Annotated in this window: 48 protein-coding genes (2 of these 48 only partly in view); 20 read left to right on the plus strand and 28 right to left on the minus strand. The window is 71.1% G+C overall.

Features of this window, described 5'->3' with window-relative positions; genetic code table 11:
- The 4 genes in view from ABZS77_RS11210 to ABZS77_RS11225 are tightly spaced (at most 23 nt apart) and all read right to left on the minus strand, a layout consistent with a single transcriptional unit that may run on beyond the window.
- Positions 1–1,375, minus strand: partial view of a sulfatase gene (locus ABZS77_RS11210; protein WP_354820806.1) — the 5' portion only. Its footprint begins 38 nt before the window's first position; 1,375 of the gene's 1,413 nt are visible here — the first part of the coding sequence; the start codon lies at positions 1,373–1,375; the stop codon falls past the left edge of the window.
- 23 nt (positions 1,376–1,398) lie between these two features.
- Complete coding sequence (locus ABZS77_RS11215; RefSeq protein ID WP_354820809.1) at positions 1,399–2,400, minus strand: aliphatic sulfonate ABC transporter substrate-binding protein; 1,002 nt, start codon at positions 2,398–2,400, stop codon at positions 1,399–1,401.
- Entirely contained in the window at positions 2,397–3,179 is a 783-nt protein-coding gene (locus ABZS77_RS11220; RefSeq protein WP_354820812.1) for an ABC transporter ATP-binding protein, read from the minus strand. The genes ABZS77_RS11215 and ABZS77_RS11220 overlap by 4 nt, the downstream gene beginning before the upstream one ends.
- Positions 3,176–3,991: an ABC transporter permease gene (locus ABZS77_RS11225; protein WP_354820815.1), complete on the minus strand. Its 816-nt coding sequence runs from the start codon at positions 3,989–3,991 to the stop codon at positions 3,176–3,178. Before ABZS77_RS11225 ends, ABZS77_RS11220 begins: the two co-directional genes overlap by 4 nt.
- Before the next feature lie 315 nt (positions 3,992–4,306).
- Between ABZS77_RS11225 and ABZS77_RS11230 the strand changes: the two genes are divergently transcribed.
- Entirely contained in the window at positions 4,307–6,733 is a 2,427-nt protein-coding gene (locus ABZS77_RS11230) for a family 20 glycosylhydrolase (protein WP_354820818.1), read from the plus strand.
- Between the two features lie 101 nt (positions 6,734–6,834).
- Positions 6,835–8,019: an ROK family transcriptional regulator gene (locus tag ABZS77_RS11235; protein WP_354820821.1), complete on the plus strand. Its 1,185-nt coding sequence runs from the start codon at positions 6,835–6,837 to the stop codon at positions 8,017–8,019.
- Positions 8,020–8,036: 17 nt separating this feature from the next.
- Here the strand turns inward: ABZS77_RS11235 and ABZS77_RS11240 are convergent, their stop codons facing one another.
- From ABZS77_RS11240 to ABZS77_RS11250, 3 genes are read right to left on the minus strand one after another with little or no spacing between them, the layout of a single operon-like run.
- Positions 8,037–8,879: a ketose-bisphosphate aldolase gene (locus ABZS77_RS11240; RefSeq protein WP_354820824.1), complete on the minus strand. Its 843-nt coding sequence runs from the start codon at positions 8,877–8,879 to the stop codon at positions 8,037–8,039.
- Between the two features lie 9 nt (positions 8,880–8,888).
- Positions 8,889–9,785: an SIS domain-containing protein gene (locus tag ABZS77_RS11245; RefSeq protein ID WP_354820827.1), complete on the minus strand. Its 897-nt coding sequence runs from the start codon at positions 9,783–9,785 to the stop codon at positions 8,889–8,891.
- Positions 9,761–10,789, minus strand: a complete 1,029-nt coding sequence (locus ABZS77_RS11250; RefSeq protein ID WP_354820830.1) for a 1-phosphofructokinase family hexose kinase — start codon at positions 10,787–10,789, stop codon at positions 9,761–9,763. Before ABZS77_RS11250 ends, ABZS77_RS11245 begins: the two co-directional genes overlap by 25 nt.
- Before the next feature lie 307 nt (positions 10,790–11,096).
- Here ABZS77_RS11250 and ABZS77_RS11255 point away from each other — a divergent pair, with 307 nt between their 5' ends.
- Together ABZS77_RS11255 and ABZS77_RS11260 are read left to right on the plus strand one after the other, a co-directional pair.
- The gene (locus tag ABZS77_RS11255) at positions 11,097–13,454 is read left to right on the plus strand and encodes a family 20 glycosylhydrolase (RefSeq protein WP_354820833.1); all 2,358 of its coding nucleotides are present in this window, start codon (positions 11,097–11,099) and stop codon (positions 13,452–13,454) included.
- Positions 13,451–15,643, plus strand: coding sequence for an RICIN domain-containing protein (locus tag ABZS77_RS11260; protein ID WP_354820836.1), 2,193 nt, complete (start codon positions 13,451–13,453; stop codon positions 15,641–15,643). The genes ABZS77_RS11255 and ABZS77_RS11260 overlap by 4 nt, the downstream gene beginning before the upstream one ends.
- 91 nt (positions 15,644–15,734) lie before the next feature.
- On the opposite strand, the gene ABZS77_RS11265 is transcribed toward ABZS77_RS11260, so the two are convergent.
- The 3 genes from ABZS77_RS11265 to ABZS77_RS11275 all read right to left on the minus strand — a co-directional run bounded on the left by ABZS77_RS11265 (position 15,735) and on the right by ABZS77_RS11275 (position 22,084).
- Positions 15,735–18,503 (minus strand): TIM-barrel domain-containing protein, encoded by a 2,769-nt coding sequence (locus ABZS77_RS11265; protein WP_354820839.1) that lies wholly within the window; start codon positions 18,501–18,503, stop codon positions 15,735–15,737.
- Positions 18,504–18,752: 249 nt separating this feature from the next.
- Positions 18,753–19,532, minus strand: a complete 780-nt coding sequence (locus ABZS77_RS11270; RefSeq protein WP_354820842.1) for a DeoR/GlpR family DNA-binding transcription regulator — start codon at positions 19,530–19,532, stop codon at positions 18,753–18,755.
- Between the two features lie 212 nt (positions 19,533–19,744).
- Positions 19,745–22,084 carry a beta-galactosidase gene (locus ABZS77_RS11275; protein ID WP_354820845.1) on the minus strand — a complete coding sequence of 780 codons (2,340 nt, stop codon included), beginning with the start codon at positions 22,082–22,084 and terminating at the stop codon, positions 19,745–19,747.
- 352 nt (positions 22,085–22,436) lie between these two features.
- Between ABZS77_RS11275 and ABZS77_RS11280 the strand changes: the two genes are divergently transcribed.
- Positions 22,437–24,161: an exo-alpha-sialidase gene (locus ABZS77_RS11280; RefSeq protein ID WP_354820848.1), complete on the plus strand. Its 1,725-nt coding sequence runs from the start codon at positions 22,437–22,439 to the stop codon at positions 24,159–24,161.
- A 65-nt stretch (positions 24,162–24,226) separates the two neighbouring features.
- Here ABZS77_RS11280 and ABZS77_RS11285 read toward each other — a convergent pair whose 3' ends face one another.
- From ABZS77_RS11285 to ABZS77_RS11315, 7 genes are all read right to left on the minus strand, one after another.
- The gene (locus ABZS77_RS11285) at positions 24,227–24,844 is read right to left on the minus strand and encodes a malonic semialdehyde reductase (protein ID WP_354820851.1); all 618 of its coding nucleotides are present in this window, start codon (positions 24,842–24,844) and stop codon (positions 24,227–24,229) included.
- Positions 24,841–25,404 carry a flavin reductase family protein gene (locus tag ABZS77_RS11290; protein WP_354820854.1) on the minus strand — a complete coding sequence of 188 codons (564 nt, stop codon included), beginning with the start codon at positions 25,402–25,404 and terminating at the stop codon, positions 24,841–24,843. The genes ABZS77_RS11285 and ABZS77_RS11290 overlap by 4 nt, the downstream gene beginning before the upstream one ends.
- Complete coding sequence (locus ABZS77_RS11295; protein ID WP_354820857.1) at positions 25,401–26,735, minus strand: LLM class flavin-dependent oxidoreductase; 1,335 nt, start codon at positions 26,733–26,735, stop codon at positions 25,401–25,403. The genes ABZS77_RS11290 and ABZS77_RS11295 overlap by 4 nt, the downstream gene beginning before the upstream one ends.
- Before the next feature lie 9 nt (positions 26,736–26,744).
- Positions 26,745–27,611: an ABC transporter permease gene (locus ABZS77_RS11300; RefSeq protein ID WP_354820860.1), complete on the minus strand. Its 867-nt coding sequence runs from the start codon at positions 27,609–27,611 to the stop codon at positions 26,745–26,747.
- Complete coding sequence (locus ABZS77_RS11305; RefSeq protein WP_354820863.1) at positions 27,604–28,458, minus strand: ABC transporter ATP-binding protein; 855 nt, start codon at positions 28,456–28,458, stop codon at positions 27,604–27,606. The genes ABZS77_RS11300 and ABZS77_RS11305 overlap by 8 nt, the downstream gene beginning before the upstream one ends.
- On the minus strand, positions 28,455–29,486 hold the full coding sequence (locus tag ABZS77_RS11310; protein ID WP_354820866.1) for an ABC transporter substrate-binding protein: 1,032 nt from the start codon (positions 29,484–29,486) through the stop codon (positions 28,455–28,457). The genes ABZS77_RS11305 and ABZS77_RS11310 overlap by 4 nt, the downstream gene beginning before the upstream one ends.
- A gap of 135 nt (positions 29,487–29,621) precedes the next feature.
- On the minus strand, positions 29,622–29,699 hold the full coding sequence (locus tag ABZS77_RS11315) for a putative leader peptide (protein WP_349881247.1): 78 nt from the start codon (positions 29,697–29,699) through the stop codon (positions 29,622–29,624).
- 249 nt (positions 29,700–29,948) lie between these two features.
- On the opposite strand from ABZS77_RS11315, the gene ABZS77_RS11320 reads away from it, so the two are divergent.
- Positions 29,949–30,128, plus strand: a complete 180-nt coding sequence (locus tag ABZS77_RS11320; RefSeq protein WP_030333600.1) for a DUF4236 domain-containing protein — start codon at positions 29,949–29,951, stop codon at positions 30,126–30,128.
- A gap of 158 nt (positions 30,129–30,286) precedes the next feature.
- Here the strand turns inward: ABZS77_RS11320 and ABZS77_RS11325 are convergent, their stop codons facing one another.
- Together ABZS77_RS11325 and ABZS77_RS11330 are read right to left on the minus strand one after the other, a co-directional pair.
- Positions 30,287–31,180 (minus strand): hypothetical protein, encoded by an 894-nt coding sequence (locus tag ABZS77_RS11325; protein WP_354820869.1) that lies wholly within the window; start codon positions 31,178–31,180, stop codon positions 30,287–30,289.
- Between the two features lie 24 nt (positions 31,181–31,204).
- Positions 31,205–31,726: a VOC family protein gene (locus ABZS77_RS11330; RefSeq protein ID WP_354820872.1), complete on the minus strand. Its 522-nt coding sequence runs from the start codon at positions 31,724–31,726 to the stop codon at positions 31,205–31,207.
- A gap of 49 nt (positions 31,727–31,775) precedes the next feature.
- Between ABZS77_RS11330 and ABZS77_RS11335 the strand changes: the two genes are divergently transcribed.
- Together ABZS77_RS11335 and ABZS77_RS11340 are read left to right on the plus strand one after the other, a co-directional pair.
- Positions 31,776–32,237, plus strand: a complete 462-nt coding sequence (locus tag ABZS77_RS11335) for a MarR family transcriptional regulator (RefSeq protein ID WP_354821277.1) — start codon at positions 31,776–31,778, stop codon at positions 32,235–32,237.
- Between the two features lie 57 nt (positions 32,238–32,294).
- Complete coding sequence (locus ABZS77_RS11340) at positions 32,295–33,860, plus strand: tetratricopeptide repeat protein (RefSeq protein ID WP_354820875.1); 1,566 nt, start codon at positions 32,295–32,297, stop codon at positions 33,858–33,860.
- A gap of 12 nt (positions 33,861–33,872) precedes the next feature.
- On the opposite strand, the gene ABZS77_RS11345 is transcribed toward ABZS77_RS11340, so the two are convergent.
- On the minus strand, positions 33,873–35,240 hold the full coding sequence (locus ABZS77_RS11345; RefSeq protein WP_354821280.1) for an ATP-binding protein: 1,368 nt from the start codon (positions 35,238–35,240) through the stop codon (positions 33,873–33,875).
- A 59-nt stretch (positions 35,241–35,299) separates the two neighbouring features.
- Positions 35,300–35,956 (minus strand): response regulator transcription factor, encoded by a 657-nt coding sequence (locus ABZS77_RS11350; protein WP_354820878.1) that lies wholly within the window; start codon positions 35,954–35,956, stop codon positions 35,300–35,302.
- A 95-nt stretch (positions 35,957–36,051) separates the two neighbouring features.
- Here ABZS77_RS11350 and ABZS77_RS11355 point away from each other — a divergent pair, with 95 nt between their 5' ends.
- Both ABZS77_RS11355 and ABZS77_RS11360 read left to right on the plus strand, forming a co-directional pair.
- A complete protein-coding gene (locus ABZS77_RS11355; protein ID WP_354820881.1) occupies positions 36,052–37,182 on the plus strand; it encodes a sigma-E factor regulatory protein RseB domain-containing protein in 1,131 nt (376 codons plus the stop codon).
- Between the two features lie 183 nt (positions 37,183–37,365).
- A complete protein-coding gene (locus ABZS77_RS11360) occupies positions 37,366–39,672 on the plus strand; it encodes an AAA family ATPase (protein ID WP_354820884.1) in 2,307 nt (768 codons plus the stop codon).
- Between the two features lie 86 nt (positions 39,673–39,758).
- Here ABZS77_RS11360 and ABZS77_RS11365 read toward each other — a convergent pair whose 3' ends face one another.
- Positions 39,759–40,178: a hypothetical protein gene (locus tag ABZS77_RS11365; protein WP_354820887.1), complete on the minus strand. Its 420-nt coding sequence runs from the start codon at positions 40,176–40,178 to the stop codon at positions 39,759–39,761.
- Positions 40,179–40,368: 190 nt separating this feature from the next.
- Between ABZS77_RS11365 and ABZS77_RS11370 the strand changes: the two genes are divergently transcribed.
- Together ABZS77_RS11370 and ABZS77_RS11375 are read left to right on the plus strand one after the other, a co-directional pair.
- Positions 40,369–42,411 (plus strand): glycerophosphodiester phosphodiesterase family protein, encoded by a 2,043-nt coding sequence (locus ABZS77_RS11370; RefSeq protein WP_354820890.1) that lies wholly within the window; start codon positions 40,369–40,371, stop codon positions 42,409–42,411.
- A gap of 177 nt (positions 42,412–42,588) precedes the next feature.
- A complete protein-coding gene (locus ABZS77_RS11375; RefSeq protein WP_354820893.1) occupies positions 42,589–42,957 on the plus strand; it encodes a hypothetical protein in 369 nt (122 codons plus the stop codon).
- A 66-nt stretch (positions 42,958–43,023) separates the two neighbouring features.
- On the opposite strand, the gene ABZS77_RS11380 is transcribed toward ABZS77_RS11375, so the two are convergent.
- From ABZS77_RS11380 to ABZS77_RS11390, 3 genes are all read right to left on the minus strand, one after another.
- Positions 43,024–43,983, minus strand: coding sequence for a sporulation protein (locus ABZS77_RS11380; protein ID WP_354820896.1), 960 nt, complete (start codon positions 43,981–43,983; stop codon positions 43,024–43,026).
- Between the two features lie 141 nt (positions 43,984–44,124).
- Entirely contained in the window at positions 44,125–44,334 is a 210-nt protein-coding gene (locus ABZS77_RS11385) for a DUF397 domain-containing protein (RefSeq protein WP_354820899.1), read from the minus strand.
- A complete protein-coding gene (locus ABZS77_RS11390) occupies positions 44,334–45,194 on the minus strand; it encodes a helix-turn-helix transcriptional regulator (RefSeq protein ID WP_354820902.1) in 861 nt (286 codons plus the stop codon). Before ABZS77_RS11390 ends, ABZS77_RS11385 begins: the two co-directional genes overlap by 1 nt.
- Positions 45,195–45,521: 327 nt before the next feature.
- On the opposite strand from ABZS77_RS11390, the gene ABZS77_RS11395 reads away from it, so the two are divergent.
- Together ABZS77_RS11395 and ABZS77_RS11400 are read left to right on the plus strand one after the other, a co-directional pair.
- A complete protein-coding gene (locus ABZS77_RS11395) occupies positions 45,522–45,794 on the plus strand; it encodes a DivIVA domain-containing protein (protein ID WP_354820905.1) in 273 nt (90 codons plus the stop codon).
- Between the two features lie 86 nt (positions 45,795–45,880).
- Positions 45,881–46,117 (plus strand): hypothetical protein, encoded by a 237-nt coding sequence (locus ABZS77_RS11400; RefSeq protein WP_354821283.1) that lies wholly within the window; start codon positions 45,881–45,883, stop codon positions 46,115–46,117.
- A gap of 57 nt (positions 46,118–46,174) precedes the next feature.
- Here ABZS77_RS11400 and ABZS77_RS11405 read toward each other — a convergent pair whose 3' ends face one another.
- Both ABZS77_RS11405 and ABZS77_RS11410 read right to left on the minus strand, forming a co-directional pair.
- Positions 46,175–46,948, minus strand: coding sequence for a DeoR/GlpR family DNA-binding transcription regulator (locus ABZS77_RS11405; protein ID WP_354820908.1), 774 nt, complete (start codon positions 46,946–46,948; stop codon positions 46,175–46,177).
- Positions 46,949–46,985: 37 nt separating this feature from the next.
- A complete protein-coding gene (locus ABZS77_RS11410) occupies positions 46,986–48,977 on the minus strand; it encodes a beta-galactosidase (RefSeq protein WP_354820911.1) in 1,992 nt (663 codons plus the stop codon).
- A 283-nt stretch (positions 48,978–49,260) separates the two neighbouring features.
- Between ABZS77_RS11410 and ABZS77_RS11415 the strand changes: the two genes are divergently transcribed.
- From ABZS77_RS11415 to ABZS77_RS11435, 5 genes are all read left to right on the plus strand, one after another.
- A complete protein-coding gene (locus ABZS77_RS11415) occupies positions 49,261–50,589 on the plus strand; it encodes an ABC transporter substrate-binding protein (protein WP_354820914.1) in 1,329 nt (442 codons plus the stop codon).
- A gap of 21 nt (positions 50,590–50,610) precedes the next feature.
- Positions 50,611–51,567 carry a sugar ABC transporter permease gene (locus tag ABZS77_RS11420; RefSeq protein ID WP_354820918.1) on the plus strand — a complete coding sequence of 319 codons (957 nt, stop codon included), beginning with the start codon at positions 50,611–50,613 and terminating at the stop codon, positions 51,565–51,567.
- Entirely contained in the window at positions 51,564–52,430 is an 867-nt protein-coding gene (locus tag ABZS77_RS11425; protein WP_354820921.1) for a carbohydrate ABC transporter permease, read from the plus strand. Before ABZS77_RS11420 ends, ABZS77_RS11425 begins: the two co-directional genes overlap by 4 nt.
- Positions 52,427–54,634 carry an alpha-galactosidase gene (locus tag ABZS77_RS11430; protein WP_354820924.1) on the plus strand — a complete coding sequence of 736 codons (2,208 nt, stop codon included), beginning with the start codon at positions 52,427–52,429 and terminating at the stop codon, positions 54,632–54,634. The genes ABZS77_RS11425 and ABZS77_RS11430 overlap by 4 nt, the downstream gene beginning before the upstream one ends.
- 95 nt (positions 54,635–54,729) lie before the next feature.
- On the plus strand, positions 54,730–55,029 hold the full coding sequence (locus ABZS77_RS11435) for a multidrug efflux SMR transporter (protein ID WP_354820927.1): 300 nt from the start codon (positions 54,730–54,732) through the stop codon (positions 55,027–55,029).
- Positions 55,030–55,104: 75 nt separating this feature from the next.
- On the opposite strand, the gene ABZS77_RS11440 is transcribed toward ABZS77_RS11435, so the two are convergent.
- On the minus strand, positions 55,105–56,481 hold the full coding sequence (locus ABZS77_RS11440; RefSeq protein ID WP_354820929.1) for a cellulase family glycosylhydrolase: 1,377 nt from the start codon (positions 56,479–56,481) through the stop codon (positions 55,105–55,107).
- A gap of 376 nt (positions 56,482–56,857) precedes the next feature.
- On the opposite strand from ABZS77_RS11440, the gene ABZS77_RS11445 reads away from it, so the two are divergent.
- Positions 56,858–57,215, plus strand: partial view of a TIGR03557 family F420-dependent LLM class oxidoreductase gene (locus ABZS77_RS11445; protein WP_354821286.1) — the start only. 605 nt of this gene lie beyond the right edge of the window; the window shows 358 of its 963 coding nt (coding positions 1–358); its start codon is at positions 56,858–56,860; its stop codon lies beyond the right edge, outside the window.

Raw genomic sequence — 57,215 nt, forward strand, 5'->3', positions numbered from 1 at the left:
CACCACACTCCCGCTGGACGCGGGCGAGCTCGTCGGTGAGCGTCGCCCGGATCCCCGCGTACGCCGGGTCGTCGTAGACGCTGCGCATCTCCCACGGGTCGGCCCGCAGGTCGAACATCTCCCACTCCGGCTCCTGTGCCGTCGCGGAGGTGCCGGGCAGACCCAGCCCGTCGGCGTAGTAGTAGACCAGCTTGTGGTCGTGGGTGCGGACGCCGTAGTGCGCCCACACGTGGTGCTCGTCGTCGTCGTGTTCCCAGTAGCGGTAGTACACCGACTGCCGCCAGTCGTCGACGTCCTCGCCGCGCAGCAGCGGTCGCAGTGAGCGCCCCTGCATGCGGGGATCGGCCGGCACGCCCGTGTAGTCGAGGAACGTCTGGGCGAAGTCGACGTTCATGGCGAGGGCGCCGGTGGTGGAGCCGGCCGGGATCTCCGCCGGGTAGCGGATGAGGAACGGCATCCGCAGCGACTCCTCGTACATGAACCGCTTGTCGTACCAGCCGTGGTCGCCGAGGAAGAAGCCCTGGTCGGACGTGTAGACGACGATGGTGTCGTCGGTCAGACCGTGCTCGTCGAGATAGTCGAGCAGGCGGCCGACGTTGTCGTCGACGCTGGCGACGCAGCGCAGGTAGTCCTTGATGTACCGCTGGTAGGTCCAGAGCGCGGCCTCGTCCGGGTCCAGGTGCGGTGGCAGCATCTCCTTGATGTCGTTGGCGGTCAGGTCGCGGTCCACCCGCATCCGGGCGGCACGGGCGGCAGCGGCGTGCCCGGAGTGGTCGTCGTCGAACGAGCCCGGCACGGCCACGTCGTCGACGTACATGTCGCGGTGTTTGTCGTCGGGTTCCCAGTTGCGGTGCGGGGCCTTGTGGTGCACGAGCAGGCAGAAGGGCCGCTGCGGGTCGCGCTGGTCGAGCCAGTCGACGGCCAGGTCGGTGATGATGTTGGTGCAGTAGCCGGGGCGGACCTGCTCGGTGCCGTCCATGCCGATGAACACCGGGTCGCGGTAGCGGCCCTGACCGGGCACGACCTCCCAGTAGTCGAAACCTCTGGGGTCGTGCTCCGGGCCGTGCCCGAGGTGCCACTTGCCGACCAGCGCGGTCTGGTACCCGGCCCGGCGTAGCAGCTCGGGAAAGACGAGCTGCCGGTTGTCGAACTCGGTCGACAGTGTCTGCACGCCGTTGACGTGGTTGTAGGTGCCGGTGAGGATGGTGGCCCGGCTGGGCGCGCAGAGCGAGTTGGTGCAGAAGCAGTTCTCCAGCAGGGCACCGCCGGCCGCGATGCGGTCGATGTGCGGCGTCTCGTTGATCTTGCTTCCGTAGGCGCCCACCGCGTGCGCGGCGTGGTCGTCGGCCATGATGAAGACGATGTTGGGCCGCACGGGTTGGTCCTTTCTCACCGGGTTCAGGACGCGTACGCGGCGGCGTCGTAGTAGGTGCTCGGGTCGACCGCCTCCGGCAGCTTGCCCAGGTCCTTGAACAGGCCGTTGAGGCCGGTGAGCCAGCCCGCGACGGTGCCGTCGGTGGACTTGGCGGCGAGTTCCGCCGAGGGCAGGAACCGGGCGTTCGTGGCCTCGGCGCGCAGTTGCTCGACCGGCGCGGACTTGAGGAACTTCGCGGTCACCTCGACGGCGCGGTCCACGTTCGCCACCCGCTCGTCGTTGGCGGCACGCAGCACCGCGAGCACCTTCTTCACCAGCTCCGGCTTGCCCGTCACCACGTCGGTGCGCCCGACGTAGGCGGACGGGAAGCTGATGTCCGGGTAGAAGTCGTCGTTCTTGGCCAGCTCGGCGAGGTTCGGGACCCGCTTCTTGATGGTGCCGATGAGCGGGTACCAGATGCCCGCGGCGTCGATCTGGCCGGACCCGAACGCGGTGACCACGGTGCTGGGGTCCATCGTGACCTTCTCGACGTCGTCGATGGAGAGCCCGGCGCGGCGCAGGGCCAGCCGCACGATCATGTCGCCGGAGGTGCCCTCCGGTACGCCGACCTTCTTGCCCTTGAGCGCGGCGATGGAGGTGATGCCGGGCTGGGCGATGACCCGGTCGGCGAAGCCGAGCGAGTTGATGGCGATGACCCGGGCCTTGCCTGAGGCCGGCAGCCACATCGCGCCCGGGCCCAGGTAGCCGAAGTCCAGATCGCCCGCGCCGAGCGCCTGCACCTGTAGGGGACCGTTGGTGAAGACCTTGAGGTCCGGCTTGAGCCCGTGCTGGGCCCACAGCTTCTTGTCCTCAGCGATGGCCATGAGGCTCGCGCCTGTGAAGTCGGCGATGTAGCCGAGCTTCACCGCTTCGGTGGCGGAGCCGCCGGTTCCGGACGTGTCGTCGTCGCCGCAGGCGGCGAGGGCGGCGGTGGTGCCGAGGCCGACGAGGCCGGTCAGCATGGCACGACGGGAGAGAGGGCTCATCGGGATGCACCTTCCTGGGGGGTCTGGTGGTAGACGGCGCGCCAGACCCGGTTTCGGATCCGGGAGAACTCCGGGGAGAGGCGGACCGCTTCGGTACGCGGGTAGGGCAGGTCGACGTCGATGACCTCGTGCACGCGGCCCGGCCTGGCGGCCATGACGACGACCCGGTTGGCGAGGTAGACGGCCTCGTCGACGTCGTGGGTGATGAACATGACGGTGCGTCGCTCGGTGCCCCAGGTGGCCAGCAGCTGATCCTGCATCTGCACCCGGGTGAGGGCGTCGAGGGCGCCGAAGGGCTCGTCCATGAGCAGGACGCCGGGGTCGACGGCGTACGCGCGGGCGATGGCGCACCGCTGCCGCATGCCACCGGACAGCATCCGGGGCAGCGCGTCGGCGAAATCGGTGAGGCCCACGAGGTCGATGAAGTGCTGCGCCCGTCGTCGCCGTTCGGCCCGCCCGACCTTGGCGATCCGGAGACCGAACTCGACGTTGTCGCGCACCGTCAGCCAGGGGAACAGCGCGTACTGCTGGAAGATGACGCCGCGTTCCGGGCCAGGCCCCCGCACCGGTCGGGAGTCGACGAGCACTTCACCGCTCGTGGGTTCGACCAGGCCGGCGGCGATGTTCAGCAGGGTCGACTTGCCGCAGCCGGACGGGCCGACCACCGTGACGAACTCGCGGTCGGCGATGTCCAGGTCGACCTCGCTCAACGCGTGGAACGGCTTGCCGCCCACCTCGAACGTGCGGGTGGTGGAGCGGAAGGAGATCTTCTCGGTCATCGGCGTTCCTGCCATCCGGTGAGGCGCTTCTCGGCGGCGAGCAGGAGCCGATCCATGACCAGGCCGAGCACACCGATGGTGATCAGGCCGACGAAGATGCTCGGCAGGTCGTAGTAGATCTGCGCCTGCTGCATCCGGTAGCCGAGGCCTTCCTGCGCGGCGATCAACTCGGCGGCGACAAGCGTCGCCCAGGCCGCGCCGAGGCCGACGCGCATGCCGACCAGGATGAACGGGGTGGACGCGGGGACGACCACCCGGCGGAACACCACCGCGTCGTTGGCGCCGAGCACCCGGGCAGCGTTGATCATGGTCTTGTCGACGTTCACCACGCCCTGGAACGTCGACACGACGCAGGACAGGAACGCGGCGAGGAAGATGACGAAGATCTTCGGGGTCTCTCCGATGCCCATGAGCAGGATGGCCAGCGGGATGACGGCGAGCGGCGGGATCGTGCGGAAGAACTGCACGTAGGGCTCGATCAGCCCGCGCGCCGTCCCGTACCAGCCCATGAGGAAGCCGACCGGGATCGCCAGGGCGCTGCCGAGCGCGAAGCCGATGAGCACCCGACGCAGGCTGGCGAGGCTGTCGTCGAGCAGGGTGCCGTCCATGATCAGCTCACCGGCGCGGACGGCGACCTCCTGCGGGCCGGGAAGGCCCGAGACCCCGATCCGTGCCAGCACGGTCCAGATGCCGATGCCCAGCGCGACGGCGAGCACGTTCCACACCAGCAGCGGTACGGCGCGGCGGGGTGGCGACGCGGCAGGGGTGGTCTGCGGCCCCCGGGGCGGGGACGGTTGAACGTCTATCGCCACGGTGGTGCTCCGTAGCCCAGCTCGGACATGGGGCCCCTTTCCGGTCGGCGGCGCTGAAGGTAAGCGAATCTTTGGGGACGCGGCGAATCATGTCAACCCTTCGGACTAAAAAGCCCGAGCTGGGAGCGCTGCGCTGGTTCATAAGATGTCAGATGTCCGGTCGGCAGCCTAGGGCCGCCCGCGCCCCGTGACAACGCCCGGAACGGCGTGGGCCTCTTTTGTCCGGGCCATTGACTAAATTGAGCGGCTTGAGCAGACTGCGGCTACCCGAGGAACCAGTCCCCCGGCCAGCCGGGCGACGGACGGAGGAGTCCCATGTCGATTCCGCGCTCCCGCCACACCACCGGATCCAGACGCCGCCTGATCGCGGCGAAGCTCGCGGTGGTGCTCACCGCGTCGCTCCTCGCGCCGCTGACCTCCGGCACTCCGGCCCTGGCCGCGCCGGCGAACCTGGCCCGCGCCGGCACCGCCACCGCGTCGAGCGTCGAACTCGACCGCGCCGACTTCGTCGCCGCGCACGTCACCGACGGCGACCGCACCACCCGCTGGTCGTCGAAGTACCAGGACGACAACTGGGTCCAGGTACGGCTGGCGTCCGCCGCACGGGTCGACCACGTGACACTGACCTGGCCCAACGCGTGCGCCCGTGACTTCAGCCTCCAGACCTCGACCGACGGCGCGGTCTGGACCACAGTCACCCGCCTCCAGCGCGACACCTGCCCCCGCACCGACGTCATCGCCGTCAACTCGTCCCAGCCGGTGTCCTACGTCCGGATGCAGGGCCACCAACGGTGGGCGGGTTACGGCTACTCGATCTCCGAGTTCGAGATCTGGGACGGCACCGCGCCCGCGCCCGCCCCGTCACTGGGCCTGCTGCCCAAACCGGTGTCGCTCGCGGAGAACGGCGGCACGCCGTACACCCTGAACCCGAACACGCCCGTCGTCGCGGTCGGGTCGCAGGCGACCGCGCCCGCCACCTACCTCGCCGGGCTGCTGCGCCCCGCCACCGGGTACGCCCTGCCGGTGGTCACCCAGAGCACCGCGCCCGCGCCCATCGTCGTGGAGGTGGGGGCCGGCAAGGGCCCGGTCGGGCACGCCGCCGAGGGGTACCGGCTCGTCGTCACGAGCGGCACGGTCCGGATCAGCGCCGACACGGCGAACGGCGCCCTCAACGGGGTGCAGACGCTGCGCCAACTCCTCCCCCAGTGGGTGGAGTCCGACACCGTCGTGGGCGCCGCGTGGACGGTGCCGGCGGTGACCATCACCGACTACCCGCGCTTCGCCCACCGCGCGATGATGCTCGACGTCGCCCGCAGCTTCTACCCGATGAACGAGATCAAGGCGTACATCGACAGCGCGGCGCAATACAAGATCAACCGTCTGCACCTGCACCTGACCGACGACCAGGGCTGGCGCATCGCCATCGACAACCCGGCGAGCAACCCGGCGGGCATCGACTACGGTCGGCTCACCTCGGTCAGCGGACGCACCGCCATGACCTACAACGACAGCGGTCAACTGATGGGCACCGAACTGGGTGTCACCGGCTTCTACACCCGGGCCGACTACGCCGAGATCGTGCGCTACGCCGGCCTGAACGGCATGACGGTCGTCCCGGAGATCGACATGCCGGGGCACACCAACGCGGCGCTGCACGCCATCCCCCAGCTGAACACGGCGGGCGCCCAGCCCAAGCCGGCACCCGGCCAGCAGACCGCACCGGCGAACGGCACCGGCAACGTCGGCTACTCGACGCTCGACTCCGCCAGCCCGACGACGTACGAGTTCGTCACGCAGGTGCTGGCCCAGATCGCCGCCATGACCCCCGGGCCCTACCTGCACATCGGCGGCGACGAGGCGCACGTGACCAGCCACGCGAACTACACCACGATGGTCGACGCCTTCACCGCGACAGTCGCGTCGCTCGGCAAGACAGTTGTCGGCTGGAACGAGTACGCCGGCACCGCGCTGCCCCGGAACAACTCCGTCGTGCAGTTCTGGAACGGCGACCGCACGGCGGTGGCCAACGCGGTGACCGGCCGGGGCGCCCGGGTCGTCCTCTCCCCCGCCGCCCACACGTACGTGCCGCAGAAGCAGGATTCCCGCCAGCCGCTCGGCGGCACCTGGGCGTGCGGTGGACCGTGCGGGCTGGACCGGCACTACAACTGGGACCCGGGCACCTTCATCCCGAACATCGCCGAGACCAGCGTGCTCGGTGTCGAGTCGGCCCTGTGGGGCGAGTTCATCCGCCGCGTCGGCCAGGCGCAGTACTACAGCTTCCCGCGCCTCATCGCCACCGCCGAGGTGGGGTGGACGCCGCAGGCGCAGCGCGGCTACGCCGACTTCACCACGCGCCTGTCCGTGGCCGGGGGGCGGTTGACAGTCGCGGGTGTCAACTTCTTCCCCACCGCCGACGTGGCGTGGCGCCAGCAGGCGATCGGCCGGTCCACCGCCGTCGCCGTCGGCGCACCTGCCGGCGCCACCTGGACGGTCACCGCGCCCGGGTCCCGCAGCACCGATCTGGCCGCCACGGTCACCTGGAGTGACGGGCGGGTGGAGTCGTTGACGCCGACCGCGACGCGCGAGGCGAGCATCCCGGCGATGCAGGTCAACAGCGCGTTCACGGTCGTGTCCCGCCGCACGTTCGGCGCGGCGGGGACGTACACCGGGACGTTGTCCGTGCGCTCGGCCGGACTGGCCCCGGTCCAGGCGTCGCTGAGCGTCACCGTCCGCGCCACCTGACCGCCAACCGGCGCCGCCACCTCGCCGGGTGGCGGCGCCGGCCACCGCGCCGTACGTTGCCGCGACGACACACGGGGGCAGGCGTCGGTCATGATGGTGCCGTGATCGAACGCCCGGATGCCATGCAACGTGTGCGGCTGGCGCACACGGAGGCCCTGCTGGCTCAGCTCCGCAGCGCCGGCCCGCTCAGTCGGGCCGACCTCATCCGGCTGACCGGGCTGTCACGCACCACCCTGTTCGACATCATCGGCGACCTCATCGCCCGCGGTGTGGTCGTCGAGCGGGAACCGTCGCTGTCCGGCCAGCGGGGCCGGGGACGGCCGTCCACCACCGTCAGCCTCAACCCGTCCGCCGGCCGTATCGTCGGCATCGACCTCGGCCGGGTGACGATCACCGTCATCGTCGCCACCCTGGGGCACGACATCCTGGCCCGGGGCAGCCGTCCCGTCACGCTGGCGGCAGGGCCGGCACGGCGCGCCAACGCCGCGATCAAACTGATCGACGACCTCGTGCAGGAGCACGACATCGACCTGCGCGCGTTGGAGGCGATCGGCCTCGGCCTGCCCGGCCTGGTGGCCGGCCGGGGCGGTCCGGCGGGCGGCGGCCCGTCGGTGGCCGCGAAGCAGGTCAGCACGCGCATCCAGGACCGGTACGGCGTCGCCGTCGTCACCGACAACAACTCGCGGCTGGCCGCGCTCGCCGAAGGCACCTGGGGTGCGACCCGTGACGTGCGGGACGCCATCTACGTCCGGTGGAGTGACGGCGTCGGTGGCGGGCTGATCGTCGACGGCCGACTCGCCCGCGGTGCGAACGGCGCGGCCGGCGAGATCGGCCACGTCAGTGTCGATCCCGACGGGGATCCGTGTCCGTGCGGTGGTCGTGGCTGCCTGGAACTGCTGATCCGCCCGTCGGCGCTCATCGAGCAGTGCGCCCGCCGTGGTGTGACAGTCGCGGATCCGGCCGACCTGGTGGCCCGGGCACGTGCCGGCGAGCCGACCGTCCAGGACGTGGTGCGGCACGGCGCGACGCTGCTCGGTCGCGTCCTGTCGGGCATGGTGGTGCAGTTGGATCCGGGCAAGGTGGCCATCGGCGGCACCCTGGCCCACGCCGGCGACGTGGTGCTCGGGCCGGTCCGCGCGGCGATCGCCGAGCTGGCGATGCCCCGGCACACCCGCCGCCTGGACGTCGTGCCCGCCCAGTTCGGTGACGAGGGTGGCGCCCTGGGCGCCGTCGCGGCCGCCCTGCGGCTCAACCTGGCCGAGCCCTCGCCGGCCTTCCCCGGCTAGGGCAGCCCGCGTGGCGTCTACGGCGCCCCGGGCAGGAGCGTGAGCAGGCGCTCGACACCCTCGGTCACCGCGTCCCGGCCAGCCGCGAGGTAGCCGCGCGGGTCGCGGGAGTGGGGCAGGGCGCCACGGACCGCGTCGGTGAACGCCACGTTGAGGGCCGTACCCACATTGATCTTCACCATGCCCTGGGCGACGGCGGCACGGATCTGCTCCAGCGGCACCCCGGAGGAGCCGTGCAGGACCAGCGGTACCGGTACGGCGTCGCGGATCGCGGCCACCAGGTCGAGATCCAGCGAGGCGGTCCGGTCGGCCATCGCGTGGGAGCTGCCCACCGCGACGGCGAGCGCGTCGACGCCGGTCTCGGCGACGTAGCGGGCGGCCTCGGCCGGGTCGGTGCGGACCCCGGCGGTGTGGGCGCTCGCCGGGGCGTCCGGTTTACCGCCGACGTAGCCGAGTTCCGCCTCCACCCACAGCCGCTGGTCGTGCGCCCACTCGGTCGCCTTGCGGGTGGTCGCCACGTTCGCGGCGTACGGCAGCGCGGACGCGTCGACCATCACGGAGCTGAAGCCCGCGTCGGGCGCCTGCTCCAGCAGGGTGATGTCGTCGACGTGGTCCAGGTGCAGCGACAGGGTGGCGCTGGACCGCCAGGCGACCTCGGCCGTCGCGGCGGCGATCGCCGACACGCCGGAGTGGTAGCGCGCGGCGTTCTGGCTGATCTGCAGGATCGCGGGACGTCCGGCACGCTCCGCCGCGGCGGCGATCGCCTGGGCGTACTCGATCGTGATCACGTTGAACGCGAGCACGCCGGTGCCGGCGGCCTGGGCCGCCGCCACCAGGTCGGCGGTGGGAACGAGGGTCATCAGTGGTCCTCAGGCGACCGGCGCGGTGAGGACGACGGATCGGGTGAGCAGCCGGGGCTGGTCCGGGTGCAGACCGCGACGCACCGCGAGCTCGACCGCGAGCCGCTGCGCGGTCGTCAGGTGCGCCATGGCGTCGATGTCCTCGTGCACCACGATCGCCCCGGTGGCGGCCAGGTCGCCGAGGAGCCCCGGCACCACCGGCCCGAAGATCCAGACCACGGACCGGTGGTCCACCACGCTGATCGGACCGTGCCGGAACTCCATCGCCGGGTACGACTCGGCCCACATCTGTGCCGCCTCCCGCAGCTTGAGGGCCGCCTCGTGCGCCACGCCCACCGTCCAGCCGGTGCCGAGGAAGGTGAACTGGTCCCGCCCGACCACGGCCGGGTCGAGCCGCGTACCGAGCTGGGCCCGCGCCTGGTCGATCGCCCCGGTCAGGTCCGTACCCAGGCCGGCACGCCAGAGGGCGAGCGCGGTCGTGGCGAAGCGGGTCTGCACCACGGACCGCTCGTCGGCGAAGTCGAGGACGACGCAGTCGCTCACGAGCCGGGTCACCGGCCGGTCGGCGTCGGTCGTGAGCACCGTCGAGCGACTGCCGGGCGGCAACTGCTCGAGGAGTCGGATCACCTCGGTGGTGGTGCCGGAACGGGTGATGGCGACGACGCGGTCGTACCGTCGCCCGGTGGGGAACTCCGACGCGGCGAAGGCGTCGGTCTCCCCCTGGCCCGCCGACTCCCGCAGCGCCGCGAAGCTCTGCGCCATGAAGTACGACGTGCCGCAGCCCACGACGGCGACCCGTTCGCCCGGCTGCGGCAGGGCCCGTGCCACGCCCGGCCGGGCGGCCAGATCCACGGCGCGACGCCACGTCTCGGGCTGGGAGGTTATCTCGGAGGCGACGTGCGACACGGTTCCTGCTCTCTGTCGGTGCGGTGCTCTTCCAGGTCGTCGACGGCGGTTCCGGGCAGCAGCCGGGAAGCGACCGCGTCGTCGTACTCGCCCGCCCACGGGCAGGCGACGGCGGCCGCCGAGACGGCCGCGCCTCGGGCGAGGACGTCCCGCCAGGGCGCACGGGTGAGGAGCCCGTACGCGAGCACGGCCGCGAGGGCGTCGCCGGCGCCGGTCGGGTTGCCGACCACCCGTTCGGGCGCGCGGGCGTGGTAGGCCCTTCCGCCGTTGACCGCCACGAATCCGTCCGCGCCTCGGGACACGACGCTGGCGTCGGCGCCGAGCCGGACGAGCCGGTGCGCCACCTGCACGGCGTCGTCGCGGGTGCGCACCGGGCGGCCGAGCAGCTCCGCCGCCTCGTGGACGTTTGGTTTCACGAGTGTCGGCGCGGCGGCCAGCGCGTGGCGGAGCGCGGCGCCGTCGGTGTCCACGATGGTCCCGGCCCCGGCGGTCCGGGCGATGGTGACGAGATCGCGGTACGCGGTCTCGGGGACACCCGGTGGCCGGCTGCCGGACAGCACCACCACCCGTGCCGCCCGGACCCGCTCGGCGAACACGTCCCGGAACGACTCCCACTGGGCGCCGGTGACGCGCGGGCCCGGTTCGTTGAGGACTGTCGCCGTGCCCCGCCCGAGGACGGTGACCGTCCGGCGGGTCTCCGCGTCGAGGCGGGTGAACCACGCCGGTACGCCGGCCGTGGCCAGCTCGGCCTCGATCTGCTCCCCGGCGGCGCCGCCGGCCAGGCCGAGGACCATCGTCTCGGCGCCCAACTGCCGCAGCACCCGGGCGACGTTCAGGCCCTTGCCGCCTGCGCGGGAGACCACGTCCGTCACCCGGTGGGACGTGTCAGGCACCAGGTCAGACACGGTGTAGGTGATGTCGAGGGCCGGATTGAGCGCCACCGAGATGATCAGGTCGCCGGGCACCCCGGACTCCGGCGGACCGCCGTCCAGGTCTCGTCTCATATCGCCCTCTTCCGGAAGATGCCGGCCACACGAGCTCGCCTGATCTTTCGTGACATCCAGACGCCAGAATCACTCAGGATGTTGCAGACCCTAGGAGCTGGCACCGGCGGCGTCAAGGTCGGTGTGAGCGCTCAGACAGGCCGGTGCGGCGCGTTTCCGGCTCCGCCGAAGATTGCACCACCTTGCACGGGTGTCTCTTGACGGGCGTCGATATGGCTCGTAAGTTCGTCCGACATCTGACGTAGGACAATCGCCAGCCGTCCGAAGGACCACCCAGGATCTCCACCGCTCTGAACGATCGGGGTACGTGACTGTGTTCTCATCCCGCAAGCGGCTCCTTCCTCTCGTACTCGCCTCCCTGCTTGCCGGCGTGGGCCTCCAGGTCCCATCGGCGGCGCAGGCGGCCAACCCGACGCCCCCGGTCGCGCCGAGCGTCCGGGAGTGGACCGGAGGGACCGGCGTCTGGACGCTGGCGCCGTCGTCCCGGATCCTGCTGGACCCCGCGCACGCCGCCCAGTTGTCATCGGCCGCGACGTCGCTGCGCGTCGACCTCGGCGCGATCAGCGGTGCCGACGTACCGGTCGTCTCGTCGGCGACACCCGCAACCGGCGACATCCTGCTCACCCTGGCGAGCACCGACGCCGGCATCGGCGATCAGGGCTATCTGCTGACCGCCGGCCCGACAGTCGTGATCCGCGCGAACGCGGCGGCCGGCGTGTACTACGGCACCCAGGCCCTGCTGCAAATGATCAAGCAGAGCGCGACGAGGACGACAGTGCCGGCGGGGACCATCCGGGACTACCCGCAGTACCGGGACCGGGGGGTGATGCTCGACGTCGGCCGGCACTTCTACGAGATGGACTACCTGGAGAACCTGCTCCGCCGGATGGCGTGGCTACGCCTGAACACGCTGCGCCTGCACCTCACCGAGTGGAACGGCTTCCGGCTGCGCAGCGACCGGTACCCCTCTCTGGCCTCGGCGCAGTCCTACAGCAAGGCGGACCTGCGCAGGTTGCAGGATGTCGCCAAGCGGTACCACATCACCATCGTTCCCGAGATCGACCTGCCGGGGCACGCCACGGCGATGACGACGTACGACCCGACGATGCGGTTCACCTGCCCGTCGATGGACATCGCGCCCTGGCCTGGCGGGTCGAACGGCGGCTGGACGCTCAACCTCACCAAGGACAACGCCCGGACCTTCGTGATGAACCTGCTGTCGGAGTTCGTGCCGCTGTTCGACGGCCCGTACTTCCACATCGGCGGCGACGAGTACCAGACCGACGCCGCCAAGAACGCCTGCCCCGAACTGGTCAGCTACGCGCGGGCCCGCGGCTTCCCCTACCCCGGTGACGTCTTCACCGAGTTCATGAACCTGATGAACGACAAGGTGCGCTCGTACGGCAAGACGACCCAGCTCTGGAACTGGTGGGAGACGAACGGTCAGCAGACCAGCATCAAGCCGGCGACCAACATCGTCCTCACGCCGTACACCGGGTCGTTGAGCTACTTCTACAACCTGGGCCACACGGTGGTCGGCGTACCGGAGAGCACGTTGTACGTGACTCCCGGGCTGAACCTCTACGTCAACACGAAGAACGTCTACGAGAGCTGGACACCGGACACGAACGCCAAGGTCAACGGCTACCAGATGGCCCGCTGGTCGGACGCCGTGGAGCACCAGACCGACGAGTGGTTCGACCAGTACGCGAAGCGGCCGGCCGAGGTCCTGGCCGAGCGCCTGTGGGGCGGCCCGAGGTCGGGCACCGTGGAGGCGTTCTTCGCCCGCGTGGACGCGATCGGGGACGCCCCGGGCGTGCCGAGCGTGGTCCAGGTCAACGACAACACCACGGGCACCGGCGACAACCAGTTCAGCTACTCGGGCACGTGGTCCTACGGTGCCAACGGCGCTCAGCAGTTCCAGCGCGACGACCACTACAGCAGCACGCTCGACAGCGCCTACCAGGTGCGCTTCACCGGCAACAGGATCAAGCTCTTCGCCGCCCGGGCGGCGAACCACGGCCGGGCTGGCGTCTCGATCGACGGCGGCCCGGAGACGGTCGTCGACCTGTACTCGCCCACCCGGGTGGACCAGGCGATGGTCTTCACCAGTGGGCAGCTCGCGCAGGGCCCGCACGTCCTGAAGGTGCGGGTGCTGAACAGCAAGAACGCCGGCTCGTCCGGCACGGCGGTCACGGCGGACAAGGTCGAGGTGTCCACGGCGGCGACCCCGACCGCGGTGTTCGACCCGGCGACGGAGTACCGCGTGGTCAACCGCAACAGCGCCAAGGTCCTCGAGGTGCCGGCGGGCAGCGGGGACGGCGGCGGTGCCATCCAGTGGTCCAGCAACGGCGCGGCGCACCAACGCTGGACGGTCGCCGACGCCGGCGGCGGCTACTACCGCGTCGTCAACCGCAGCAGCGGCAGGGTGCTGGACGTGTCCGGCTCGTCCACCGCCGACGGGGCGAGCGTCGTGCAGTGGACGTACCACGGCGGCGCGAACCAACTGTGGAGCGTCATCCCGGTCGGAACGAGTTACAAGATCATCAACCGGAACTCCGGCAAGGCGCTCACCGTCGCCGACGCCGCGACCAGCGACGGCGCCGCCGTCGTCCAGTCGACCTACCGCGGAGGTACCGAACAGCAATGGACCATCACCCGATGAACGGCCGATCGAGGGCACATTCGGGCCCGGCCGCCCGGGCCGGCACCGCCGCCACGGTCGCGCTCGTGCTCCTGCTGAGCCTGCTGATGCCGGTGTCGACCGCGCAGGCGGCCACGGCGACGCTGAACTATCCGGTCAACCAGGCCTTCAACGGCAGCAGCACCTTCCTCGACAGGTCGGCCGACGTGTCCCGGGTGGCGACCCTGACCCAGGGGGCGATCGCGGTCCGGTTCCGGTCCACGAGCACCGCCGTCGCGAAGAGCTTCTTCAGCGCCTCGCACACCGCCGACGACTCCAGCAACCTGTCGTTCTCCCTCAACGGCGGCTCGGTGTACTTCGAGAACCGGGAGAACGGGGCGTATGCCACGCAGGTGACGTCCACCGGCGGCCCCTACAACGACGGCGTCTGGCACACCGCCATCCTGACCGTCGGGTCCGAGGGCACCCGCCTGTACGTCGACGGGACGGTGCGCGCCACGAACCCCTCCACCCGGTTCTTCGCGAACGTCCGCGACCTCAACGGCATGTGGATCGGCCGCAACGTCGACGCCCAGGGAGCCCAGTGGCACTACAGCGGTGACCTGGACTACGTGCGCGTGTACGGCACACCACTGTCGGCGGGCGAGATCAACGACCTCAGCATGCGCATCGACTACACGATCCCGTTCCTGGACCTCAAGGACGACACGCGCCGTCAGGTGCTCACCGACCGCCAGGCCGGGCAGTACCTCGGGCACCCCGACACCGTGCTGCTCGACGACGGGCGCACCATGTTCGCCGTCTACCCCATGGGCCACGGCACCGGTCAGATCATCCTGAAGCGCAGCGACGACGGTGGCCGTACCTGGACGGGCCGGCTCCCCACCCCGGCGAGCTGGGCCACCAGCAAGGAGACCCCGACCCTCTACAAGGTGGTCAAGCCGAACGGGGTGACCCGGTTGCTGCTGGTCAGTGGCCTGCCGGCGAGCCCGGGCGGGTTCAAGACCGCGTACTCCGACGACAACGGCCGATCCTGGTCGGAGTTCACCCACCACTTCGCCGACGCCGGCTTCGCCGGTTTCGTCGCCCACGCCACCCTGGTCCGGCTCAAGAAGGCCGACGGGTCCTGGGACTTCCGGTACCTGGGCGTCTTCCACGACGGCGGATTCAACAACTGGAAGACCTACCTGACCTTCGACGCCGCGGGCAACGCCGTCTGGAGTACGCCGACCCGACTGCTCGCCGCGCACAACGCTATCGAGAAGTACGCCGGCCTCTGCGAGATCGAGATCATTCGCTCGCCGGACGGTCGCCAGCTCGCGCTGCTCGCCCGCGCGCAGAACAAGCGCACGAACGCCATGGTCGCCTTCTCCAACGACGAGGGGAACACCTGGACCGAGCCGCGCGAGATGCAGGGCGCCCTCATGGGCGAGCGGCACGCCGCGACGTACGACCCGGCCACCGGTCGGCTCGTCATCACCTTCCGCGACATCATCCGCAACAGCGTGAGCAACACCGGGGCGTGGGTGGCCGGCGACTGGGTGGCCTGGGTCGGCTCGTACGACGACCTGGTCAACTCCCGGGAGGGGCAGTACCGGGTGCGGTTGCTGGAGGACTTCACGCCCTCGGTCAAGAGCGGCGACACCGGCTATGCCGGCAACGTCGTGCTGCCCGACGGGACGTTCGTGCTGACGTCGTACGGCTACTTCGACCCGGCGGACACGAGCTACCCGTACATCATGACCGTCCGGTTCAGCCTCAAGGAACTCGACGCCCTGAACGGCTCGTTCGACCCGAACGCGAGCTACACGTTGACCAACCGGGCCAGTGGCAAGGTCATGGAGGTCGCGGTCGCCGCACCCGGTGACGGCGGCGACGCCGTCCAGTGGGCCGACAACGGTGGCCTGCACCAGAAGTGGTCGATCGTTCCGCTCGGCAACGGGTACCACCGCATCGTCAACCGCCGTAGCGGCCGTGCTCTCGACGTGGCCGGCAACTCGACCGCCGACGGCGCCGACGTGATCCAGTGGACGTACACCGGTGCGGCCAACCAGCAGTGGCGGATCACGCGCGTCGGCACCCACGTCACCATCACGAACCGCAACAGTGGTCGAGTGCTCGATCTCGACGGAACGATCACGGACAACGGCGCGGACGTCGTCCAGCGCACCGCGACCGGCGCGACCCGCCAGCAGTGGTCACTGTCCTAGTCGGCACCGGCACCGACCCCGTCCCGGGGATGTGGTGATGGCCCGTCGGGCAGGGCGCCAACCCTGTCCGACGGGCCACAGCCGCGCGAGGTCAGCTCCCCGACGCGGTTCCGGTGACCGTCAGGTCAGCCATCGTGGTCCACGGCCCCCGGCCACCGGCCTCGCTCAGGGCCCGCAGACGTAGGTACCGGCCGGTGCGGGCGGCGGTGAACGGCACCACCTTCTGCGTCGACGTGTCGGCGAACGTCCCCGAGGCCACCGGCGTGCCCCAGCTGCTCGGGCTGTCGGAGACGTACACCTCGTAGCGGCCGATCCGGCCGTTCACTCCCCCGTCCTGCCGGGGCAGGTACCGCAGCCCGTCCACCTGGTACGTGGCGCCCAGGTCGAGCTGGATCTCGTGCGGCAGCGGCGCGGGCGCCGACGACCAGGCGGTGTGCCAGAAGGTGGCCGGACTGCCGTCGAAGGCGTTGGTGGCCCTGCCGTTCTCCGCGCTGGTCTCCTCGCTGTCGGCGTACACGAGTCGCCAGTTGTCGCGCGGGATCGGCGGCGGCGTCGTACTCGTGCCGGGGACCGGCAGCACGGCGCCGTCGATCCGGGTCTGGAACGCGGTGCTCCGCGACCCGGCCTTGATCCGCAGAACTCCGTCCGCGTAGAACCAACCGCTGCTCGCCGAGTCGTACGCGGCGCGCGTGGCGAGCGCCGGCAGCGTCCCGCCGGCGACGGTGACCGTACGCGGGGCGGCAGCCAGGTGCGCGGTGAACTCGTAGGAGCGCGACGACGGCTTGCCTGCGTACGTGCCGGTGGAGGCGCCCACGTCGACGGTGACCGTTCCGGTGCCGGACGCCGGCGCCACCATCTGGACCTGCTGGGTGGCGTACGCCCCGTTCCGGTAGGCGCGGGTGACGCCGTCGTCCTCGTAGAGCGTGAAGCTCGACGTGCCGCGCGGATACAGGTCGTAGGTGAGCGTGGAGACCGGCTTCTCGCCCGTGTAATTCATCTGCGGCCACATCGGCACGATGGAACCGCCCTTGACGAACAGGGGCAGCCGGTCGAGCGGTGCGGCGTACCCGTTCAGCGTGAGCGGCCCCTGGTAGACCCGCCCGGTCCAGTAGTCGGTCCAGGTGCCGGCCGGCAGGTAGATGCCGTCGCGCAGCTCGGTGTCGGAGACCACCGGCGCCACCAGGAACGCGTCGCCCGCCATGAACTCCCCCGACGTGGCGTTGCCCCGGGCGACCGGGTCGTTCGGGTACTCCAGCACCAGGGCCCGGGTCGCCGGCACGCCCGTCACGCTGGCCACCCGGCTCATCGTGTAGTGGTACGGCATCAGCCGCATCTTGAGCTGAAGGTACCGGCGGTTGATCGACAGGTACGGCTCGGCGTAGCGCCAGGGCTGCTTGTCCTGGTAGCCGGGTGCCGGGTTGGTCGCGCCCCAGCCGGACATCGTCATGAACGCCGGCGTGAACGACTTCCACTGGAGGTCCCGCACGTAGGTGTTCGGGCTGCCGCCGAAGATCCCGTCGACGTCACCGGTGGCGTAGTTGAGACCGGACAGCCCCGCGCCGGCGACCGCCGGCACGGTCCACCGCATGTCGTCCCACCGCCCGTACGTGTCACCGGTCCAGACGACTGCGTTGCGCTGGGTGCCGGCCCAACCGTCGACGGTCCACACGTAGCGGCGCGCGTCGGAGTTGCGTTCGATGCCGTCCACCGCCTGTTGCACGCCACGGAAGGCGTTCTGGTAGCCGCCGCCGATCCACCCGACGTCGGTCTTCACGCCGCGGGTGCCGGCGGTGCCGACCTCGTAGTCGATTGACGACAGCCCGGTGGAGGTCCACAGGCCGGTCTGGAAGCCGAGCGCCTTGGCACCGGCGACCGTCGACGGCAGGTCGGTGTAGCCGCAGCCGTACCCGTCGTTGGGCAGGATCCAGCCGGACGGCATGTCCTTGGTGCGGGCCTCCCGCGCGTACGACAGCACGTCGGGAGTCCGCTGGTGCCCGGCCCGGTTGTGGTCGCCCTGGTAGGCGGGGTTGGACGCGTTGAAGCAGTCGGCGTTGCCGAGTTCCAGGCCCCACATCGGGCTCAGGAACGGCTTGCCGGTCACGTCGGTGTACGCGCCGAGCACCCCCTTGAGCGAGTCGCCCACGAAGTAGTAGGCGTCGAAGCGTTCCTCGTTGTGGGTGGTGGTCACCGGCGCGGTGAAGCCGTACGAGCCGGGCGCCCACGTGTTGCGCAGGACGCCGTAGCCGTTGGTGGACAGGTAGAAGGGCGCCGGGCTGGCGTTGGTGTTCTCCCGCCACTGGTTGTCCACGGCGATCGGCACCGTCTTGTCGCGCAACGCCCACTCGCCGAGGCGCAGGCCGGTGCCGTAGAACTGCTCGTCGGTGGCGCGGGCCAGCCGTTGCGTGGTGCGGCCGGCGGTCCAGTCGAGCGGTTGCGCCTCCCGCCAGATCAGCCGCCCGTCCGGGCGCTGGACCTGCATCGTCAGTGGGCTCTTGGTGATCTGGATGACCACCGCCGAGGTGGCGATGCGGAAGGCGGTGCCGTCGTCGGTCGCCGTGCTGGCGACCGCCCCGAAGTCGGTCCGGACGGTGATCTCGTTCGCCGCCGGTTCGGTGAAGGTGCCGTTGGGTGCGACCCAGACGCGGAAGATGTCCGCGCGGGCCAGGGTGAGCCGGATGCGGGCGGCCGTGCTGGTGGTGATCGTGTACGTGTTCCCGGCCCGGGTGAGGCCGGTCGCGCTTCCCGGTGTGGCCGCACGGGCGGGTACGGCGTGCAGCATCGCGGCGAACAGGATGAGGACCACGACGGCGGCCCGGACGGCGGTACGGCGGGTGTGCGCGGGCAGCGATGACCAGATCATCGTTTTCTCCCGGTGTGGTGAGGGACGATGCGGGCTCCGAGGGCGCCGGGCTGACGCGTCGGCGCTGGCCGGAGGCACGGCTGTCGATCTTGCGGCCGTGACCGGAGCGGATCACGCCATTCACGAAGGCCGATGGAATGGATGCTGCACCCGCTTGACTCAAGATGCAAGAACCCACCCGGGAATTTGCATCGAGTTACATCTTTGCCGGGTGCCCGTACTCGAACGAGTGCGCCGCCGGCCGGGCCGTCAGACCTGGAGGACCGTGACCCCCGCCTGTTCGACGAGGCTCACCTGCTGCGGGTCCGCCGCCCGGTCGGTGATCAGGGTGTCGATGTCGCCCAACGGGCAGATCCGGTTGAAGCTCCGGCGGCCCAGCTTCGAGGCGTCCGCGACGACGATCGTCCGCGCCGCGCTGGTCACCATGACGTGGTTGACCGCCGCCTCGCCGTCGTTGTGGGCGCTGGCGCCGTGCTGGTGGTCGATCGCGTCCACCCCGAGCACGACGACGTCCAGAGCCACCGACGCGAGCATCGTCTCCGCGATACGACCGACCAGCTCGTACGACTGTGGCCGGGCCGTCCCGCCGGTGAGCACCACCCGGATGTGCGGACGCACGATGAGCTCGTGGGCGATGTTCAGCGCGTTGGTGACCACCGTGGCCGCCGACAGCTGCCCGCTCGCGTCGGTGCGCAGCGCGAGCGCCCGGGCCACCTCGGTCGTCGTGGTGCCCCCGTTGAGCCCGACCGTGCTGCCCGGTGGGATGAGCGCGAGGGCGGCGGCCGCGATCCGCTGCTTCTCCGACGCCTGCCGCACCGCCTTGTAGCGCAGCGGCAGGTCGTAGGACACGTTCGTGACGACCACGCCGCCCCGGGTGCGGGTCACCAACTGCTGGGTGGCCAGCTCGTCGAAGTCACGACGGATGGTCGCCGTGCTCACGCCCAGCTCGCGGGCGGTGGACTCGATGTCGAGTTGACCCTCGACGGCGACCATCTCCAGGAGCCGGTGCCACCGCTCGCGCTGGTTCACGTCCCACTCCGGTCGCTCCGCCCACCCATGGGGCCATCTTTGCATCCTCGATGCAACGCCCGTACCGCACCACGACGCGGTGACCGGGAGGCGGGAACGGGCGAGGGTCGGCAGGCGTTCCGCGGCGGCCCCGCGCCGCGACAGGTCGCCCACCGACCCCCACCCACCCGTCCCGACCACCGCTGAGGCGGGCGTCAGGTGGCCCGGCGGCGTCAGGCCGGCGTGAGCCGCCAGTGCTGGGAGGCGCTGCCGGTGTCGGTCTGCTGGACGATCACCGCCCCGTTGGTGGTCGCCCCGCCGGCCACGGCCAGCACCTTTCCGGTCTGCACGTTCACCAGTTTCACGAAGTCGCCGGACGCCGTCACGACCCGCCACTGCTGGTTGCCGCCGCCGGTCGCGGTCCACTGGATGACTCGCGCCCCGTCCGCCGTGGAGCTGGCCTCGACGTCGGCGAGCAGACCCGAGCTGACGCTCGTCATCGTGGTGACGCCGCCCACCGCGCCGGCCATCAGCCACGCCTGGTTGGCCCCGCCGTTGGGGGTCCACTGGATCAGCTGCACGCCGGTGGCCCGGGACAGGTCCGGAACGTCGAGGGCCTTGCCGCTGGCACGGTTGACCACCGTGTGGCGGACGGCGCCCGACTGGCCGCTCAGGGTGGCCTCGAAGGAGATCGGCTGGGCCTGCACCTGGTGCAGGTCGAAGACGACGATGTCGTTGGCGCCGACCCGCAGCCACGGCGCCGGGCAGTACAGCCGCTGCTGCGGCCCCACCTTCCAGTAGCGGCCCAGGTTGCGGCCGTTGACCCAGACCACGCCCTTGGTCCACCGGGACATGTCGAGGTACGTGTCGCCGGTCTGGGTGAGGTTCACCGTGGCCTTGAAGAAGATGCCGGGCCGCGAGCTGTTGGTGATCACCGGACGGAGGCCGGCCACGAACGCCTCGTCGACGGGCAGCAGGTGGGTCTGCCAGTTGGTAAGCGTGCCGGTCAGGGTGCCCGCGTCGACAAGTGACACCCGTTCCGTGATGCCCTTGCGGTCGACGAGCGCCTGACCGTAGTTGTTGCGGCCCATGCCCTCCACCAGGATGTCGAGCGTGGGACTGCCACTGGCCGAGGTCTTCAACGCCAGCGGCGCGTCCTGCACGGTCACGCCGAGCGGCGTGGTGTAGGCCGCCGGGAGGCTGCTCCGGGACATTCCGCCCTGGTAGACGCCGTCGAGGAACACCGTGGCGTAGTCGCGCACCGACCTGATGTCCAGCGTCGCCCGGGTGTAGCCGGGCAGGACGCGGCGGTACAGCATGAAGCCGGAGTTCTGGCCGTACATCTCCATCGGTTGCGGGTTCGTCTGGGTCGACAACGCGGCCGGCAGGTTGTCCCACAGCGAGGCGTACGGCGCCGGCAGCACCGCCTGGCCGCCGGTACGCACGATGGTGGGGATCGGCGCCGGTACGGCCGGCAGCGTCACCCCGAGCGCCGTGCCGATGATCTCGCGGTAGGTCGGATACAGCCGCGACGGGCCGCCCTGTTCGGTGATCGGCGCACCGTAGTCGTAGGTGGTGATGTCCGCCTGGTAGCCGGACCCGTTGTCGGCCGCGTTCGCGCCCGCCGAGTACCCGAAGTTCGTGCCACCGTGGATCATGTAGATGTTGAACGACAGCCGGCCGGCCATCAGGCCCCGCAGCTGGCTGGAGATGTCGGTGTTCGATCCGGCGAAACCACCGTCGCCCCAGTGGGTCAACCAGCCCGGATAGAGCTCGCCGGACATGGCCGGAACGCTCGGGAAGGACTGGCGCGCGGCGGCGATGGCGGCCGCGTCACCACCGCTGAGCGCGATCGCGCCACCGGTGACGACAGTCCGGTTGCCCTGCACCTGGCCGAGGCCGTCCTCGGTGTAGAACGGTCCGGTGATCCCGGCCCGCAGCCACAGCTGCCGCAACTCCTCCAGGTAGACGGTGTCGCTGCCGTACGAGCCGTACTCGTTCTCGATCTGGACCATCAGGATCGGCCCGCCGTTGGCCACCATGAGCGGCTTGACCACCGCGGCGAGCGCGTTGATGTAGCGCGTGACGGCGGCCATGTAGTTGGGGTCGGCGGCGGTGCGGACCCGCAGCCTGATGCTCGGGTTACGCAGCAGGTACGGCGGTAGACCACCCAGGTCCCACTCGCCGCAGACGTACGGGCCGGGACGCAGCAGCACGTACATGCCCTCGGCCTGGCAGAGGCGGATGAAGCCGGCGATGTCCCGCCGATCGGTGGTGAAGTCGAAGACGCCCTGCCGTTCCTCGACGTGGTTCCACATCACGTAGATGGCGATCGTGTTCATGCCCATCGCCTTGGCCATCTGGATCCGGTGCCGCCAGTACTGCACCGGGATGCGGGCCGGGTGCATCTCGCCGCTGCGGATCTGGAACGGCTGGCCGTCGAGCAGGAAGTTGCTGCCGTCGGCGGAGAACCCGAAGGTCTGCGCCGCGGCGGCGCTGGCCGGGCCGCCCGACGCCAGCATCGCCGCGAACGGACTGAGCACGCCGAGGGTGAGGAGTTGGCGCCGTTCCATGGAGTCTCCTTCGGACAGGTGTCGCCGACGGCGGTCGCGGGCCGGGGGACGGGCCCGATCGCCGGAATGACGAAGGTGGTCGATGTCGTCGAGCCTGCCAGACGACGCAACATGATGTAAATATGTGCGCCCTATCCGGCATCTTCGATCAAAGAGCCGCTTCGACCCGGCCGTCCACCCTGGAGGGTCAGGTCGCCGTGCACCGCCACGCGTCGATCTATTGACGACCGGCGGGACGTCCGGTTAGCGTCCCGACATCAGATATCCGACGTCTTATGCCTTGCATCCCCCGTTCGTACCCCCGTCCCCCGGAAGGAATCCCGTGTCTCCTGTCCGAGCACTACCGCGCCGAGTGACAGCGGTCCTGGCCGCCGTCCTCGGCGTGGCCGCGATCCTGCCCGCCGCGCCCGCGCAGGCCGCCCCCGCCGGCGTGAGCGCCACCGCAAGCGCCGACTGCACGACCGGCCGACTCAACCTGCGGCTCACCAACGGCAGCACCACCGCGCAGACCTTCACCGTCACCTGGCCGGGCCGCACCAACTCGCCCTGGACCCGGACCGTCGCAGCCGGCAGCAGCAGCAACGACCTGTACTGGACCCTCCCGGCGGGCACCGCGTACACGCTGCGCACGACCACCCCGACCGGGCTCGACGACACGTCCGCCGGCATCTTCCACTGCGGCACCGGCATGTCCGCGGTCGCCAGCTACGACTGCACGGCCGGGCGGCTCCAGCTCGCGCTGGAGAACCGCACCACCACCGCCCGGGACTTCACAGTCACTTGGGCCGGGCGCACCGGATCCCCGTGGATCCGCACCATCGCCGCCAGCGGCAACTACCTGCACTACTGGACCGTCGGCGCCGGCACCGCGTACACCCTGCGGGTCACCGCCCCCGGCTTCGACACCACGGTGCGTGGCACCACCGCGTGCGGCCTGGCCGCCGGCACCCCGCAGATGAACACCACTGCGGTGCTGACCACCCAGAGCGTCATCCGCAACCTCAACGGCGCCAACGGCCGGTACGACGGAACGGCCGCCTCGGTGCGCATCCCCGGCATGGCCGTCACCAACAACGGCACGGTCATCGCCGTCGCGGACGCCCGGATCAACGGCTCGTACGACCTCGGTGGCGGCACCAACAACATCCAGATCGCGATGACCCGCAGCACCGACGGCGGGCGTACCTTCGACCAGCCGCGCATCATCCACGCGCCCGCCACCATCAGCGAGGGAGCGGGCGACCCCAGCCTGCTGGTGGACCGCCGGACCGGCACCGTCTACTGCTTCTACACGTACTCCCCCAGGCCGGGCATCAGCTTCTGGTCCGGCTCGTCCGGCCTCAACACGGCGAACGACCCGAACAGCCTGCACCTGCAATACATCACCAGCCGGGACAACGGCGCCACCTGGAGCGCCCCGGTCGAGCTGAACCCGACGATCAAGGTCGCGAGCTGGCAGCAGGCGTTCTTCTCCTCCGGGCACGGCATCCAGACGAGCACGGGCCGCCTGATCCAGCCGTTCGTCTACCGGGACGCGGCGGGTCTCACCCAGACCGCCAACGTCTACAGCGACGACAACGGCGTGACGTGGCGACGCGGTGGACCCGCCGGCGGGAACATCAACGAGAGCAAGGCCGTCGAGCGCGGCACCGGGGCCATCGTGCAGAACATGCGGCACAACAGCACCCGTAGCCGGTTCTACTCGACGTCCACCGACGGGGCTGTGACGTTCGGCCCGGCCACCGCCAGCGCGCTGCTGACCGACCCGCTCTGCAACGCCGACGAGATCTCCTACCTGCGCCCGTCCGAGGTGGGCGCGAACGGCGCGCCGGTACGCACCCGCACCGCCCTGTTCAGCAACAACGCGGCCCCGACCGCGCGCAACGACCTCACCGTACGGCTGTCCACCGACGACGGTGCGAGTTGGCCGGCCCGGGCGCTGGTCAAGCCGGGCGGCGCGGGCTACTCCACGATGGCCGTGCTGAACGACGGGACGGTCGGCAACCTGTACGAGGTCGGCAACACCGGCGGGATCTTCTTCGCCCGCTTCACTGTCGACTGGGTCAAGGGCGCCTGACCCCGCGACCTCGCGTCCCCGGTGCCGGCGTCACGCCGGCACCGGGGACGGTCCCGTTCCCCCGCTCAACCGTCGAGGGTGCGGACCACCTCTCCGGTGTCCAGCCGGGGCAGGCGTGCCGGCCCGGTGTGCGGGGCCGGATGCCCGAGGTTGAGCAGGAGCAGCACCTCGTGGCGACCGTCGGGAAGGAACTCCCGCTGCACGCCCGCGGCGTCGAACCCGGCCATCGGGCCGGCGGCGAGACCGGCGGCCCGGACGCCGACGATCAGGTAGCCGATCTGCAGGGTCGCGTTGAAGCGGGCCTGCTCGACCCGCGCCGCCCGGTCCGCCAGCCATTCCCGGGCCTGCGGACGGTGCGGATACAGCTCGGGCAGCCGCTCGTGGAAGTCCACGTCGGCGGCGAGGATCGCGGTCAGCGGGGCGCTGGCCGTCTTGGCCCGGTTGCCGCTCGACAGGTACGGCAGCAGCCGGGCCCGGGACTCCGGCGAGCGCAGCAGCAGCACCCGCAGCGGCTGGCCGTTGTACGCGGTCGGCCCGTACCGGATCAGGTCGTGGATCGCCGCGACCTGCGCGTCGGTGACCGGCTCGTCGGTGAACGGCCCGGCCGTACGGGCCTCTCGGAACAGCAGGTCCTGGGCGGCCCGGTCCAGCGCGAGCAGCTCGGACGTGGTCGGTGCGCTCACGCTGGCGCCGCCGTGGTGTAGCCGCCCCGGTGGTGCACCAGCGGGGCACCGTCACCGCCGTCGCCGAGGGCCAGCGGTTCGGCGATCACCAGCGTGTGGTCGCCGGCCGGGACCCGGTGCACGACACGGCAGAGGAGTCGGGCCAGCACCCCGCCGAGCAGCGGCACCCCGAACGGTCCCGGGGTCCAGTCCGGGTACGCGGCGAAGCGGTCGATGCCGCTGGTGGCGAAGATGGTGGCCGCGTCCCGCTGCCCCTGGGCCAGCAGGTGCACGGCGACGTGCTCGGCGCGGGCCAGCACCGGCCAGCTCGACGACGCGACCCCGAGGCAGAACGAGACCAGCGGCGGGTCCAGCGACACCGAGGTGAACGAGGTCGCGGTGAACCCGGCCCGCAGCGGCGCTCCGATCCCGCCGGGGTGGGCCGGGTCGGTGGCCCTCGCCACGGCGGTGACCACTGTGACGCTCGTGGCCTGCCGGCGCAGCAGCGCGCGGAACAGGTCCCGGTCGACGGGCCGCAGTCCGGCGGTGGCGTCCGCCGTCGGCCGCTCCACGGTGGTCATGCCGGCACCAGGGTCGGCGCGGCGTACGCGCTCGCCGGTCGGGGCAGCCCGTAGTGCTCGCGCAGCGTCCGCCCGGTGTACTCGCTCCGGAACAGCCCTCGGGCGCGCAGCACGGGCACCACGTGGTCGACGAAGTCGGCCAGGCCGCCGGGCAGGTGCGGCGGCATGATGTTGAACCCGTCGGCGGCGCCGTGGGTGAACCACAGCTCGATCTGGTCGGCGATCTGCTCCGGGGTGCCGGCGACGACCCGGTGGCCCCGACCGCCGCCGAGCCGGCCGATGAGCTGCCGGACGGTGAGCTGTTCCCGGCGGGCCAGCTCGGTGACGAGCTGGTAGCGACTCTGGTGCGCCTGCACGGTGCCGGAGTCTGGCAGCTCGGGCAGCGGCCCGTCCAGTGGCAGGCCGGTGAGGTCGACGCCGAGCATCCCGGAGAGCTGGGCGAGGGCGTGGTCGGGGACGATCAGCGCCTCCAGCTCGGCGGCGAGCGCCCGCGCCTCGGCCTCGGTGCCGCCGATCACCGGGGCGATGCCGGGCAGCACCTTCACCAGGTCGGGGTTGCGCCCGGCGGCGGTGACCTGCCGGCGCAGCTCGGCGTAGAAGCCCTGCCCGTCGGCGAGGGTCTGCTGGGCGGTGAAGACCGCCTCGGCGTACCGGGCGGCGAAGGCGATCCCGTCCGGCGACGAGCCGGCCTGCACCAGCAGCGGCCGGCCCTGCGGGCCGCGGGGGACGTTCAGCGGGCCCCGGATCTGGAACTCCGGCCCCCGGTGGGCCACCTCGTGCACCCGGTCGGTGTCGGCGAACACCCCGGCGGAGGTGTCGAAGACCAGGGCGTCGTCCTCCCAGCTGTCCCAGAGCTTGATCGCCACGTCGACGAACTCGGCGGCCCGCCGGTGCCGGTCGGCGTGCGCGGGGTGGCTGTCCCGGCTGAAGTTGACCGCCTCGCGCTCCTGCGCGGAGGTGACGATGTTCCAGCCGGCGCGTCCGCCGCTGAGGTGGTCCAGCGAGGCGAACTTGCGGGCGACGTGGAACGGCTCGTTGTAGGTGGTGGAGACCGTCGCGATGAGACCGATGTTCTCGGTCACCGCGGCCAGCGAGGCGAGCAGGGTCAACGGTTCGAAGACGGCCTGGATGTTGTGCCGGGGGTTCGGCCCGACCGACAGCCCGTCGGCGAGGAACAGCGAGTCGAGGGTGCCGCGCTCGGCGATGCGGGCCAGCTCCTGGAAGTGCCGCACGTCGGTGACCCGGCGCGGGTCGGTGCGGGGGTGCCGCCAGGCGGCCTCGTGGTGGCCGACGCCCATCAGGAACGCGTTGAGGTGCAGGGTTCGAGGCATGAGAGTGTCCTATCCGGCGGAGACGTCGACGCGCCAGGTGGAGAAGCGACGTTCGAGGGCGACGAGGAGCTGGTTGACGACCAGGCCGATGGCGGAGATCGTGATGATTCCCGAGTACATGTCGGGGATCGCGAAGTTGTACTGCGCGTAGTTGACGAGGTAGCCGAGCCCGGCCTTCGCGCCGACCATCTCGGCCGCGACGAGCACCAGGATCGAGTACGCCCCGGCCAGCCGTACGCCGGTGAAGATGGTCGGCACCGCGGCCGGCAGGATCACCTTCTGGAACAGCCGCAGATGGTCCAGGCCCATCGAGCGGGCCGAACGGATCAGCAGCGGGTCGACGCCCTTCACGCCGGCGATGGTGTTCAGCAGGATCGGCCAGGAGCACGCGTACAGCACCAGGGCGATCTTGGAGGTCTCCCCCAGGCCGAGGATGAGCACGAACACCGGCAGCAGGGCCAGCGCCGCGGTGTTGCGGAACACCTCCAGCAGTGGGCTGAGCAGTTCGGCGAGCGGCCGGTACCAGCCGATCAGCAGCCCGAGCGGTATCGCGGTGAGCACCGCCAGGCCGAGCCCGGCCAGGGACCGGGTCAGGCTCGCGCCGACGTGCTCGGCGAGCTGCCCGCTGCGCAGCAGCTCCCACCAGGCCACCAGCACCTCGGACAGCGGGGGCAGGAAGACCCGGTCGACCAGACCGAGCCGGGGAGCGCCCTCCCAGATCGCGGCCAGCGCGACGATCGCGGCCGTACGGTGCAGGACCTTCCCACCGACACCGAGCAGCCGGGCGGCCAGGCCGGGGCCGGTGGCGTCGCTTGTCGCGTCGGGCACGGCGGTCGGGGCCGCCAGCCGGGTGGGACGTTCGGCGATGTCAACCAACGCGGGCCTCCTCGGTGTGGGCGGTGCGGCTGCCGGTGGTGCCCTCGGCGGCCTGGGCCGCGCGTACCTCGTCGCGCAGCAGGGTCCAGATCTCGTGGCGGTGGTGCCGGAACGCGTCGGTGGAGCGCACGTCCTCGGCCGCGTCCCGGTCGCCCAGGTCGACGTCGATGACCTGCTTGAGCCGCCCGGGTCGGGACGTCAGCACCGCCACCCGCTGACCCAGGTACACGGCCTCGTCGATGCCGTGGGTGATGAACACGATGGTCTTGCCGGTACGCGCCCAGATGCGCACCAACTCGTCCTGCAACGAGTCGCGGGTCTGCGCGTCCAGGGCGGCGAACGGCTCGTCCATCAGCAGCACGTCCGGGTCGTACGCGAGACTGCGGGCGATGGCGACCCGCTGTTTCATCCCGCCGGACAGCTCGTGCGGGTAGCGGTCGGCGAAGCCGCGCAGGCCCACCAGGTCCAGGTGGTGGGCGATCAGGTCGGCGCGTTCGGCCCGGGGTACGCCCTTGGCCTCCAGCCCGAACGCGACGTTGCCGGCGGCGGTGCGCCAGGGCAGCAGCGCGTACTGCTGAAAGACGATGCCCCGGTCCAGGCCGGGCCCGGTGACCGGCCGGCCGTCGACGAGCACCTGCCCACCTGTCGGTTTGGTGAGCCCGCCGAGCAGGTCGAGCAGGGTGGACTTGCCGCAGCCGCTGGGGCCGACGACGACCAGGAACTCGCCGGGGCGTACACCGAGGGTCACCTGGTCCAGCGCGGTGACCGCGCCGGCAACGCCACGGCGGGTGGCGCGGACTCCGAAGGTCTTGCTCACCCGGTCGAACAGGATCTTGTGGGTGCTCACGCGCCACCCCCGTCCACGAACGGGTTGAACCGGTTGGTGAAGATGTCGGCCGGCTTCGGGCGGTCGCCCCTGAGTTCGCCCTCGGCGGCGAGCCAGTCGATCCAGGTGCCGAACTCCTGCTCGGTGATCACGCCGCCGCGTCCGGCGACGCCACTGCTCTTCCAGTACGCGACGAGCGACGGGTCCTCGTTGCGGCCACGCTTGGCGATGATGTCCCGCATCCGGGCGACCACGGTCTCCCGGGGTTGGGTACGGGCCCACTCGATGGCCTTGCCGACGCCGGTGACGAACGCCTTCACGGTCTCCGGGTTGCGTTTGATGAAGTCGTCGCGGAAGACGTACGTGCCGGCGCTGAACGCGCCGAGCAGGTCGTAGTCGGTGACGATGGTGCGGATGCCGCCACTGTCGACGGCCTTGTCGCGGATCACTCCGCCGAGCACCGCGACGTCGATCTGCCTCTGCCGCAGCGACTGTTCGGCGTTCACCGGCGGCAGGGCGACAAGCTCGACCTGCTTGATCTCGGCGGGGCTGAGGCCGCCGCGGGCGAGCCAGGTCTTGAGCACGGCCTCGGCGTGCGCGCCGAGGGTGTTCATGCCGACCTTGCGGCCGATCAGGTCGCGGGCGGTCCGGATCGGGCTGTCGTCGAGCACGTAGTAGCCCTGGAAGGTCTGCGCGTCGGAGCCGTAGTAGCTGACCACGGCGGTGATCGGCGCGTTGGCCGCGGCGAGCTTGACGATCGCGCCGTTGAACGCGCCACCGAAGTCGCTCTGCCCGGTGGCGGTGGCCTGGATGTCCTGCGGGCCACCTGTCACGTTGCCGATCCACTTCAGCCGGACGTCGCCGAGGTAGCCGAGGTCGGCGGCGAGTTCGGGGAGGGTGACCTGGCCGACGGAGCCCTGGTAGCGCAGCTCGGTGGCCTGCCCGGCACCGGCCTGGGCGTCGCCGCCGCAGCCGGCCGCGCCGGTGAGCAGGGTCAGCGCGGTGGCGGCGGCGAGGGTACGCAGGAGGGTACGACGGGGTGGGGACATGAGGAGTCTCCTGATCTGTCCACGGTGGGAGCGAGGGGACGCCCGGATGCGGGGCGTGGAGGCACGCCGCTCCGCGATGAGCGGGCGAGCGGTGTGAGTGCGGCGATGGGAGCCGAGCCGGGTGAACCGGTCAGCTCAACAGAGCGCGCTCGCGTGCCGGACCAGGTCGACGTGCACGCGAGCGGTGAGAAGGAGCTCGTCCCGCTGCGACATGACCTCATGCTGCCGGCAGTGGGATCGACAGGTCAACGGTCGCCCAGAAGGTGAGACTTGTATCGCCGCCGATGTTACGAAGCGCCCCCAGCAGGGTTTACCCTCGCGCAACACCTATCTGGTTACTAGAGATTCCAGCTCCGCGTCGTGTCACCGTCCACGCGGGACGGCGAGGGGGTTTCAGAAATCGCCGGTTCGGGAATGTTCGATCTCGACACGGCAGGGAACGGTGACGAGGGGAGTCCTCCGATGGGCCTCATGTTTCGCAAGCGCAAGAAGTACGGTCCGATCATCCTGAACTTCACCGAGAACGGCTTCTCCTCGTGGAGCATCAAGATCGGGCGCTGGTCCTGGAACTCCAAGGCGCGGGCGCACCGGGTCGACCTGCCGGGTCCGCTGTCCTGGAAGCAGGACAAGTCCCGGTCGTAGCCATCCCGGGGGTCGAGCGGGGTGCCGGTGATTCACCGGCACCCCGCTCGGCTGTCCGGCCACCTTCCACGCGGGCAACTCGCCGCCGGTGCACCACGCGGCGACGCCGAGGCCGGCGCTGGTCCGGCTGGTGGTCGCCACCGGGGCGTCGATAGCCGTCAAGCAGTTGACGGCCCGACGCGAGCGGGGATGATCAGCACGTCACCGCCGAGCCTGCCGTGTTCCGGGTCCCGGACCACCGCGCCGGAGTGCAGCAGGTCGGCGAGCGCACGGTTGGCGTCAGCGGCACGGTAGACGGTCGCGGTGAGGGTGTGCCGACGCAGGTCGGTGACCGGCAGCGGTCCACCCCGGCGCAGCTCGGCCAGCAGTTCGCGGCCCAGAGGTTGGAGATCGGGATCGCCGGTCACGTCGACGGTGACGCCCGCGTCGTCGCGGTAGCGGACGCCGAGCTCCGCGCCCACCGCCCAGAGCGCCTCGCGGACCGCCTCCAGACTCCGGTCCGAGCGACTGCCGAACGCGACGACGCCCGCCGTCCCGCCGTCCGGCAGCACCGGCGCCACCTCGGCGACCAGCGGGAAGCCGATCGCGGCGAGCGCGTCGCGGGCAGTGGCGCCCGCGTGCAGCAGCACCTCACCGGTACGCCCGTTCGCGGTGGCGGTGAGCACGTCGGCGCTCACCGCGCCGGGCACGGCCAGGAAACTGAACAGCGGCGAGCCGGCCGCGCCGGCCGCCTTCACCGCGACCGGCAGCCGGTCCGGGGCGCCCGGCAGCACGTGCACGGTCACCTCGGCGGGCAGCTCCGCCTCGATCGGTCCGAGTCGGGCCGGCAGGTCGGCGGCGCCGTCGGCAAGCACCAGCACGGTCACCTGCCGGCCGCGTACCTGGGCGGCGTGGTCGGCGACCACCCGCAGCGCGGCCTGGGCGGCGCCCTCGTCGACGCCGGCCAGCGCGACCGAGGCCCGCCGGGAGCGGTGCAGGGCCGTGGGCAGCCAGGTCGTCAACTGGCGGACCAGCAGCTCGCGGAGGAAATCGGTGGTCCGGTCGGTCGGCATCGGTCCGTTCTACCGTACGACCGGTCAGGCCGGGACGGAGATCCCCACCCCGCCCCGGGTCTGCCCGCCGTAACGCCGCCGCTCGGCGTCCAGGTCGAGCCGACCGATCTGCTTGCGGGCGGCGAGCGCGCTGTCGTCGAGCAGGTCGGCGGGGATCAGCCAGACGATCTCGAACTCCAGGCCATCCGGGTCCCTGCCGTAGAGGCTCTTGGTGGTGCCGTGGTCGGAGGTGCCGACCAGCGCGCCGGCGGCGGCGAGCCGCTCGGCGGTGGCGGCCAGCTCGTCGAGGGTGTCGACCTCCCAGGCCAGGTGGTAGAGGCCGACGGTGGACCGGCCGGCGGCCGACCGCCCGGCGCCGGCGCCGATCTCGAACAGGCCGAGGTCGTGGTCGTTCGTCGAGTCGGGGGCCTGGAGGAAGGTGGCGCCCCGGAAGCCGTCCGGGGTCATCGCCACCGGACGGAAGCCCAGCACGTCCCGGTAGAAGGCGACGCTGCGGGCGAGATCGCTGACGTACAGGACCGCGTGGTTGAGCCGGTGGATACCCATGACCCCAGAGTAGCGCCGTTTAGTTGAGCGTTCAACCATCGGGGGTATGATGGTCGTCATGACCCGCTGGTTGAACCCCGACGAGCAGCGCACCTGGCGCGCGTACCTCACCGCCTCGCGGGCGCTGATGGACACGCTCGACCGTGAACTGCAACGCGACGCCGGCATGCCGCACGCCTACTACGAGATCCTGGTCCGACTCTCCGAGGCCCCCGGCCGGCAACTACGGATGAGCGACCTGGCCGAGGCGGCCGGCTCGTCGCGCAGCCGACTCTCGCACGCGGTGGCCCGACTGGAGGCCGCCGGCTGGGTGCGCCGCGAGGAGTGCCCCACCGACCGGCGTGGACAGATCGCGGTCCTCACCGACGACGGATTCGCCACCCTCGCGGCCGCGGCCCCCGGCCACGTCGAGGGGGTACGCCGGCACCTGTTCGACGCGTTGAGCCCGGCCCAGGTCGACCAACTACGCCGGATCAGCGAAACGTTGGCCGAGCACCTGACCAGATCCTGACCGATCGACACCGCCGTGGGTCTTGTACTTACCGTCGCCGGTTGAGCACGATGGGGCGTGCCCTCCGGCTTCGGCGACCTCACTGATCAGGCGCACCACCTCGTGTCCTCCGGGGATCTGGCGGGCGCGCAGCGGCTGCTCTCCGACGCGCTCACCGACGCCGACCCCCGCCCGGCCAACGCGACCCCCGAGCTGGCCGAGGCCGCCAGCCTCCAGGCGCGCGTCCTGGTCGCCCTCGGCGAACCGCACTCCGCACGTGGTTGGGCCGCCTTCGCGTACGCGGCCACCACCCGGCTGCACGGCCGCTCCGACCCGCGTACGGTGGCCGCCGCCGCGACCCTGGCGGCGGTGCTGCACCGGGTCGGCAGCCACTCCCGAGCCGCCCGGCTCTACCAGGAAGTCATCATCGAGCTGACCGCACAGGACGGTCCGGAGTCGCTGCGGGTGCTCGCCGCGCACGCCGACCTGGCCACCGTCGAGTACGCGCGCGGCCAGTGCACGGTGGCGCGTGACCGCCTCCAGGACGCCTGGGAGCTGCACCGCGAGGTGTACGGCGACGGCCACCCCAGTGGCATCAAGATGCTGGCTCGGCTCGGCGCGATGCAGCGTGACTGCGGGCAGTTCGCGGAGGCGCACGACAACCTGGCGTTGGCCCGCGAGCTGTGCCGGCAGCACCTGCCGGCCGACGACCCGTTGGCGGCGCAGGTGGCGACGCTGGCGCGGGCGGCGGCGAACCCGGACCACGTCTGCGCCGACGAGCCGTCCACCACCGGGGACGCCCCGACGGTGCCCGCCGCCCGCGTCCCCCCGCTCGACGACGGGCCGGTCGAGTCCGGCTACCACCCGCCGCAGCAGGCCGGGTCGACGGCGACCGGCGGGGCCGTTCCGACCCCCCGGGCACCGGCCGACGAGCCGGGTGGGGGCGCTGCCTGGCCACCCGAGCCGGTCGACGAACCCGACCCGCCCGCCACCGGGACCCCGGTCCCCCCGTCGGTCGTCGGGCTGGCCGGCGCGACCCAGGAGCAGTCCGGGGTGTACCGGCTGCGCCGACCCGAGGGCGACCCGTACGCGCCACTGGAGCCGTACACGCCGTCGCGTCTGCTGCCGGTGCCCGTGCACCGGGCTCCGGGGCAGCCGCGCAACCGTCTGGTGCCGGTGCTGGTCGCCGGCGTGGTCGTGGTGCTGCTCGGGGCCGCCGCGGTGATCGCCGGGGTGGCGCGGGTCGACGGTGACGACGACCCGGCCCCGCCACCGGCCAGCGCCTCCCCCACCGCCGGCCCACCGGTGACGACCGCGCCGACCCCGGGTGCCGCACCGACCTCGGCTGACGCCGCACCGAGCGCCGCCGCGCCCGGCAGCCCGCCCGGCGCGGTGACCCTGCGCGACACCCGGGACAGCATCACGCTGCGCTGGACCTACCCAGCCGGCGGCGAGGGGCCGGTGGTCATCGCCGGCGGCCGCACCGGCCAGGAGCGCAACGTCTTCGCGACGCTGCCCGCCGGCACCACCAGCTACGTCATCTACGCGCTCAACCGCACGAACGACTACTGCTTCACCGTGGCTGTCGTCTGGTCCACCGACACCGTGGCCAGCTCCGAGCAGGTCTGCACCCGCAGGCGCTGACCCCGGCGCCCGTCACCTGTGGCCGTTGCCGTCCGTGGCCGGCAGCGCGGGCAGCAGGAGGCGCACCCGCAGGCCCGCCGGCTGGCCGTCGGCGTCGGTCAGGGCGATGCTGCCGCCGGCGCGTCGTACCAGCTCCCGCACGATGGCCAGGCCGAGGCCGGCGCCGCCGTCGTCGCGGGCCCGGCCGTCGTCGAGCCGCGTGAACCGGCCGAAGACCCGCTCCCGGTCGGCCACCGGGACGCCGGGGCCGTCGTCGGTCACCGTCACCAGGTGGTACGTCGCTCCCCCGGCCCCGGTCTCGACGTCCGCCTCGGCGGCGAGCAGCACGCTGCCGCGGGCGTGTCGGACCGCGTTGTCGACCAGGTTCGCCAGCACCCGGCGCAGCTCGTCGGCGTTCCCGACCGTCCACAGCGACCCGGTCGACGGTGCCACGGACACGGGCGGCGACGGGTAGCGCGCGGCGACCTCGGTCAGCAGGCCACCCAGCTCCACCGGGCCACCCCCGCGCGCCTGCGGCGCCTCGTCCAGGCGGGCCAGCAGCAGCAGGTCGTCGACCAGCCGGCTGAGCCGTTCGGTGTCGGTGAGCAGGTTGCCGGTCACCGCCGTCCAGTCGGTCCGGTCGGCGAGCCGCTGGGCCACCTCCAGCTCGGTCCGGATGTTCGTCAGCGGGCTGCGCAGCTCGTGCGCCGCGTCGGAGACGAACACCCGCTGCCGGACGCGCGCCGACTCCAACCGGTCCAGCATGCCGTTGAGGGTGACCGCCAGCCGATGGATCTCGTCGGCCGAGGCGGGCACCGGCAGCCGACCCGTCCCGGCGCGTCCGGTGATCTCCTCGGCACCCCGACGCAGCGCCTCGACCGGCCGCAGCGTCGCGCCCACCACCCGCCACGCCACCGCCGCCAGCACCGCCACCAGCAGCGGGAACGCCACCAGCAGGATGATCCGGACGACGTGCGTGCTGTGCCGTACGTCGGCCATCGAGCGGGCGACCAGGACGGTCAACGGATCGGCGGCCGTGCCGGCGGGCACGGTGACCACCCGCACCGGACCCGCGAGCCCGACCCGCTCCGCCGGCACCTCAAGCCGTTGCCGCCGGCCCGGGTCCAGCCGCTGCGGCCGGACCATCGGCACCAGCCGGTCCGCGTCGATGGAGGCGGCCCGGATCCGCCCCTGCGCGTCGACGACCTGCACCCGGACCTGCCCACCGGCCACCGGAAGCGGGTCCGGGAGCGCGTCCTCGGCGGCGAGCAGGGCGACCGCGTCGGCGGTCCGGAACGCCTCGGTGTCCACGGTGCGTTGCAGCACGAACCCGAGCGCGCCGAGCAGCACCACCCCGCCGAGCGCCAACCCGACGGTGAGGCCGAACACCCCGATCGCCATGAGCCGCCCCCGCAGCCCCAGCGCCGGCAGCCGGCCCCGCCACCGCCGGCCGACCCCGGTCACGTCGCCAGCCGGTAGCCGGCGCCCCGCACGGTCTCCAGCCGGTCCCGGCCGAGCTTGCGGCGCAGGTAGCCGACGTACACCTCGACGGCGTTCGGCGCGGTCTGGACGCTGGCGTCCCAGACGTGGTCCAACAGCTCGATCTTGGAGACGACCTGGCCGGGACGGCGCATCAGGTAGTCCAGCAACGCGTACTCCCGGGCGGTGAGCGTCACCTCGGCGTCGGCCCGGGTGACCCGCCGCCTGGCCGGGTCCAGCCGCAGGTCGCCGACCGTGAGCACGGTCGGGCGTTCCGGCGCGCCCCGGCGCAGCAACGCCCGCAGGCGGGCCAGCAGCACCACGTACGAGAAGGGCTTGGTCAGGTAGTCGTCCGCGCCACAGTCGAGGCCGTCGGCCTGGTCGTACTCGCCGTCCTTGGCGGAGAGCATCAGCACCGGCAGCCAGTGCTGCTCGGCGCGCAGCCGTCGGACCAGCTCGTAGCCGGACAGGCCGGGCAGCATCACGTCGAGGATCATCGCGTCGTACCCGCCGTGCCGGGCCGCGTCCAGGCCGGCCGGGCCGGTCGCCGCCACGTCCACCGCGAACCCCTCCGCCTGCAGACCGCGTCGCAGGGCGTCCGCCAACCGGGTCTCGTCCTCCACCACCAGCAACCGCACAGCTCAAGGGTGCCACCCGGGTCAACGCTGGCGGATCGGCGTCCTCAGCCCGTTCACAGCCGGGACCGGGCAGGATGGTGTGCAGGAGGTGCACCATGTCCGTTCTGAGAAGCCGACCCGTCCTGCGCTGGCTGGTCCCCGCGACCGCCGCCGTCGCCGTCATCGGCGGTGGCGCGGCCATCGGCACGTTCGCCGCCGAGGCCGAACCGAGCCTGCCGCCCCGTACCGCCGCCCAGCTCCTGGTCGACCTGCAGACCTCCCGGCTGGAGGGGTTGTCCGGCACCGTCGTGCAACGCGCCGACCTGGGTCTGCCGCCTCTACTCGGACTGGTGCCCGGCAACGACGTGACCACCCTGCTGACCGGTACGCACACCCTGCGGGTCTGGTACTCGGGGCCGGAGCGGCAGCGGGTCGCGCTGCTGGACACCCTCGGCGAGCAGGACGTGATCCGCAACGGCCGGGACCTGTGGACCTGGCAGAGCCGCACCAACACCGCCAGCCACCGCACCCTGGGCGACGGCACCGCCGAGAAGGCGGCGCCGGAAGCACGCGCGAGTCTGCCGGCCACCCCGCAGGAGGCCGCCGACCTGGCGTTGGGCGCCATCGACCCGAGCACCGAGGTCAGCGTCGGCCGGGCCGCCACCGTCGCCGGCCACGACGCGTACGAGCTGGTCCTCCAGCCGCGCGACCGCGACTCGCTGGTGCATCAGCTGCGCGTCGCCATCGACGCCGAGCAGCACGTGCCGCTGCGTTTCGAGGTGCTGGCCAAGGGCAGCGACCAGCCGGCCTTCGAGGTGGCGTTCACCCAGGTCGACTACCGGCGTCCCGACGCGGACCAGTTCACGTTCAACCCGCCGCCCGGGGTGACCGTGAAGGAGGACACCGCCGAGCGGCCGGCCGCCGGTGGCAGGCCCGAGCACGCCGCGCCGACCGGTGACCCCGGCGTACGGGCCGTCGGCTCCGGCTGGACGACCGTGCTGGTCGCCAAGCTCGACGGTGCGACGGGTGGCAAGCCGGCCGACGCCAAGCCCGCCGTGCCACCGGCCGGTGCCGCACCGGACGTGGACGTGTCGAAGCTGCTCGGCGGGTTGCCCGCGGTCAGCGGCGACTGGGGCAGCGGCCGACTGCTCACCAGCAGGCTGTTCAGTGTGCTGCTCACCGACGACGGCCGGGTGCTGGCCGGCGCGGTCACGCCGGAACGGCTCTACCAGGCCGCTCGCGGCTGATCTCTCCCTCGAACACGCGCCGGGTCGACCACTGGTCGGCCCGGCGCTTCGTCGCGTCGATCACGTCGGCCGTTCGGCTTGGTGTGAGCCGACGGAACGCGCTATCTTCAACAATTCGAGGGCACAAAAAAGAACGGCTCGAAAGCCGTTCCTGCAAGAGATTCTAATCTTTAGGGAGACGGCTTGTCAAGGCACTCCGGCGGTTCCGGTGAATTGCCGCTCGACGACGAGATCGGCCGCGAGCAGGAGTACGTCTCGATGCTCTACGACCGGCTGGACGGGCTCCGCGAACAGGCCGCCGACCGGCTCACCGACGCGCTGCGCAGCACCGGCGGCACCCTTCAGGACCGCTCCCAGCGCGACAGCTCGGTGGCCATGTACGCCGACCAGGTCGAGCAGTTCTCGGCCGTGGAGAACGGTCTCTGTTTCGGCAGGCTCGACGGCGACGACGACTCCCGCCGCTACATCGGCCGAATAGGCATCTTCGACACCAGCGGCGACTACGACCCGCTCCTGATGGACTGGCGGGCCCCCGCCGCCCGCCCGTTCTACCTCGCCACCGCCGCCAACCCGCAGGGCGTACGCCGCCGGCGGCACCTGCGGACCCGCCAGCGCAAGGTGACCGGGCTCAACGACGAGGTGCTCGACATCGACGCCGCCTCCCCCGGCGCGCACGAGGAGTTGACCGGTGAGGCGTCGCTGCTGGCCGCGCTGAACGCCGGGCGTACCGGCCGGATGCGCGACATCGTGGAGACCATCCAGGCCGAGCAGGACCGGATCATCCGCGCCGACCTGCCCGGCGTCATGGTGGTCCAGGGCGGCCCCGGCACCGGCAAGACCGCTGTCGCGCTGCACCGGGCGGCGTACCTGCTCTACACGCACCGACGGGAGCTCTCCAGCCGCGGCGTGCTGCTGGTCGGCCCGAACGCGACGTTCCTGCGCTACATCTCCCAGGTGCTGCCGACGCTCGCCGAGACCGGCGTGCTGCTGCGTACCCAGGGCGACCTGTTCCCCGGGGTGAGCGCCCAACGGACCGAGCCCGCCGAGACCGCCGCGCTCAAGGGTCGGGACGTGCTGGCCGAGGTGCTGGCGCTCGCCGTACGGGACCGGCAGTGGGTGCCGGACGAGCCGCTGGAGATCGAGGTCGAGCGCGAGGCGTTGACGCTCGACCCGGAGACCGTGCGGGCCGCCCGGGACCGGGTACGCCACACCGGACGCCCGCACAACCTGGCCCGGGCGCTGTTCGACGTGGAGATCGTGCACGCGCTCGCCGACCAGGTGGCCGAACGGATCGGCGCCGACCCGCTGGGCGGGGACAACCTGCTCGACGAGGCCGACCGGGCCGAGATCCGCCGGGAGCTGAACGAGGAGCCGGAGATCAGGGCCACCCTCGACCGGCTGTGGCCGGTGCTCACACCGCAACGCCTGCTCGCCGACCTGTACGCCGACCCGGACCGGATCGCCACCGCCACGCCGATGTTCACCGACGAGGAACGGGCGCTGCTGCACCGCGAGCCGGGTGGCTGGACGCCCGCCGACGTACCGCTGCTGGACGAGGCCGCCGAGCTGCTCGGCGAGGACGAACGGGCCGCCGCCGCCCGGCGGGACCGCATCCGCCGGATGGAGCGGGAGTACGCCGAGGGCGTGCTGGAGATCGCCCGGGGCTCCCGTTCGATCGACGTCGAGGACGAGGCCGAGGGTGGTGAGATCCTCGGCGTCACCGACCTGATCGACGCGGACCGGCTGCTGGAACGGCAGGAGGAGGCCGACCGGCTGACCACCGCGCAGCGCGCCGCCGCCGACCGGAAGTGGGCGTTCGGCCACGTCATCGTCGACGAGGCGCAGGAGTTGTCGCCGATGGCGTGGCGGCTGCTGATGCGCCGCTGCCCGAGCCGGTCGATGACCATCGTCGGAGACGTGGCACAGACCGGCGCGCTCACCGGCACGCCCTCCTGGGCCGAGGCCCTCGCGCCGTACGTGGCGCGGCGGTGGCGGCTGACCGAGCTGACGGTCAGCTACCGCACGCCCGCCGAGATCATGGCGGTCGCCGCCGACGTCCTGGCCGAGATCGACCCGGAGTTGCGTCCGCCGCGCTCGGTGCGGGAGAGCGGCGTACCCCCGTGGGACCGCGCGGTGCCCGACGGGCAACTGGCCGCGGAGCTGGTGTCGGTGGCCGGTCGGGAGGCTGCCGGGCTGGCCGACGGCCGACTCGGCGTGATCGTGCCGGCCAGCCGGGTGGACGAGTTGGGCGCGGCGCTGACCACGGCGCTGCCGGAGGCGGCCGTGGGCGAGCACCCGGAGCTGGAGAGTCGGGTGGTCGTCCTGACCGTCGCGCAGGCCAAGGGGTTGGAGTTCGACTCGGTGCTGGTGGTCGACCCCGACCGGATGGTCGCCGAGTCACCCCGTGGACGCAGCGACCTGTACGTGGCGCTCACCCGCGCCACCCAACGCCTCGGCGTCCTGCGCCCCCAACCCCAACCCCAGCCCTGACCCCGGTTGATCATGAGGTTGACGTGGCCTTTGATCTCTGCCAGCCACGTCAACCTCATGATCACGCGTCGGTAGGCGCCCGGTCGTCAGTCGCGGGTCTTGTCCTGGGTGGACTTGGCTGGTCCGGTGGCCGAGGTGGACTGGTCGCTGGTGCCGCCGCCCGTCGGGGTGCTCAGCCCACCTGTGGTGGCGTCGCCGGTCGTGGTCGGCGCGACGTTGCCCCGGTGCCGCTCGGGCTGCCGGGCCACCCGGCGGACGCTCGCCGGCCCGGCGGTGCCACCGGTGGTGGTCACCGCACCCTGCCCGGCGACGGGACCACCGTCGCGTAGCACGGTCGGGTCGATCGGCTGGTGCGCCGGATCGTACGGGTCCTCCTCCTGGATGATCCGTTCCACGTCCGTGCGGGGCAGCGTCACCTCTTCGACAGCTCCCTTGCCGTACACGCCTCCGGCGATCCGATCCTCGGCCTGGCGGGCGGCGTCCTGCCGCATGTCGTCCTCACGCACGATCATCACCTCGCAGAAGCTGTGGAACCCACTGCGTGCCCGGCCACCGGCCGGGCAAACCCGGCGCGGCCGGAGGTCGTCCACCCCGGTTCACCGGCAGGCAGCCCGCTGGCCGCCTGCCCGCCGCCGGAGCTGTCCATGCTGGCCGGCGACCGGTGGGAGACGCCCGCCGGCAGGAGGGGAAGACAGCGTGCGCACAGTACGCCGTACCGCAGTCGCGGCCCTGGTGGCCGCGACGGTGACGACCGGGCTGGCGGTGCCCGCCCAGGCGAAACCGCGACCGGACCGGACATTCGACGTGCAGGCCCACCGCGGCGGCCTCGGGCTGCGGGTGGAGAACACCCTCGCCTCCTTCGGCAACGCCCTCCAACTCGGGGTGAGCACCCTCGAACTGGACGTGCAGATCACCGAGGACGGACAGGCGGTCGTCACCCACGACCGGAAGATCAGCGGCGCCAAGTGCGTCGACACCGGCCCGGTGACGCCCGGCGACCCCGAGTACCCGTACGTCGGGAAGTACATCAACACGCTCACCGTGGCCCAGGTGCGCACACTCGACTGTGGTACGAGGACGCTGCCGGACAAGCCCGGCCAGCTCGCCGTGCCGGGTGCCCGGATGCCGCTGCTGCGCGAGGTGTTCGCCCTGGTCAACCGCTACCGGGCGAAAGACGTCACGCTCAACGTCGAGACGAAGGTCGAGGCCGGCGCGCCGAGCGAGACCGCCCCCCGCGAGCAGTTCGTCCGGGTCACCGCGGCGGAGGTACGCGCCGCCGGGCTGTTGAAGCAGGTCACCATCCAGAGCTTCGACTGGGGCGCGCTGATGCGGATGCGCCAGGTCGAGCCGAAGCTCCCGCTGGTCGCCCTCACCAACTACGACTTCCTCCAGACCGGTCAGCCGGGCGCCTCCCCGTGGCTGGGCGGGCTGGACATCGACGACTTCGGCGGCGACCCGATCCGGGCGATCCGCAGCTTCGGCGCCAGCGCGTTCTCGCCGGTGCACGGAATGCCGCAGAACGGCACGGTCACCGACCCCGGCTACCAGCCGTACGTCACCAGGAAGATGGTCACCGAGGCGCACCGCTACGGCATCAAGGTGATCCCGTGGACCGTCGACGACGTACCGACCATGGCCAAGCTCATCGACGACGGCGTGGACGGCATCATCACCGACTACCCGGACCGGCTACGCGGTCTGCTGGCGCAGCGCGGCTACCGGCTGCCGGCTGCGTACGCGGCGCCGTTCGACATCCAGGCGCACCGGGGCGGCCGCGCCACCCGCCCGGAGAACACCCTGCCGGCCTTCGCGAACGCGCTGTCCAACCGGGCCATCTCCACCCTCGAACTGGACACCGGCGTGACCGCCGACGGCGCCCTCGTGGTGCTGCACGACCGCACCGTCAACGGCTCGCACTGCGTCGACACCAAGCCGGTGCGGCGCGGCGACCCGTCGTTCCCGTACGTGGGCAAGGGAGTGCACGAGCTGACCCTGGCGCAGCTCAAGACCGTCGACTGCGGCACGAAGACACTGCCCGAGCTGCCCGCCCAGGTGCCCGCGCCGGGCGCCCGGATCCCCACCCTGGACGAGGTCTTCGCCCTGGTGAAGGCCAGTGGCCGTACCGACATCGCAATGAACATCGAAACGAAGATCAGCCCGGTGGTGGACGACACCGAGCCGTACCGCAGCTTCACCCGCAAACTCGTCGACGCCATCCAGCGCGCCGGCTTCACCAGCCGGGCCACCATCCAGTCGTTCGACTGGCGCACCATCACGTACGCCCGCCAGCTCGACAAGCGGATCGGTACCGTCGGCCTGGTCTGGCAGTACGGCCCGACCGAGTGCGCCACCGTCGCCGACGAGTGCTCCCTGGAGGCCGCGTACGGCGACCCGTCGGTGAAGAGCCCGTGGACCGGTGGGCTGGACTGGTGGAAGTACCGGGACCTGGGCAAGCTGACCCGGGCCGCGGGCGCCGGCACGGTCTCGGCCAACTGGCAGGTCCACGACCCGAAGCAGGGAACCGTCGCCTCGACCGACTGGTACCTGCGGGAGAACCCGGCGTACTTCCACGGACCGGACGTACGGACCCTCCAGACGCGGTACGACCTGAAGGTGATCCCGTACACCGTCGACGACGCGACGGTCATGCAGCGGGTCATCGACCTCGGTGTCGACGGCATCATCACCGACGACCCGGACCTGCTGGTGAGCGTGGCCGTCCGCAACGGCCTGCGCTGACGTGCGCTGACCCGACCGCCGGCCGGATTTTTCCGGCCGGCGGTCGGTGTTACCTCCTCGGCGGCCCCGGGTAGTCGGGGGTTGTCCCCGCCATGAAAGCGAACCGTGCCGTGGCCGAAACGCGGTAGCGGGGCGAGGGAATGCAGGTACGACTCATCGCATCCTGAGGAGGACCAGATGAGCACGCAGGCTGCTTCCACCCGGCCGATGAACCGGCCGATGAACGACCCGCAGAACCCCGCCACGATGCGGGACACGCAGCAGATGCCGGCCATGCGCGACGGGCACCGTGACCCGATGCCGTCGCCGGGTACGGAAACCAAGCAGGCGTTCCTGACTACGGAATTCTGGGTCTACGCCGCAGCGGTCGCGCTCGTCGTGATCTCCGCGTTCTGGAAGGGCACCACCGCCAACGGGTTGAACATCAACAACCCGAACCAGGCGTGGTGGTTCCTGACCGTCCTGACCGGCGGTTACCTGGTCAGCCGTGGTCTGGCGAAGGCTGGTTCGCAGCGCCGGTCCGGCAAGGAGCGGAACAGGCACTGACGCGTTCGGACGTGAACAATGGCCTCCGGGAGAATCTCCCGGAGGCCATTGTCGTGCGTGGACGGACTACTCGTCGCCGCCGAAGTCGCCGAAGTCGCCCTCGAACGCGTCCTCGATCATCTCGCCGGCGACCATGCCGCCGGCGACGCCGAGCGCCGCGCCGGCCACCATGCCGCCCATACCGGGGCCGCGACCGTGGCCGTGGCCGTGCCCGTAACCGCGGCTCGGGCCGTACTGGGAGAGCAGGCTGCCGTAGCGGGACGTCGTCTCGCGCAGCCAGCCGTCGACGACCTGCGCCCAGTCGACCCGGTCGACGTCGGCGTGCGACACCTGGAAGCGACCGAACGCGTCGTGCCCGGCGCTGAGGAATCCCCCGCGCTTGTCGCACTCGAGGATCACCTCGACGCCGCGCTGGCTGGTCACGAAGGTCAACTCGACCTCCTTGATGGTGCTCGCGTACTGCGGGGAGGCGAAGAACTCGATCTCCTGGTAGAACGGCAGCGTCTGCTGGACGCCGCGGATGTGACCGCGCTCCAGGTCGGCGTGCTTGAACCGGAAGCCGAGGCGCTGGAACGCCTCCAGGATCCGCTCGTGCACCGGCAGCGGGTGCACCGCCACCTGGTCGAGGTCGCTCTTGTCGACCGCGCGGGCCACGGCCAGCTCGGTACGCAGGCCCATCGTCATGCCGTGCAGACGCTGGCCGTACACGTCGGTGATCGGCGTCTCCCACGGGATCGGCAGCTGGAACGGGATGGACAGCTGCTGCTTCGGTGCGAGCTCGAAGCCGCCGCTGACGGCCATCCGGTGAAACTCGAGGGTGCCCGAGTACTCCGCGTCGTGCCCCTCGACCTCGACCCGGGTGACCAGGCCGATCACCACCTGCTCGATGGCCGCCGGGGCGTCACCACCGACGAGGTTGACCTGCCCGTCGAGGGTCAGGCCGGGCCGGGTGTTGGGGTTGGTCAGCACGGTGTCCACACTGGGACCACCCACGCCGAACGCGCTCAACATCTTCTTGAAGACCATCGGAACTCCTGTGCGACAGCCGACCGCTCCTCCGATGGAGTCGGACGTTGACTCGACGCGCACCTTATCCAGATGCGCTGTGAGGTGGCTGTGAAGCGCGAGACAGACGGTCGACCGGGTCGCCGGGGCGTTGCTCGACTCCTAGCTGAACGCACCGTCCTTGACGCCGAGGACGAACGCCGTCCAAACGTCGGCGGGGTAGACGAGGGTCGCCGCCGCACGGTCCTTACTGTCCCGTACCGCCACTCGGCCGGAGCCGTCCAGGACGGGCCCCACCTCGACGCAGCTACCGCCGTTGCTGTCGCTCCTGCTGCTGATGTGCCAAGCAACCTCGAACATGCTCTCGCTCATCACAAATCCTCCGCGATGCTCTTGATCAACGTCGTTGACTCGCTCTCGCTAAGCGCAGAATCCAGCAGACGACTGTAAGCGGATACGAATCGCTCAGCCTTCGGCGACTCCAGGTAGAGCCGCCCTCCCAAAGACTCCACGTAGGCAACCGCAGGATACGGCTCCGGCAGATGGAATATCCAGAACGTACCGTCGAGCCCTTGGTGCAGGGCCATGCCGAACGGCATGACTCGGATTGCCACATTGCCCAGACGCTGGGCCTGCGCGAGGTGGTGTAGTTGCCGACGCCACACCTCCGGCCCGCCGACCATCCTGCGCAGCGCAGCTTCGTCGATCACCGTGGAAATCATGAGCGGGCGGCGTCGCCGCAGAACTCCTTGGCGGGTCATCCGAAGCTCGACCCAGCGATTGATCGTCGCTTCGGTAACTCCCGGTTCCGCAGCGTTACGAATCACGGCCTCGGCGTACTCCCGGGTCTGAAGGAGCCCCGGCACCAGGGTGAGGTGGAAGCAGCAGACCTGCTCCGCGCGACCTTCGAGCCAGGGATATTCGATGAAGGAGGCGTCCACGACGTCGCGGTAGTCCTCGTCCCACCGGTCGGTGCGCCAAACCTCCTCGGCGAGCGCCAGCAGGCGGGCCCGCTCGGCCGCGTGATGAAAGCCGTAGAGATCCAACAGCGCGATCACATCACCCTTGCGGATCGGCCAGTCCGCGCGTTCGTAACGACCAAGGGCGGACATGTCCCGTTGCAGATGCTCGGCGACCAACTTCAAGGTCATCCCCCGTTCCTCCCGGAGGGTTCGCAATTGCTGACCGAGCCACTGCGCACGCAGGGTCCGGATGAACGGCTTGTGCGGCATGGTCCACCTCTCGATTCGTTGGCGAGCCCGCGTAGGAACCATTGCTCCAGCTCCGAGCGACTGGAAACGTGGCCTTCGGGTGAGGGTGATCGCCGGTCCCCGGGGACGCCCGGTGCAAACACGACAACCGCGGCTGTGCCAACAGCCGAGAAGGTGACGAGAGGCGGCCTCGCGAGTGGCAGTCGCATACCGGCTCTCGTCGGGTCTCAACTGGAGCGTCGGGATGTGCGAATCCCGGCTCCGAACCGACTTGACGAATAAGTACCACGGCAAAGGGCGCCTTGCGACCCTGACCCGCCCATCGGTCGACGACGCGTGAGGTGATGAATGACCCGAGGCACGCTCTACGACGGCACGTTCCACGGCGCCGCCCGGTTGGCCCGGCTGCATCCGAGCCAGGTCCGCGACCGGCAGTTCACCGTCGTCGGCTTCGGCCGGCGCGGGTTGGACCCCCGGGAGGTACGGCGGTTCCTGCACCGCGTCGCGCTCGACCTGGCGACGCTGCACCACGACATGGCCCGGCTCAGCGAGGAGAACGCCCGGGTCAAGCGGGCACTGCGCGACTGGCACAGCGCATGGCCCGAGCGGCGTCAGCCGTGAGCCCGGGATGGGAGCACCAGTACAGCGGGCTCTTCACGCCGCTGCCGAGGTTCGCCGTCGAGGCGTACACCGGGAGACCTCGGCATGTGATCCACCTGCCAGTGGCGGTCGCCGACCTGGCCGGGGCATTGGACCTGGCGCGGACGCTGGCCCGTTCGTTGGCCTCGACGCCGCAGGTCGACGTCGGCGGCACCACCGTCTCGGTCGAGGACGCGCAGCACGTACGACACCGGGTGTTCTGCGACCGGATCATGCCCGATCGTCGCCGGTGCGGGCTGCCGGCCGACCACCCCGCATCCTGCCGACCCGCCGATGACCTCTGAGCCCGCGCGCCCGGTCAAGCCAGGCGACGGCGAGCCGGGCGACCGGTCCGAGTGGCGTCAGGGCTCCACGACGACCAGTTCGCCGACCTGCTCGCCGATCGTGGTGCGGGCCTCGGTGGGTAGGCCGGCGTCGGTGATCAGCACGTCGGCGGCGTCCAGCGGGGCGATCGTGGCGATGCCGATGGTCTCCCACTTGGTGTGGTCGGCGAGCACCACCAGCCGGCGGGCGGCGCCGATGAGGCAGCGGTTGACACCGGCCTCCAGCAGGTTGGGTGTGGTGAAGCCGGTACGAGGGCTCAGCCCGTGCACACCCAGGAAGAGCAGGTCCACGTTGAGCGCGCTGATCGCCGCCTCGGCGACCGGCCCGGTCAGCGCGTCCGACGGGGTGCGGATGCCGCCGGTCAGCACGACGGTCTGGTCGGCGCGGGGGTTCTGGTAGAGCGCGTCGGCCACCGGGATCGAGTTGGTCACGACGGTCAGCCCGCGTACGTCGGAGAGCAGTGTCGCCAGCGCGGCGGTGGTGGTGCCGGCGGACAGCGCGATGGCCATCCCGGGCTCCACCATCGTCGCGGCCCGTTCGGCGATGGCCCGCTTCTCCTCCTGCTGGCGGATCGACTTCGCGGCGAAGCCGGGTTCCTCGGCCGACCCCGGCCCGGCGAGCGTGGCGCCGCCGTGCACCTTGTCGACCAGGCCGCGCTCGGCCAGCACCTCCAGGTCGCGCCGGATCGTCATGTCGGACACACCGAACCGGTTGACCAGGTGACTCACCCGTACACCACCACGCTGGCGGATCAGATCCAGGATGGCGGTCTGCCGCTGCTGGGCGAGCATCTGGGGAACCTCCTTCGCGGCGGGGACGTCCTGGCGATCAGACCCGATCCTCACGGACGACCGCCACCTCCCCGGCGGGCACCGTCAGCTCACCGGCGCAGCGGGCGCCGGTCAACAGCTCGACGCCGGACACCGGGAGCCGGATCTCCGCCCCGGTGTGGTTGATGACGAACAGCCAGGTCCGGTCGCCGCCGCGCCGTCGTACCACCTCCACGCCGGACGGCGCCGGCGCCGCCGGGCGGACGCCGGCCTCGTCGACGAGCCGGGCGACCAGCCGGTCGGTGGCCGGCTCGTCCAGCCGGGTGGCGACGTACCACGCGGCGCCGTCCCCGACCCGGTGCCGGGTCAGCGCCGGCACGCCCGGCAAGGGCCCATCGGTGTACGACGCCAGCACCTCGGCGCCCTCGGGGTGCAGCCACTCGGTCCACACGTCGGCGGTGCTCCCGTCGTCGAGGCGTACCCGCTCACCTTCCCGCAGCGGGAAGAACTCCTCGGTCCGTACGCCGAGCAGGTCACGGAAGGCGCCCGGGTAGCCGCCCAGCCGGACGTGGTCGTTGGCGTCCACGATGCCGCTGAAGTAGGTGAGCACCGCCGTGCCGCCAGCCTCGACGTACCGGTGCAGCGCCTCGACGTCGGCGTCGCGGACCAGGTAGAGGGTGGGTGCCAGGACCAGCCGGTAGCGGCTGAGATCGGCCGACGGATGCACGACGTCGGCGGTGACGCCGGCCCGCCACAGCGCGCCGTGCAGGGCGTTGAGCCGGTCGGCGTAGGTGACGTCGACGCTGGGGTGCGAATCCAACTCGACCCCCCACCACGCCTCCCAGTCGAACAGGATCGCCACGTCGGCGTCCACCCGACTGCCGCGTACCTCGGCGAGCGCCTTCAGGTCCGCGCCGAGCTGGCACACCTCGCGGAACACCTTGGTGTCCGCCCCGGCGTGCGGCACCAGGGCGGAGTGGAACTTCTCCGCGCCGGCCCGCGAGGCACGCCACTGGAAGAACAGCACACCGTCCGCGCCGCGAGCGACGTGCGCGAGACTGTTGCGGCGCATCTGCCCGGGGAGCTTCGCCACGTTGCGCGGCTGCCAGTTGACGGCGCTGGTGGAGTGCTCCATGAGCAGCCACGGTTCGCCGCCGGCGACGCCCCGGGTGTGGTCGGCGGCGAACGCCAGCCCGAGATGCGCCCGCGGGTCGGCGGCGGTCAGGTAGTGGTCGTTGGAGACGAGGTCCACGTCGGGCGCCCAGGAGTGGTAGTCCATGTGCTTGATGCCCAGGCCGATCATGAAGTTGGTGGTGACCGGCTGCTGGACCAGGGTCGCAAGCAGTGCGCGTTCGGCGCGCAGTTGGGCGCGCTGCTCGTCCGAGGAGAACCGCAGGAAGTCCAACTGCTGCGTCGGATTGGCGAAGGTCGGTGCGGTACGCGGCGGGTTGATCTCGGCCCAGTCGCCGTAGCGCTGGCTCCAGAACGCGGTGCCCCAGGCGTCGTTGAGCCGGTCCAGGTCGCCGTAGCGCTCGCGCAGCCAACCCCGGAACGCCTCGGCGCTGACGTCGCAGTAGCAGTGCACGTTGTGGCAGCCCAGCTCGTTGGAGACGTGCCACATCACCACTGCGGGATGTTCGGCGTACCGGCCGGCGACCGCGCGCACCAGCTCCAGCGACCGCTCGCGGAACACCGGCGAGCTGGGGCAGTACGCCTGCCGGCCGCCCGGCCAGAGGACCGCGCCGTCGGCCCGGCGGGGCAACGTCTCCGGGTACGCGCGGGCCAGCCACGGCGGTGGGCTGGCGGTGGCGGTGGCCAGGTCGACCTGGATGCCACCCCCGTGCAGCAGGTCCAGGACGCGGTCCAGCCAGCCGAACTCGAAACGGCCCGGGGTGGGCTCCAGCAACGCCCAGGAGAAGATGCCGACGGACACCAGGTTGACGCCGGCCCGGCGCATCAGCTCGACGTCCTCGGACCAGGTCTCCTCGGGCCACTGCTCGGGGTTGTAGTCGCCGCCGAAATAGATGCCGTCACCCTGCCATCGCCGCATGACAGCTGAGGGTGCACCCGGCGGTCCACGCAAGTCAACAGGTTCCAACATCGATTTCCTTTCCAACGTTTACCACGTAACAGCCGTGTCACGACTGGGTTATCAGCGCCGAACAGCCCTCTTGACAGCGCCCTGCGGACGGGTAGCTTGAGGCCCCAATGGCCGTTCGTGTTCGTCAATGTGGATTCTCGGTGGATCCTGATGTGTCCTCACGACGGCGGTTCCACCTTCACCACCCCTGACGACCCCTGGACTAGCACCTCTTCATCCGCAGGAGGCACAGATGTCCCGTCCCCGATCCCAAGCCGAGTACCTGGCTCGGCTCGTACCGCCCTCCGTCGCCGGCATCAACCGACGCTCGCTGCTGGCCGGCGCGGCCGGTACGGGCGCGCTGCTCGGCACCGGCCTGCTCGCCGGCTGCGGCGACGACTCCGGCTCCGGCGGGTCCAGCAAGGACGTGTCGCTCGGATCCAACCAGTCCGACCCGAAGCCCAAGGACGTCCTCGTGAAGGTCACCGACGGGTTCAAGACCTCGTCCGGCGTCCAGGTCGCGGTGAACACGGTCGACCACAACACGTTCCAGGAGAACATCAACAACTACCTCCAGGGCAAGCCGGACGACGTGTTCACCTGGTTCGCCGGCTACCGGATGCGCTTCTTCGCGCAGAAGGGCCTGGCCAGCGACATCAGCGACGTGTGGGGCAAGCTGTCCGGCTACTCCGACGCGTTCAAGAAGGCATCCACCGGCGACGACGGCAAGCAGTACTTCGTCCCGGCGTCGTACTACCCGTGGGCCGTCTTCTACCGCAAGTCGGTCTGGAAGCAGTACGGATACCAGGTGCCCACGACCCTGGACCAGTTCACCGCTCTCGGCGCCCAGATGAAGGGGGACGGCCTCACCCCGATCGCGTTCGCCGACAAGGACGGCTGGCCGGCGATGGGCACCTTCGACATCCTCAACCTGCGGATCAACGGCTACCAGTTCCACATCGACCTGATGGCCGGCAAGGAGGCCTGGACCTCCGACAAGGTCAAGAAGGTCTTCGACACCTGGGCCGGACTGCTCCCCCTGCACCAGCCGGACAGCCTCGGACGCACCTGGCAGGAGGCCGCCCAGTCGTTGCAGCAGAAGAAGAGCGGCATGTACCTGCTCGGCCTCTTCGTCGGCCAGCAGTTCACCACCGAGGAGCAGGACGACCTCGACTTCTTCACGTTCCCCGAGATCGACCCGTCCATCGGCGCCAAGGCGCTCGACGCGCCGATCGACGGCTACATGATGGCCCGCAAGCCCAAGAACGAGGACAACGCCCGCAAACTGCTGGAGTACTTCGGCGGCAAGGACGCGGCGGACATCACCGTCAAGAACGACCCGGCCACCCTGGTCGCCAACACGGGCGCGGACGTCAGCGGCTACACCGCCCTGCAGAAGAAGGCCGCGGAACTGGTCGGGTCGGCCACCGAGATCGCCCAGTTCCTCGACCGGGACACCCGGCCGGACTTCGCATCCACCGTGATCATTCCGGCGATCCAGCAGTTCATCAAGAACCCCAAGGACATCGGCGGGCTCACCTCGTCCATCGAGAACCAGAAAAAGTCGATCTTCACTGACTGACGGCGGAAGGGGGAGGACATCGTGTCCGACCTGCCCCTGATCCAAGCGGATCGCGCCGTGCCCCCGCCGGCAGCGACCACCTCCACGGGTGGTCGTCGCCGGCGGCTACGGCTCCTGTCCCGCACCGACCGCGTGGTCATCACGCTGATGGTGCTCGTCCCGCTGCTGATCGTCACCGGATTCGTCTGGCTGCCGGCGGCGGCCACCGTGCTGCTCTCCGGCACCAACTGGGACGGCATCGGCCCCCTCAACGAGATCGAGTTCGTCGGCGCCCGCAACTACAGCGACGTGGTGAACATCTACCCGCCGTTCGTACCGGCGGTCCAGCACAACCTGCTCTGGCTGGCGGTGCTGTTCGTGGTCGCCACGCCGTTCGGCATGTTCCTGGCCGTGCTGCTGGACAAGGAGTTGCGGGGCAGCCGCTTCTACCAGACCGCGCTCTACCTGCCGGTGGTGCTCTCGCTGGCGCTGATCGGCTTCGTCTGGCAGCTGCTCTACTCCCGCGACCAGGGGCTGATCAACGCCGTCTTCGGCAGCAACATCGACTGGTACGGCGACTCGAACGTCAACATCTGGGCGGTCATGGTCGCCTCCGGTTGGCGGCACGTCGGCTACATCATGCTGCTCTACCTGGCCGGCCTGAAGGGCGTCGACCCGTCGCTGCGGGAGGCCGCTGCTGTCGACGGCGCCTCGGAGAGGCGGACGTTCTTCCGGGTCGTGTTCCCGGTGCTGCGGCCCATCAACATCATCGTGCTGGTGGTGACGGTGATCGAGTCACTGCGCGCGTTCGACCTGGTGTGGGTGGTCAACAAGGGCCGCAACGGGCTGGAGCTGATCTCCGCGCTGGTCACCCAGAACGTGGTGGGTGAGGCGAGCCGGATCGGCTTCGGCTCGGCACTGGCGACGATCATGCTGGTCGTATCGCTGGTCTTCATCACCATCTACCTGGCGACCGTGATGAGGGAGAACCGGGAATGAGCAGCCGCCGGAAGCTGACCCCCGCAAGGATACTGCTGCACGGTTTCCTCATCGCCGTCGCGCTGGTCTGGCTCTTCCCGATCGCCTGGGCGGTGCTGACCTCCCTACGCTCGTACGAGTACACCGCCGTCAACGGCTACGTCTCGTTCGGCGGCTGGACCTTCGACAACTACGTCACCGCCTGGCGGACGGCGGAGTTCGGCAAGCACTTCCTCAACTCGGCGTACATCACCGTGCCGGCGGTGCTGCTGACGCTCTTCCTCGCTTCCTGCGTGGCGTTCGTCATCGCCCGGTTCAGCTGGAAGATCAACCTGGTGCTGCTCGGCATCTTCACCGCGGCGAACCTGCTGCCCCAGCAGGCGCTGCTCATCCCCCTGTTCCGGCTGTTCACCGAGGTGCCGCTGCCGGAGTTCATGAGCGACTCGGAGCTGCTGTACGACAGCTACTGGGGTCTGATCCTGATCAACGTGGCCTTCCAGTGCGGGTTCTGCGTCTTCGTGCTCAGCAACTACATGAAGGCGCTGCCCCGCGACCTGTACGAGGCGGCGATGGTCGACGGCGCGAGCATCTGGCGGCAGTACTGGCAGGTCACCATGCCGCTGTGCCGGCCGGCCCTGGCGGCGCTCGCCACCCTGGAGGTGACCTGGATCTACAACGAGTTCTTCTGGGCCACCGTCCTGATGCGTACCGGCGACAAGTTCCCGGTGACCAGCTCGCTCAACAACCTGCGCGGCGAGTTCTTCACCGACAACAACCTGGTCTCGGCGGGCAGCGTGCTCGTCGCGATCCCCACCCTGGTGATCTTCTTTATGCTCCAGCGGCACTTCGTCCGGGGCCTGACCTTGGGAGCCTCGAAGGGATGACGATCCTGCACCTGCGCCGCGCGCGGACCAGCCTGGTGCTCGACGCGCGCGGCCCGGGGCTGCCCCGGGTCGTGCACTGGGGCGGCGACGTCGGCGACCTCGACGACGAGGGGCTGCGTCAGCTCGCCGACGCGACGGTACCGCCGGTGGTGCCGAGCAGCTTCGACGAGCCGACCGTGCTGTCCCTGCTGCCGGAGGCGAGCGCCGGCTGGAGTGGCCGACCGGGGCTGGCCGGGCACCGCGACGGACGAGACTGGTCCACCTCCTTCCGCCTCGACGGGGTGGACGTGCGCGACATCGGCACCGACCCGGGCCACGTGGCAGCGGGCGGCGAGGCGGTGGGCGTACTCCCGGCCGACGGTGGGCACGACGGGCCCGGCGCGGCGCTGCTGACCGTGCGGGCGTCGGACCCGGCCGCCGGGCTGACCGTGACCGTCGAGATCACCCTCGATCCGCGCGGCCTGCTGACCGTCCGGCACCGGCTGCGCAACGACGGCGACACGGCGTACGAGCTGCGGGAGCTGACCCCGGTGCTGCCCGTGCCGGCGGTCGCCACCGAGCTGCTCGACCTGACCGGCCGCTGGTGCCGGGAACGGTCCCCGCAGCGGCACCCCTGGCAGCACGGCACCTGGGTCCGCGAGGGCCGGCACGGCCGCACCGGCCACGACGCCACGCTGCTGCTGGTGGCCGGCACCGCCGGGTTCGGCTTCGGCCACGGCGAGGTGTGGGCGGTGCACACCGCGTGGAGCGGCGACCACGTCACCTTCGCCGAGCGCCGTCCCACCGGCGAGTCGACGCTCGGCGGTGGCGAACTCCTGGCTCCCGGCGAGATCCGGCTCGGCCCCGGCGAGTCGTACGACACTCCCCTGCTCTACGCGGTCTGGTCCGACGCCGGGCTGGACGGGCTCAGCCACGTACTCCACTCTCACCTGCGGGCCCGGCCCGGACATCCGCGCTCCCCGCGCCCGGTCACCCTGAACGTCTGGGAGGCCGTCTACTTCGACCACGACCTGGACCGGCTGCGGGCGCTGGCCGACCGGGCGGCGCAGATCGGCGTGGAACGGTTCGTGCTCGACGACGGTTGGTTCCGCGGCCGGCGCGACGACACCGCCGGGCTCGGCGACTGGTACGTCGACGAGGGTGTCTGGCCCGACGGCCTGCGACCGCTCGTCGACCACGTGACCGGACGCGGCCTCCAGTTCGGTCTCTGGGTGGAACCGGAGATGGTCAACCCCGACTCGGACCTGTTCCGCGCGCACGCCGACTGGCTGCTGGCCGTGCCGGGGCGGCTGCCGCCGGCCTGGCGCAACCAGCAGGTGCTCGACCTGGGCCGCCCGGAGGCCTACGACTACCTGCTGGAACGCCTCGACGCGCTACTCACCGACCACCCCGGGATCAGCTACCTCAAGTGGGACCAGAACCGGGACCTCACCGAGGCCGGACACCACGGCCGACCCGGCGTGCACGGGCAGACCCTCGCGGTCTACCGGCTCCTCGACGAACTGCGCCGACGCCACCCCGGCGTGGAGATCGAGAGCTGCTCGTCCGGCGGCGCCCGGGTGGACCTGGCCATCCTGGCCCGCACCGACCGGGTGTGGGCCAGCGACTGCAACGACGCCCTGGAGCGGCTCGCCATCCAGCGCTGGACCGGGCTGCTGCTGCCACCGGAGCTGGTCGGCACGCACATCGGCCCGGAACGCTCGCACACCACCCACCGCGTGCACGACCTGGGCTTCCGGGCCGCCACCGCCCTGTTCGGACACCACGGCATCGAGTGGGACATCGCGTCGATCAGCGCCGCCGAACAGACCGAGCTGGCGGCCTGGGTGGCACTGCACAAGCGGCTGCGCCCGCTGCTGCACGCCGGGCGGGTGGTCCGGGTCGACCATCCGGACCCGGCCGTCTGGGCGCACGGCGTCGTCGCGGGCGACAGGACCCGAGCGGTGTACGCGGTGGCACGGCTGGCCACCTCGGTGGCACAGGTCCCGGGCGCGGTACGACTGCCCGGCCTCGACCCAGAGCGGCGTTACCGCGTACGGCCGGCCGACGGTGTACCGGCCCCGGCGACCATCAGCCGGTCCGCGCCGACCTGGCTGGCAGGTGGAGTCACGCTCACCGGCGCGGCCCTGGCCCGGGTCGGGGTGCAGGTGCCCGCGCTGCACCCGGAGCAGAGCCTGGTCCTGGAGGTCGACGCCGTCGACTGAGCGGATCGGCTTTCCCGGCGGCGAGGGGTGGTCCGGGGTGCCGGCACTAGCCTGGGCACCGACGATGTCACCTGACCACGAAGGACTGAGGGCGCATGGCGTACGTGCTGCTGGGGATCGCCATCGCCGCCGAGGTGCTGGCGACCAGCCTGATCAAGAGCACCGCCGGGTTCAGCCGCCTGTGGCCGACGCTCGGTTGCCTCGCCGGCTACGGGGTGGCGTTCCTGCTCCTGGCCCAGGCGGTCAAGGAGATACCGGTAGGTGTCGCGTACGCGCTCTGGTCGGGTCTGGGCACCGCGGCCATCGTGGCGATCGGTGCGGTGTTCCTCGGCGAGTCGGTCGGGTTGGTGAAGCTCACCGGCATCGCCCTGATCATCGCCGGGTGGTCATCGTGAACCTGGTCGGCGAGCACTGAGCACGACCGGCGTGGTGGCCGGGCCCGACGCGGGGCCCGGCCACCAGCCCGTCGGTCAGCTCGCCGTGCAGCTCACCACGGGCGCGGTGTTCGTGCCGGTCCACCCGCCGATGAAACCGAAGCTGGTGGCGGCACCGGCGGCCAGCCTCCCGTTGTAGTCCACGTTGCGGGCGGTCACCGTCGTGCCGCTGCTGGTCAGGGCCACGTTCCAGGACTGGGTGACGTTCTGCCCGTTGGCGAAGGTCCACCGGACGTTCCACCCGGTGATCGCGGTGGCGCCGGCGGTCACCCGCACCTCGCCCTGGAAGCCGCCCTGCCACTGGTTCGTCACCGTGTACGCCGCCGTGCAGCCACCGGCGGGCGGCGGCGTGGTGGGCGGAGGCGTCGTGGGCGGCGGGGTGGTGGGGGGCGGGGTCGTCGGCGGTGGGGTGGTGGGCGGGGGAACGCTGTCGTAGACGCTGGCCTGCCGGGAGGTCTGCCGGATGCCGTTGGCACCGTTGAAGAGCCGCTGACCCCAGGTGGTCAGGTTGGCCGGGTTGAAGGACGTGGCCAGATCGAGGTACTCGACGCCGCCGCCGTTGCCGCTCCACGACCAGCCCAGCCAGCCGATACCGTTGGCCTGGCTGTAGGCGAGGATGGTGTCCTCGTCGGGGTCGCCGTCGGAGTGGTTGAAACCGAACTCGCCGACCACGATGGGCAATCCGGCAGCCCGGAAGCGGCCCAGGTAGTCGCTGATCTCCGCCGCGGTGTCGAACACCCCGTACATGTGGATGGAGAAGACCGTGTTGCGGGCCGGGTCGGCGGCGAAGACCGAGGCCGCGTTGTCGCGCATGGTGAACGACCAGTCCTGCCCCCAGTTCGGCGCGTCCACCATGATCGTGTGGGTCAGCCCGGCGGCGCGCAGCCGCTTGATCGCCGCCGCGTTGTCGGTGGCCCAGGAGCCGTAGTTCTGGTTGCCGTACGGCTCGTTGCCGATGTTGACGATGACGTACTTCTCCTGGCCGGCGAGGACGTCGGCCAGGCTGATCCAGTAGTCCACCGCGCGGGCGAGGGTGATCGCGCCGCTCTGCTCGCCGTACCCGGTGGTGTCGTGCACCTCCAGCACACAGATCAACCGGTTGGCCTTGCACAGCGAGATGACGTTCGCGACGTCCGCGTTCGTGTTGCGGGTCCACCGGTCGCCGCTGGAGAGCACCACCCGCACGGTGTTCGCGCCGAGCGCCTTCACGTCGGCGAACGAGCTGGTCTGCTGCGGGTACCAGGTGTGCGCGTGGTTGACCCCGCGCATGATGAATTCGGCGCCGTTGGCGTCGTACAACTTGCCGTTGGCGACTGTGAAACCGGACGCGGCGCGGGCCGGCTGGCCGAACGCCAGCACCGCGACGAGCAGCGCGAGCAGGGCGGCGCCGGCGGCGGAGAGTCGAGTCTTCATGGCCTTCCTCAGGGAGGACCCCCGGTGCCCGACAGGGGTGGGACGTGACGGGGAAAGGCGGCTGCAGCCCGGCAGCCACCGCTCGGCTCCCGGCGGCGCAGGCATCAGCGTAGGACGATGGATTGACCGGCGCAACCGGTTCAGTGGCCACGGTCGGGCCCGCACAGCCGTGACGGCCCACGCGAACGCAGGCCGTCACGGGGCGATCACCCCCACCACAGGATGCGCGCCACACCGGCTCTTAACCGGTTAAGAGCGACCGTAGGCAGGTCGACGTCATCCGTCAAGCGCCACCGCCCGGGAACCGGACGGGAGGGTTGACGGCTGCCGACCTGGGTATCCCGGGAACGATCCGTCGGTGGAAGGGGAAACCAGGATGGTCAGCGTCGGCTACACCCTGATGGGCGAACAGGCCGGTCCCAAGCAGTTGGTCGACCACGCGGTCCGCGCCGAGGCGGCCGGCTTCGACCAGCTGGTGATGTCCGACCACTACTACCCCTGGCTGGACTCCCAGGGCCACTCCCCGTACGCCTGGTCGGTGCTCGGCGCGGTCGCCCACGCCACCTCCCGCGCGGAGCTGATGTCCTTCGTGACCTGCCCGATCCGCCGCTACCACCCGGCCGTTGTCGCACAGAAGGCCAGCACCATCGGCGCGCTCTCCGACGGCCGTTTCACCCTCGGCCTGGGCGCGGGCGAGAACCTGAACGAGCACGTCGTCGGCGGATGGCCGCACG

This window comes from Micromonospora sp. NPDC005298, from assembly GCF_040607375.1.
Classification (GTDB): domain Bacteria; phylum Actinomycetota; class Actinomycetes; order Mycobacteriales; family Micromonosporaceae; genus Micromonospora.

What these genes read in the sequence shown, in the direction of transcription:
- ABZS77_RS11380 (WP_354820896.1), bottom strand. Translation starts at nt 43,983, where the DNA reads ATGGTCTTCAAGAAGATGTTGAGCGCGTTCGGCGTGGGTGGTCCCAGT.
- ABZS77_RS11415 (WP_354820914.1), top strand. Translation starts at nt 49,261, where the DNA reads ATGTCCCGTCCCCGATCCCAAGCCGAGTACCTGGCTCGGCTCGTACCG.
- ABZS77_RS11325 (WP_354820869.1), bottom strand. Translation starts at nt 31,180, where the DNA reads ATGCCGACCGACCGGACCACCGATTTCCTCCGCGAGCTGCTGGTCCGC.
- ABZS77_RS11310 (WP_354820866.1), bottom strand. Translation starts at nt 29,486, where the DNA reads ATGTCCCCACCCCGTCGTACCCTCCTGCGTACCCTCGCCGCCGCCACC.
- ABZS77_RS11230 (WP_354820818.1), top strand. Translation starts at nt 4,307, where the DNA reads ATGTCGATTCCGCGCTCCCGCCACACCACCGGATCCAGACGCCGCCTG.
- ABZS77_RS11275 (WP_354820845.1), bottom strand. Translation starts at nt 22,084, where the DNA reads ATGGAACGGCGCCAACTCCTCACCCTCGGCGTGCTCAGTCCGTTCGCG.
- ABZS77_RS11330 (WP_354820872.1), bottom strand. Translation starts at nt 31,726, where the DNA reads ATGGGTATCCACCGGCTCAACCACGCGGTCCTGTACGTCAGCGATCTC.
- ABZS77_RS11390 (WP_354820902.1), bottom strand. Translation starts at nt 45,194, where the DNA reads ATGCCGCACAAGCCGTTCATCCGGACCCTGCGTGCGCAGTGGCTCGGT.
- ABZS77_RS11405 (WP_354820908.1), bottom strand. Translation starts at nt 46,948, where the DNA reads ATGCTCGCCCAGCAGCGGCAGACCGCCATCCTGGATCTGATCCGCCAG.
- ABZS77_RS11375 (WP_354820893.1), top strand. Translation starts at nt 42,589, where the DNA reads ATGAGCACGCAGGCTGCTTCCACCCGGCCGATGAACCGGCCGATGAAC.
- ABZS77_RS11335 (WP_354821277.1), top strand. Translation starts at nt 31,776, where the DNA reads ATGGTCGTCATGACCCGCTGGTTGAACCCCGACGAGCAGCGCACCTGG.
- ABZS77_RS11295 (WP_354820857.1), bottom strand. Translation starts at nt 26,735, where the DNA reads ATGCCTCGAACCCTGCACCTCAACGCGTTCCTGATGGGCGTCGGCCAC.
- ABZS77_RS11440 (WP_354820929.1), bottom strand. Translation starts at nt 56,481, where the DNA reads ATGAAGACTCGACTCTCCGCCGCCGGCGCCGCCCTGCTCGCGCTGCTC.
- ABZS77_RS11355 (WP_354820881.1), top strand. Translation starts at nt 36,052, where the DNA reads ATGTCCGTTCTGAGAAGCCGACCCGTCCTGCGCTGGCTGGTCCCCGCG.
- ABZS77_RS11290 (WP_354820854.1), bottom strand. Translation starts at nt 25,404, where the DNA reads ATGACCACCGTGGAGCGGCCGACGGCGGACGCCACCGCCGGACTGCGG.
- ABZS77_RS11315 (WP_349881247.1), bottom strand. Translation starts at nt 29,699, where the DNA reads ATGTCGCAGCGGGACGAGCTCCTTCTCACCGCTCGCGTGCACGTCGAC.
- ABZS77_RS11240 (WP_354820824.1), bottom strand. Translation starts at nt 8,879, where the DNA reads ATGACCCTCGTTCCCACCGCCGACCTGGTGGCGGCGGCCCAGGCCGCC.
- ABZS77_RS11250 (WP_354820830.1), bottom strand. Translation starts at nt 10,789, where the DNA reads ATGAGACGAGACCTGGACGGCGGTCCGCCGGAGTCCGGGGTGCCCGGC.
- ABZS77_RS11385 (WP_354820899.1), bottom strand. Translation starts at nt 44,334, where the DNA reads ATGAGCGAGAGCATGTTCGAGGTTGCTTGGCACATCAGCAGCAGGAGC.
- ABZS77_RS11345 (WP_354821280.1), bottom strand. Translation starts at nt 35,240, where the DNA reads ATGGCGATCGGGGTGTTCGGCCTCACCGTCGGGTTGGCGCTCGGCGGG.
- ABZS77_RS11215 (WP_354820809.1), bottom strand. Translation starts at nt 2,400, where the DNA reads ATGAGCCCTCTCTCCCGTCGTGCCATGCTGACCGGCCTCGTCGGCCTC.
- ABZS77_RS11435 (WP_354820927.1), top strand. Translation starts at nt 54,730, where the DNA reads ATGGCGTACGTGCTGCTGGGGATCGCCATCGCCGCCGAGGTGCTGGCG.
- ABZS77_RS11220 (WP_354820812.1), bottom strand. Translation starts at nt 3,179, where the DNA reads ATGACCGAGAAGATCTCCTTCCGCTCCACCACCCGCACGTTCGAGGTG.
- ABZS77_RS11430 (WP_354820924.1), top strand. Translation starts at nt 52,427, where the DNA reads ATGACGATCCTGCACCTGCGCCGCGCGCGGACCAGCCTGGTGCTCGAC.
- ABZS77_RS11395 (WP_354820905.1), top strand. Translation starts at nt 45,522, where the DNA reads ATGACCCGAGGCACGCTCTACGACGGCACGTTCCACGGCGCCGCCCGG.
- ABZS77_RS11320 (WP_030333600.1), top strand. Translation starts at nt 29,949, where the DNA reads ATGGGCCTCATGTTTCGCAAGCGCAAGAAGTACGGTCCGATCATCCTG.
- ABZS77_RS11260 (WP_354820836.1), top strand. Translation starts at nt 13,451, where the DNA reads ATGAACGGCCGATCGAGGGCACATTCGGGCCCGGCCGCCCGGGCCGGC.
- ABZS77_RS11265 (WP_354820839.1), bottom strand. Translation starts at nt 18,503, where the DNA reads ATGATCTGGTCATCGCTGCCCGCGCACACCCGCCGTACCGCCGTCCGG.
- ABZS77_RS11410 (WP_354820911.1), bottom strand. Translation starts at nt 48,977, where the DNA reads ATGCGGCGATGGCAGGGTGACGGCATCTATTTCGGCGGCGACTACAAC.
- ABZS77_RS11425 (WP_354820921.1), top strand. Translation starts at nt 51,564, where the DNA reads ATGAGCAGCCGCCGGAAGCTGACCCCCGCAAGGATACTGCTGCACGGT.